Below are 57,671 nucleotides of genomic sequence, written 5' to 3' on the forward strand. Positions count from 1 at the left end.
TGAAATGAAATTTACCTAGCACAAATACAACCAACCACTGGCTACCTGAAAACTACTTGCACAAAAAAATAGCCGGGCAATACCCGGCCATGAATTCTTTCACACTGAAACTATTCAGAACAATCCGCTAATTACCCCATCGTCATCCACATCAATTCGCTCTGCAGCCGGCACTTTTGGCAAACCTGGCATTTTCATCATATTACCGCACAGCACCACAATAAACCCTGCTCCAGCAGACAAAGTCAGCCCGCGCACAATGATGCGGAAACCTTGTGGTGCGCCCAGCAACTTAGCATTATCACTGAATGAATATTGCGTTTTTGCCATACAAACGGGCAACTTGTCCCATCCCAATCTTTCCAAATTAGCGATATCGGTCAGCGCCTCCGCGCTGAAATCCACGTCGTCTGCACCATAAACTCTCTGCGCAACCATGCGGATTTTTTCTGGGATACTTTGCTCTACTTCATAACAGAAGCTAAATTGTGCAGATGTTTGTTCGACAGCAGTAGCTACTTTACGCGCCAAATCCTCACCACCGGCACCACCCTTACTCCACACATCGGTAAATGATATTTCCGCACCACGCTGCCGACAGGCTTCTGCCACCAAATTCAATTCGGCCTGAGTATCAGCACTGAATCGGTTGAGCGCCACCACCACCGGCAAGCCAAACACATTTTTCAGATTATCAATATGGCGCAACAGATTGGGTAAACCTTTTTCCAGTGCAGTCAGATTTTCACCGGACAACTCATCTTTTGATAAGCCTCCGTTATATTTCAATGCCCGCACGGTAGCTACTACCACTGCAACATCCGGCCGCAAACCGGACAATCGGCACTTGATGTCGCAAAATTTCTCTGCACCCAAATCCGCACCAAACCCGGCTTCGGTAACAGCATAATCGGCCAGATAACAAGCCAAACGCGTGGCGACAACTGAATTGCAACCGTGGGCAATATTGGCGAACGGACCGCCATGCACAAAAGCAGGTGTACCTTCAATGGTTTGAACAAGATTAGGTTTAATGGCATCTTTTAATAACGCCGCCATTGCGCCCTGTGCTTTCAAATCGCGTGCATACACCGGGCTACCATCTTTTGTATACGCCACCAACATATTACCCAGCCTCTGCTTGAGGTCGGTAATATCCTTGGCTAAACAGAATACAGCCATCACTTCGGAAGCAACAGTTATATCAAAACCATCATCGCGCATCACACCATCGGCAGTTTTACCTAACCCGCCGATAATATTACGCAAATAACGGTCATTCATATCCACTGCACGCCGCCACAGAATCCGTTTTGGATCGATATTGAGCGCATTACCATGGTGGATATGATTGTCGATAAGGGCAGCCAAAAGATTGTTTGCTGCACCAATAGCATGGAAATCGCCAGTAAAGTGTAGGTTGATGTCTTCCATTGGCAGCACTTGAGCATAGCCGCCACCGGCTGCCCCGCCCTTGATGCCGAACACCGGGCCGAGCGAGGGCTCACGCAAGGCAATAACGGCATTTTTACCGATCCGGTTGAGCGCATCGGCCAAACCAATGGTGACTGTCGTTTTCCCTTCCCCGGCAGGTGTAGGGCTGATAGCGGTTACCAAAATAAGCTTGCCCCGTTTTTCAGGTAGCCTGAATGCATCATCCGGATTGATCTTGGCTTTATATTTGCCGTAATGCTCTAGTTGTTCCGGCTTCAAGCCGAGCTTGGCGGCGATTTCATCGATGTGCCTGATGGAAGCGGCTTGAGCAATTTGTACGTCGGACAATTGAGGCATAACAGTCTCCAAACTTAAAGAGTCAGAAAATGAAGAGTACAGCGCTCGGAATTGTACCCTAAATCAGCTGATAGGAAGCGAACACCCATCATCAGACACCACTTATCGTAATATGGCTAAATTTGCCTTATTGCCATCATCAAGCTTAACTCATCATTTTCAAGGCCGGGAACAAACCACGCAAACCGGCCAAAACGATCTCCACAGCGATAGCAGCCAGCAGCAAGCCGGATACACGGTTGATGATCTTAATACCGGCATTACCAAGCCACTTGCTCAACCGAACAGAACCAAACAACAGCAAATAGCAGGCAACCCCCACCATAAAGCCGGCAATCAACAATTCCAATGCGCCCTGCCAATTTTCCACGCGACTGCTGTAAATAATCACAATGGAAAACCCACCCGGGCCGACGATAATCGGTGTAGCCATCGGCACCACGGCAAAAGTAAACTGTTTTTCCGGCGGCAGGCTAGAATTTTCCTGATTTAATTTTGGCTTTACCGGGTCATCATCACCGCCCATTAGATTCATGGCAATCACAAACACCAAAATACCACCGGCAATTTGGAAGGCCGGAATACCAATGCCCAAAACTTTCAACAACGGGGTGCCAATCACTCCGGCTACCACCATGCAAATAAACGCACTAATCGACACCAGGCGTGCAGTTTTGCGCTGTTCCTTCAGCGTGAAGCCTGCCGTCTTATCCACAAAATAACCAAGCGCAATCAATGGATTATTTAAAACAATCAAACCAGTAAACAAATATAAAATATGAGTAATCATCTTTTCTCTCGTTAAACATCAAATCAGTCAGACAACAGCGCCACAGTTTCATCTACACTCGGCATGGCTGCGAAACGACCGCGCATAATATCGAAATTATGGTGTTCATACAGCTCTTTAGCCGACCAGCGGCCATTATCCAGCGTGCTGTTGGCCCCTTCCGGCAAAATCACTTCAAAGCCCAAATCGCCGGCAGCCCGCACTGTGGTTTCCACGCAGTACTCAGTCATCATGCCAACCACCACTAAGCGCTCCACTCCGTTATCATGCAGATAATCCAGCAAATCCGTATCACGAAAAGCACTGCTATACCATTTATCCACTACTTTCTCACCGACCTGCGGTGCAACGGCGGCAGCAATCTGCCAACCGGGTGAGTTCGGTGCAAAGGGCGAATCCGCCTCATTGTGCCGAACATAGATGACTTCACGCCCGTGTGTGCGAGCTGCAAGCAACATTCGACCAATGGCATCCAACATTTCTGCCCCGCGATAAGCACCCATATCCAGTAATGCCTGCTGGGTATCAATAACCAACAAAACCGTTTTCTTCATTATGCTCTTTCTGTGGCCAAGGCTACCTGAAAACGCTTGCTTCCATGAAGCTGAAATACTTATTTCCAAACAGCCAAAAAGAATAACCCCGGCATCGGCCGGAGAACTGCCGCCATTCTATACGGGTGGCAAAAGCTTTGCCATGGCTAGATGCCGTATCAGGTCAAATATATTGCAAATTCAACACACATATCGCCATCCTTCTCGGCAACCACCCCATCCATAACAAAGGCTACCTGAAATTTCAGGTAGCCTTTTTCAGGTAGCCTCCGCCGCCCTACATCTTACTCTGCTGGTTACTGATGCCCATCAGCATGGCCACAATGATCATGATAGAAAGCGTGGCCGTGCCGCCGTAGCTCACCAGCGGCAACGGCACACCCACTACCGGCAGGATACCGCTCACCATACCCATATTCACAAACACATAGCAAAACAGCGTCATAGTCAGCGCACCAGCCAAGGTTCGGCTGTAGAGCGTGGGGGCTTTGGCGGCAATATAGAGGCCGCGCCCCAGCATGATGGTGTACACCGTCAGCAGCAAGAGATTGCCGATAAGGCCAAACTCCTCGCCATACACAGCAAAGATGAAATCGGTGGTGGATTCCGGGATGTAATCAAGATGCGTTTGCGTGCCGTTGAGCCAGCCCTTGCCCCACACGCCGCCGGAGCCAATGGCAGTCATCGACTGCAAGATATGGTAGCCCGCGCCGAGCGGATCTTTAGTCGGATCGAGCAGGGTCAGCACACGGGTACGCTGGTAGTCGTGCATGCCGTATTGCCACAGCAGCGGCAGTGAAGCAAAAAAACCGACCATGGCCACCGCAATTACCCGCCACGGCAACCCGGCAAAAAATATCACAAACAGACCAGACGCCATAATCAGCACGGCTGTACCCAAATCAGGCTGCTTCAAAATCAGGAAGCCCGGCACAGCTATCAGCACCAATGCAGCCAAGTAATGCTGCCAGCCCAGCTCCGTTTCGTGCTGTTGCAGATACCACGCCACCGTCATCGGCAGCGCAATTTTCATCAATTCAGAGGGTTGCAAGCGAATAATACCCAAATTCAGCCAGCGTTGCGAGCCGTTCACAATCACCCCGAAAAAATGTACCCCCACCAGCATCAGCAGACTCACTCCATACAGCACAATGGCGAAGTTACTCAGCACCTGCGGCCGTGTACGGGCAATACACCATAGCAGCACAAAGCCTACTATCGTGTGCAGAGTTTTATTTTCCAGCTGGCCGATGCTCTGACCATCGGCCGAATACAGCAAAAACAGGCTCATCACATAGATAGCCAGCATGCTGTAGAACAGCCACATATCCATCGGATCCCAGATTTTCCGCCAGTAGCGGCGGATAGCGTGTTCAGACGGGTGTTGCATATTATCGAACCTCGGATGCGGCAGCCGGCTGGCTACCTGAAACCGCCCTATAAGCAGACAGGGTGCGTGCTGCTTGAGCGTGAATCAGCGGATACTCAGCCTGACTCATCGCGCCATCTCCCGGCACAGAGGGCTTGGGCAACGGCAGATTTTTGCCGTTTTCACCCTGCAGCTGCAGCAGGTAGAAGTCGGCCAGCTGGCGGGCAATCGGCGCGGCATTCGCGCCCCAGCCGCCGTTTTCCAACAGCACGGCGATGGCTATTTTCGGATTATCTGCCGGCGCAAAAGCAATAAACCAAGCATGGTCGCGGTGGCGTTCGGCCAGCGCGGCCGCGTTATACGATGCGCCCTGCCGAATCTGCACCACCTGCGCCGTACCTGTTTTGCCGCCCATGCTGTATTTCAGCCCCACACCCACACGCCAGGCCGTGCCGCCCGGGCGCAACACGCGCTCCATACTCTGCTTCACAAAAGCGAAATACTCCGGCTTGAACGGCAGGGTGGCGCTGGGCTGGGTACCCACCAAAATACGGGTTTGCTTTTGATGATCGATAAACTCACGCACTAAGTGCGGTCGGTACATTACACCGTTGTTGGCCAGCGTAGCAGTAGCGTGCGCCATTTGCAGCGGCGTGTAGGCGTTGTAGCCTTGACCGATACTGATGGTCACCATATCGGCAGGCTTCCACTGCCGAGCCGATTCGCTGCGCGAATTGGCAAACCGCCGTGCCTTCCATTCCGGGCTAGGCAGGATGCCTTTATATTCATTAGGCAAATCAATGCCCGTAGGCTGACCGAAGCCGAAATGTGCCAAATAAGGATAAGCTTTTTCTATGCCCATTTCGTAGCCCAGGCGGTAGAAGAAGGTATCGGATGACACTTGGATGGCCTTACCCAAATTGGCCGAGCCGTGCCCGCTGCGTACGGAATCACGGAACTGGTGGCGGCTGCCGGGAATGCTCCACGCCCCGGGCGCAGGCAGCACGGTGTTAGGCGTAATCTGCCCGCTTTGCAGCGCGGCCATGCCCATAAATGGTTTGAAAGTAGAGCCGGGTGGATACAGTCCTTGGGTAACGCGGTTGATGAGCGGTCGTTGCCAATCGTCGTTCAAGCTTTTCCAGGTATCGCTGTCGATGCCGTCGATAAACAGGTTGGCATCGTAAGTCGGCTTCGACACTAATGCCAACACTCCGCCGGTTTGCGGGTCGATGGCTACCACTGCACCGCGCCGGTTGCCCAACAATTCGCTGGCTTTCTGTTGCATGCGGATATCCAGCGACAGGCGCAGGGTCTGTCCGCTCACGGCCGGAGAGGTTTTCAGGGTACGCACAATATTGCCCTGCGCGTCTTTTTCCACCTCCTGGTAGCCGGGCATACCGTGCAGCTGCTGTTCGTAGAAGTTTTCCAGGCCCATTTTGCCGATATGGGTGGTGCCGCGATAAAGCTCGTAGCGGTCTTCGCTTTCCAGCTGGTCGCGGTCTTTGTCGCTGATGCGGCCGATATAGCCGACAATATGGGTGGTGAGCCCGCCGTAGGGGTATTCGCGGAAGGTACGGGCGTTTACTTCCACGCCTTTGAAGCGGAACAATACCGCCGCCAGCCTTGCCGCTTCTTCGGTGCTCAGTTTCAATTTTAACGGAATGCGTTCGTAGGAGCGGGATTCGGCACGGAAGCGCTGGAAGCGCTTCACATCGGCCTCGCTGATTTCCACGTACGGACTCAAGGCCGGTATCAAATCCTCCACTTTCATTTCCAGCTCGTTGGGAATGATTTCCAGCGAATAGGCCGGATAATTGTGCGCCAGCACCACGCCGTTCACATCGGTAATTTCGCCGCGAATCGGCGGAGTGGGAATCAGGGAAACGCGGTTGGCAACAGCCTTATCTACAAATTCTTCGTGCCGGGCTACCTGAAGCCGCACAAACTGCCACACCAACACGCCAAAGAATATCAAAACCATAGCAAACGCCACCACCAAGCGCAGCAGATAATCTTTCCGCTGGCTACGGGGTGGCGCTTTAACGGGCGTGTAATGACGGCTCGACTTCATTTGCGGGAACGGCGGTAGTGGGCGATGGCGAGCATCACATTGTTCAACTGCGGCCACAACAGGCCGGTAACAACTGAAGGCAACCACAGCCGCCACAAGGGAAACGGCTGCTGTTGAAACAGACTGACCAAGAAAACCACCAATTGGCTAACCAACATGGCGCCGGCCACCGCAATAGCCTGCCAGCCAAAAGAATTGAGCACAATCTGCCGCCGGTTACGTTCAATCAAAAACGCAGCCACGCTATAAGCCAAACCATGCTGTCCAAGCAGCGAGTTTGTGCCGATATCCACCAACAGGCCAAGGCAAAATGCCGCACCGATACCGATCAGCTGCGGCCTGTGCAACAGCCAATACGCCAGCATAATCAGCGTGAAATCGGGCAAAGGATATACCCAGGGCGGAGCAACCGGAATGAAATCAACCAGCAGCACCAGCAAAAAGCTGAATGCCACCCAGCGTTTGGGCATCGATTCTTTGAGCGGGTAGATCGGAGACATACTTATTCCTGCGCCCCCTGTTCGATTGGCGGCTCAGAAGCGGTTTCAGGTAGCCTTGCAGGCGCCTGTGGCTTCTGCGGAATCACCAGCACATAACTGCTGCTGCTCAAATTGGCCGCCGGCGTTAGCTCAGTACGGTAATACGGCGTGCCAGAATTGCGGTCGGCATGTGCTACTTTGGCAATCGGAATACCGGCCGGGTAGATACTGTCGATGCCGGAAGTAACCAACAAATCGCCCTCTTTCAGTTCGGCCGACACCGGGAAATAACGCAAATCCAGCGTTTCACCACGCCCATACACCAGCGTGCGCACGCCGCTTTCAGCCACCATCGCCGGAATCACCGACTGACGGTTGTTAATCAGCGTAACTTCTGCCGTGGCTGGCTGTACAGCAGTCACTTGGCCGATTAAGCCTTTTTCATCACTGACTGGATCACCCACCTGGACTCCGCTGCTGCTACCTTTAGTAATCAGCAGGCGGTCGGCACGTGGGATGCGGCCGTTAGACACAATCTCTGCCAATACTGCCTTGGGCGCGAGCAGCGGCTGCAAATGATTCAGTGTTTTCAGCTCACTCAATTCACGTGCCGCAGGCGCTTGCAGCTGCAACTGCATATTCAGGCGGGCGTTTTCTTCTTTCAGACGAGTGTTTTCAGCAAGCATTTGCCGTTTATCGCGCATAAATGCCACGCCTCCACTCACCCATTCTGCCGGCTGGCGTGCCACCCATTGCAGGGGGTAAAGCCCGGTGGCCACATAAGATTTAGCCTGCTGCAATGCCGCATAACGATTATCCAGCACCATCAGCGCCATTGAGGCGATCCCCAGCAGCACTAACTTGCCGGCAGAACTGATAATCGGGCTGGCAAAATTGATTTCTTGCGACATAAGCGGATACAGGCTACCTGAAAACTAAAGACCCCGCGCAGGAAGGTCTGATTAAAATAAACCAATCGGCATCCCGCGCCAGTTTTACAGCGCACGGGATGCCGGAATGAAAATTAAGGATTGGGCACAAACACTGAATTCATCTTACCGATTAAATCCAGCGCCTTACCAGAGCCACGCACCACGCAGGTGAGCGGGTCTTCAGCAATGCTCACTGGCAGGCCGGTTTCCTCAGCTAGCAAACGGTCCAAACCATTGAGCAGCGCGCCGCCGCCTGTGAGCACCAAGCCACGGTCGGCGATATCCGCGCCCAATTCCGGCGGGGTTTGCTCCAAGGCGTTTTTCACGGCCTGCACGATTTGATTCAACGGCTCGGCCAAGGCTTCCAGCACCTCATTAGAACTAATGGTGAAAGCACGCGGAATACCTTCGGCCAGATTGCGACCTTTGGCTTCAATTTCTCGCACCGCATTACCCGGGAAGGCTGTACCGATGGCTTTTTTGATTTCCTCGGCGGTGGCTTCGCCAATCAGCATACCGTAGTTGCGGCGCACATAATTGATGATGGCTTCATCAAACGCATCGCCCGCTACGCGCACGGAGTGGGAATACACCACACCCGACAAAGAAATAATGCCCACTTCAGTGGTACCCCCGCCAATATCCACCACCATAGAGCCAGTCGGCTCTTCAATCGGCAAGCCTGCACCGATGGCTGCAGCCATCGGCTCTTCAATCAAATTCACCGAAGCCGCACCAGCCTGCTGTGCCGAATCGTGAATCGCCTTGCGCTCCACTTGGGTTGAGCCGCAGGGCACACAAATCACAATACGCGGTGCAGAAGCAAAGCGGCTGTTGTTTGCCTTGCGGATGAAGTGTTTGAGCATTTTTTCGGTAACATTAAAGTCGGCAATCACCCCGTCTTTCATCGGGCGTACCGCCTGAATACCACCGGGCGTACGACCCAGCATACGCTTAGCTTCAGCGCCCACCGCCACCGTGGCGTTTTTATTATTGTTTATATCACTGGGCAGTGCCACCACCGAAGGTTCGTCCAAAACGATACCGCGGCCTTTGATGTAAATCAGAGTATTGGCCGTACCCAAATCGATGGCCAAATCATTAGAGAAATATCGGGTGAGAAAGCGGAACATTGCTTTAAATCCTAGTGTTTGAATACTGATGAATACTTTAAAGAAACCAAGCTCATGGAGAGGCCGGCGCTACTTTGTGCAGCCTTATTCTTATGCCGTGCCGAGAGGCAGGCTTTTAGGCTATAATTCGAACTTTGCAAGCCAGCCTCAAAAGAAACGCGTAATCATACCTGAGATTGGGCTGTTTGCTAAACATAATTTAAGGAATTTTTATGTCGCTTACACTTTCCGACGTTGAAAAAATCGCCCGCCTCTCGCGCTTAAGCCTAACTGAAGCCGAGAAAGCCGCCACTCTCGACAAGCTCAACGGCATTTTCGCCATGGTAGAGCAAATGCAGAGCGTGAGCACCGACGGTGTCGAACCAATTACCCACCCGCACGAACTCGCGCTGCGCCTGCGTACCGACCAAGTAACGGAAACCGACCACGCCGCCGAATACCAAGCCGTTGCCCCCGAAGTGCACAACCGCCTGTATATCGTGCCGCAAGTGATTGAGGAATAATTTTCAGGTAGCCTGAAAAAGGCTACCTGAAAGCATAAACTTCAACGAAGTTAAAACGAGCAACGCAAATTACTGTGAAGCCAAAACGCACACCAAGCCCGGAGCAAACATCATGAGAAAACTCTTCCTTACCGCCCTATTGTGTATTCTCACCGCCACCGCCCACGCCGCAGTCAGTCCGGCCGAACGCCAAGCCAACCCCAAAGCTGCCGCCATGGCGCAAACCAAGCTTGGCGAAGGCGTGCGCCTCTACAACTACCAAAGCGATGGCGACGGCACCTACACCGCCTATCTTTATCCCAACACCATCCACGCCCTCGGCGGCGGCTGGTATTCCGTTATATCCCGCCACCGCTCCCAACGCACCAGCCCAGAGCCCTATATGCTGGTATCCGACTGGGTATTCTGCGGCAGAGGTAAACACCAATCCGTGATGAGCGCACTGGCCTTGTTCAATTCAGATGGCAGTCTAAACGGTTTAAAAGACACCCGCCCCCACACCAAGCCTGCCGAACTGAGTGAAGCAACCATCAACGGACTCAACGCTGTAGGTGGCGAAGAGCAGCACACCGCCAAAATGGTACAAGCCGTGTGCGGCCACGTTAGCGCAGCCAAATAAACCTGCCCGCAAAATTTTCAGGTAGCCTCAAAGCAGGAAAGGCTACCTGAAAACCCAAAGGAACCCCATGCCACCCAAAACACAAAACCTGCACGATACCGCCGTCGAGCACATCTGCCAATGTTTCAGCCTCATCAAGCAGCAGGTCGAACAGGCAGGCAAAGAAATTGCCGCATATTATTTCTATCTGGTGGACGACTTTTTTGCCGTAGGCAACGCCGCAATTACCCATCAGGATTTAGCAGCCTTTGCTGCCAAGTACAAGAAAGAATACAAAAATTGCACCATCCTGCAGGCGATTTGGGATGGCAGATGCACACTTTATGAAGGCAAAACCGAAATCCAGAATGCTTCAGATAACTGGCTGAAAAACCAAAGCGAGCTCTACCAAGCTGGATACCGCAGCATAGAAAATCTAGATGATGACGACATCTATCAGCAAAAACGCACCGAACACGAAACAGCCCTGATAGCCGCACTACAACAATGCGACCAAGAAGGCCTGTTCGGCAATCGCGCTGAAAACGGTATATTGCTGTTTGCGTTTTATATTGATGATTATGATGAAAATGACGAACAATCGCTGCTGTACCGTTCTGCCACGCAGCTCAACCAACCGGATACTTACCAAAAATTGATAGGCTGATATTTTCAGACGGCCCAAAAAAGCAGCCTGCACCATTAACCCTTTAAAATTCCACTTATTTTCAACCGAAAGACCCTCATGACCCAATACACCCTCAAACAAGCCAGCCAACTGCTGCAATCCAAACAAATCTCCGCCGTCGAACTGGCCACCGAATATCTTGCCGCCATTACTGCGCAGAATCCGGCAATCAACGGCTACATCACACTGGACCAAGACAAAACCCTCGCCGAAGCCCGTGCCGCCGACGCACGTATCGCAGAAGGCAACGCCACCGCACTTACCGGCGTACCCATCGCCTACAAAGACATTTTCTGCCAAACAGGCTGGCGCAGCGCGTGCAGCTCCAAAATGTTGGATAACTTTGTCTCTCCCTACACTGCCACCGTCGTCCAAAACCTGCTCGACGAAGGCATGATAACGCTCGGCCGTACCAATATGGACGAGTTTGCCATGGGGTCGACCAATGAAACCTCATTCTACGGCGCGACTAAAAATCCGTGGAATCTTGAGCATGTACCGGGCGGTTCGTCCGGCGGTTCCGCAGCGGTCGTTGCCGCACGCCTTGCTCCTGTCGCACTCGGTTCTGATACCGGCGGCTCCATCCGCCAGCCTGCCTCACACTGCGGCATCACCGGCATCAAACCTACCTACGGCACGGTTTCCCGCTTCGGCATGGTTGCCTACGCATCCAGTTTCGACCAAGCAGGCCCAATGGCGCAAACCGCCGAAGACTGCGCGATTTTGCTCAATGCGATGGCGAGCTTCGACGAGCGCGATTCCACCAGCTTGGAACGCAGCAAAGAAGACTACACCCGCGATTTGGAAAAACCGCTCAAAGGCATGAAAATCGGTCTGCCTAAAGAATATTTCGGTGAAGGCGCGGATGCCGATGTGCAGGCTGCTTTGCAAAACGTTATTAACCTTTTAAAAGCACAAGGCGCGGAAACCATTGAAGTTTCCCTGCCGCAAACCGCCCTGTCCATCCCCGCTTATTACGTCCTTGCCTCCGCCGAAGCCAGCACCAATCTCTCCCGCTACGACGGCGTACGCTACGGTCACCGCGCCTCCCAATTCGGCGACCTTGAAGAAATGTACAGCAACACCCGCGCCGAAGGTTTCGGCAGCGAAGTCAAACGCCGCATCATGATCGGTACTTATGTGTTGTCGCACGGCTACTACGATGCCTATTACCTGAAAGCCCAAAAACTGCGCCGCCTCGTTGCCAACGATTTTCAGACGGCCTTCGCACAATGCGACTTCATCCTCGCCCCGACTGCGCCCACCGCCGCCCCCAAACTCGGCAGCGACATCCACGACCCCGTGCAGATGTACCTTTCCGACATCTACACCATCGCAGTGAATCTGGCCGGTTTGCCCGCCCTGACCCTGCCCGCAGGTTTCAGCGGCAGCGGACTGCCCATCGGCGTGCAATTTATCGGCAACCACTTCTCCGAAGCCAAAATTCTTGGCGCAGCGCATCAAGTACAGCTGGCGAGCGATTGGCATACGAAAGCACCGGCGTGAAAGTTTTCAGGTAGCCTTTAAGGCCGTCTGAAAAAGGCTACCTGAAATTTGTGAAGTCCATAGTACTTTTTGTTTTGAATCATCTTTTTCAGGTAGCCTGAAGTAATGTTCCAACCCAAAACCCTAGAAAGCTACGCTGAATTACTCAAAAAGTATGAAGGCTTGGGTGACAAATTTAAAACTAGGAATAGCTTATAAATTAGGTATTTGTAACCCATACCGCTTCCCTACTCATGAGGCTGCCTGAAAATTTAAAACGGAAAACAAAGATTAAAGAGGAAAACATTTATGCCACAGTTTATCCCTGAACTGAGCGACCATATCCGCAAAGCCATGACCGCAGGCGAGCGTAAAACCGCCGATTTCCTGCGCGAATATTTGGCCGAAGACTGTATCGTTTGGTACAACGTGCCGATGGGTAAGAAACGGCTGTATGCCGATTTCCTCGTACTGTTTCCAAACAGGGGGCTGCTGTGCTTGGAAGTAAAGGATTGGGCGGGCAACAGCTTTAGGCGCATGACCCAGACCGAGTGCGAAATGGTGTTCGAGCACACCGCGAAAACAGTCAAACACCCGTTGGAGCAGGCGCGCGGCTATATGTTCCAAATCATCGACTTGTTATCAAAAGAAACCCGCTTGCAGCACACCGAGGGCGAATACAAAGGCAGGCTGCGCATCCCCTACGCGCACGGCGTAGTTTTTACCCGTTTCAACCGCAGCGACATCGCCAAAATTACCGACATCGCCAAATTCGACCATCTGATGCCGCACACGCAAACGCTGTATAAAGACGATTTGAAAAGTGGGCAGGGCAACGCGAACATCGCCGACAAGCTGGCCGCCATGTTCCCCTACCGTATCGAATGCAGCCTGAGCCGCAGCGAAACCGACCTCATCCGTTGGCATTTGTTTCCGGAAGTCCGCATCAACCCGCCCGAGCAGCAGGAACTTTTCTCTGCCGACCAGGCCGACGGCAAAACGGAAAAGCAGCCTGAGCATTCAGCTGCCGATACCCTGCCGCAGCCCATCGCCGCACCTGACATCATCAAAATCATGGATATTCAGCAGGAACAGCTTGCCCGCAGCATCGGCGGCGGCCACCGCGTCATCCACGGCGTAGCAGGCAGCGGCAAAACCCTGATTTTGCTGATGCGCTGCCAATACCTGGCCGAACAGTCCGACAAACCCGTTTTAGTGCTGTGCTACAACCGCGTATTGGCCGATAAATTACGTACCGCCGTGGCCGACAAAGGCTTGGAGGAAAAAGTGGAAGTGTGCAGTTTCCACCAATGGTGCGGCAAACTGCAAAAGGCATATGGGCTGGAAACGCCCGAGCGCTACCGCCACCTGCCCGGTTACGAACACGCCCCGCTGACCGTGCTGCAAGCCATGCACGACGGCACACTTCCCGGCGGCCGCTACGGCGCGGTGCTGATTGACGAAGGCCACGATTTCGAAGCCGACTGGCTGCGCCTGAGCGTGCATATGCTCGACGCCGACAACGGCCATTTGCTGCTGCTCTACGACGATGCCCAGGCCATCTACAAAAAAAGCGGCGCAGGCTTGGGCTTCACCCTATCCAGCGTCGGCATCAAAGCCCAAGGCCGCACTACCATCCTGCGCCTGAACTACCGCAATACCAAAGAAATTATCGGATTCGCCTACCTGTTTGCTCAAAACAAAATGCAACCGCACGAAAGCGGCGAAGACGGCGTACCGCTGGTCGAGCCCGAAGCCGCAGGCGTAAACGGCATTTCGCCCTACATCAAAGAATGCCCCGACTGGCAGGGCGAGCTCGACTACCTTGCCCGCTGCCTTGACAAATGGCTCAAAGACCGCATTCCGCCGCAAGACATCGCCGTCATCTGCTACAACAAAGAACAATGCAACGACGTTGCCAAACTGTTGAAACAAAAAGGCATCCGCCACTCCCTGCATTACGGCGGCAGCAAAAAGGCTTACAATCCGCATGATAACGCCGTTGCCGTCTTTACTATGCACAGCAGCAAAGGCCTCGAATTCCAGCGCGTGATGTTGATGGGTATCTGCACCTTGAAGCATAAAGACGCAAACCAGGAAGCCGACAACACCCGCCTGCTCTACGTTGCCATGACCCGCGCCCAAAACTACCTGATGATTACCCTTTCCGGCAGCGGCCTCTACCAAAGCCGCCTGCTCGACAGTTATCGGCAGTTCAAGCAATTAAACGGTAACAATGCAGATAAGGCTACCTGAAAGCAATTTAAGATTACTAACCAGCATGAATGCCCAACCCATGAAACTTTTCAGGTAGCCTCTAAGGCCGTCTGAAAACCTATTTAACCACCTAACACTGCCTGCAAGGCTACCTGAAACCATGACCACCACCGACTTCATCCAAATCATCGGCACCGCCGCCTTCGCCGTGTCCGGCTACCTCGTCGGCTACAGCAAGCGGCTCGACGTGCTCGGCGTGGTTATCACCGCCTTGCTCACCGCCGTGGGCGGCGGCATGATGCGCGATGCGCTGGTGGGGCATGTGCCGCAGGTGTTCCGGCACACCGATGCACTCATCGTGGTATTCGCCACCCTCGCTATCGCCTGGCTGCTGCGCGTACAACGCTACCGCCGCACCCACCTTGCCGCGGCTTTCCTGATTGCCGATGCTATCGGCCTGGCCGCCTTCAGCATCACCGGTGCACAAATCGGCATCGGCCTGCAATTAAACCTGTTCGGCGTGATCGTACTCGCCTTCGTCACCGCTGTAGGTGGCGGCATCGCCCGCGATATTTTGGTAAACGACGTGCCCATCGTATTGCGTGCCGACCTCTACGGCAGCGTTGCCATCTTCATCGGCGGGCTAATGTATTTCCTCGCGCGGCTCGGCTGGATAAACGCCTTTACCCTGCATCTGCTGTTTGCCGCCGGCCTGTTTCTGCGGCTGGCTGCCTACCGCTTCCACTGGCAGCTTCCCGGCTTCCAGCCGCGCAGAAAATAGCGGTAAAAGGCCGTCCGAAAGATAGAATCTAGGTTTTCAGGTAGCCTCTGCCCACCCGGAAACCCTTATAGTGGATTAACAAAAATCAGGACAAGGCGGCGGGCCGCAGACAGTACACACGTTACGGCAAGGCGAGCCAACGCTGTACTGGTTTTTGTTAATTCACTATACAAACCGATTAACCCTTCTTCAATAGAAAGACCCCTTATGACCTGGGAAACCGTAATCGGACTGGAAATCCACGTCCAACTCAACACAAAATCCAAAATCTTCAGTGGCGCATCGACCGCATTCGGTGCGGAACCCAACGCGCACGCCAGCGTGGTGGAATGCGCACTGCCGGGCGTGCTGCCGGTAATGAACCGCGAAGTCGTTGAAAAAGCCATCAAATTAGGCTTGGCTTTGGATGCGAAAATCAATCAGAAAAACGTGTTCGACCGCAAAAACTACTTCTATCCAGACTTACCAAAAGGCTATCAAATCAGTCAGTTGGATTTACCGATTGTCGAACACGGCAAGCTGGAAATCGTGGTCGGCGACGATGTAAAAACCATCAATGTAACCCGCGCGCACATGGAAGAAGACGCAGGCAAATCCGTGCATGAAGGCTTGAACGGCGCAACCGGTATCGACTTGAACCGTGCCGGCACGCCGCTGTTGGAAGTGGTCTCCGAACCCGAAATGCGCTCCGCCGCCGAAGCCGTTGCCTACGCCAAAGCTTTACACAGCTTGGTAACCTGGCTGAACATCTGCGACGGCAATATGGCGGAAGGCTCGTTCCGCGTCGATGCCAACGTATCCGTGCGTCCGAAAGGCCAAGCGGAATTCGGCACGCGCCGCGAGATTAAAAACCTCAATTCCTTCCGCTTCTTGGAGCAGGCGATTAATTACGAAGTGGAAGCGCAAATCGAGATTTTGGAAGACGGCGGCAAAGTACAGCAGGCAACCATGTTGTTTGACCCGGAAAAAGGAGAAACCCGCGTGATGCGTTTGAAAGAAGATGCACACGACTACCGTTACTTCCCCGACCCTGATTTGCTGCCCGTCATTATTTCAGACGGCCAGTTGCAAAAAGCCAAAGAAGAAATGCCCGAACTGCCGAAAGAAATGGCGGTACGTTTCGTGGCGGATTACGGCGTATCCGACTACGACGCGCGCCTGCTCACCGCCAGCCGCGTGCAGGCTGCCTATTTTGAAGAAGCCGCCAAAGCCAGCGGACAAGGCAAGCTGACTGCCAACTGGATGAACGGCGAACTCGCCGCCACGCTGAACAAAGAAGGCATGGAACTTGCCGACAGCCCGATTACCGCCCCGCGCCTCGCCGCGTTGGTGGGCAAAATCGCCGACGGCACTCTAAGCAGCAAATTGGCGAAAAAAGCCTTTGAAGCCATGTGGGCGGAACCCGAAGCCACCATCGCCGAAATCATCGAAAAACACGGTTTGCAACAAATGACCGATACCGGCGCGATTGAAGCCATGGTGGACGAAGTGCTGGCCAACAACGCCAAAGCCGTGGAACAATTTAAATCCGGCAACGAAAAAGCCCTGAATGCGATTGTGGGACAAGTGATGAAAGCCAGCAAAGGCAAAGCGAATCCCGCGCAGGTGCAGGAGTTGATTAAAGCGAAGTTGGGGTAAATAAAGTGCAGGCTGCCTGAAAACAGATTTTCGGATTTCAGGCAGCCTGTCGATTAAAAAAAGGCTGCCCTAGATAGCTAAGAAAAGTGTAAACAACGTAACGATTTCCTACAGGAAACCGCGCGGGTAAATATTTGCTCTACAGCCAGTCAAATCCTTGTTCGGAAAGCCTCCTTTTCGATAGCAATATTGCTCCGCTATATTAAAGGCCGTACAATAAAAATTTTTGAGAAAGGATACTTATCTATGATAAGCAAGAAAAAATTCAATGCTTTTATCGGAAGCATAGGCGCGGCAATCGGGATTTTTGTATTCATCGCCTATATCCCCCAAATTATCGCTAATTTGGAAGGGGAAAAGGCGCAACCGTGGCAACCTCTGTTTGCGGCAGTATCCTGTTTGATTTGGGTTTTATATGGTTGGAGTAAAGAACCCAAAAAAGACTGGATTTTGATTGTGCCCAATGCGGTTGGCGTGATATTGGGTTCTTTGACTTTTCTGACCGCACTTTAAAAACAACCGACGCGGTAGCGTAATCGTCATCATAAAGGCTACCTGAAAACGATAAAAGGTGTTTCAGGTAGCCTGAAACCATTTTAAAAACCGAAAAAGGAAAATGCTATGAAAACCGTCGCCGTTATTCTCTTGGAGCAGTTTGCCGACAGGGAATCCACTTTGCTGACTCCGGTTTTACAACAATTTACCGGCGAAACGGTATTGCAGCCGCGCAAGATATTTAATGAAGACGGGGAATAGGCAGACACCCCCGACCGAACGCCGGGCGGTTTTTTAGGCCGTCTGAAAGCCCCCCGATTTGTCCTTTTGCCCGAAAGAAAGCCCGAACCATGCTGATTAAAGAGGAGGCCTTTATTCTTCCCGATGAAATCGAAAATCCGAATATGCGCCTGTATTGGTGGGTTGCTTGGCAAAATGGGCGAACCTATGCGTTGGGCTTAAACCGCCTGCGCTGATGCGGGCGCAAATAAAGTTTGCCGCCCAAATATTCAGGCCCAACAGCATGAATGCCGGGCAAAACGGATTGGCACTGCCGATTCTGCGCAAACTTTGCAGATGCAGCCTTAAACTATCCTGAAAGGCTACCTGAAAATGCCTAACCGTTTTCAGGTAGCCTCCTCTTCTGGAAACAAGATGATCAACCTATCAACAGATGAGGCATTGGGCACCGCTGCCATAGCCGCGCACCAATTTTCATTCAAGAATAAAGCGTATCTACTACTACCCCAGCGTTGCGGCTGCTTCTCCTGCCTCGCTATCTTCCGCTCCACCGAGCTGAGAGAAAGCGACTTTGTCCGGAAGACGACGGGCAATACACGGCATGCTGCCCTTATTGCGGCATCGACAGCGTTATCGGCGAAAATTGCGGATACGCAATCACCCTGGAATTATTGGCAGCCATGAAGGACTATTGGTTTTAAAGGCTGAGTATGCTGCAGAATTTTCAGGTAGCCTGTTTAGCTCTTAGTGTAAGGCGGCGACAGCCTGGTGTATCTCATTTGCCTGAGCATGCTGCTGATTCCCAAATTCGAACGGCGCCCCCTGCAAGACCGGTTTATGGGTTCGGTGGTGGTATCGCTATAACAAAGGCTACCTGAAAGCCTATGCTGCCACTTTTCAGGTAGCCTCCCCCATCCACAATCCGCTAGAATACGCCCCTAGCCGCCGTCTCTTGCGGCGCAAGCCAAGGAAACACCATGAAAAAATATCTGATGCTGCCCCTTTTGCTGTTGTTGGCCGCCTGCGGCTTCCGCCTGGCCGGCAGCGACCCCGCGCTCAACCCGCCCCTGCCCTATCAAACCTGGGCCGTGCAAGGGCGCGAACTGCAGCAAAACATCGAAACCGAACTGCTGCGTCGCCACGCCAAGCTCGACAGCGCCTTTGCCGATGCCATCGTCAAAGTAACCTCTATCCAAACCAATAAAAACATCCAAACCCTCAACCTCTCCGGTACCGTAACCGAATACCAGCTGGAGCTCAAAGTGTCCGCCCAAGCCTGGCGCGGCGAAAAAGCCCTGGGCGAGCCGATGATGATTACCGTATACCGCACGCTGGACTACAGCGACAGCGAAATCCTCGGTAAACAAGAAGAAGAAGCCCAACTCTGGGCCGATATGCGCGTGGATGCCGCCCGCCAGCTCGTGCGCCGCCTAGGCTATCTGAAAGCCGAATAATGGCCGCCATCAGCACCGAACGCCTGCTGCCGCAGCTCAAACAGCCCCTGCAAGCGCTGTATGTGCTGCATGGCGAAGAAACCCTGCTGCGGATAGAAGCCTTAGACGCCATCCGCGCCGCCGCCAAAGAGCAAGGCTACCTGAACCGCGAAACCCACACCCCCGACACCGCTGCCGACTGGCAAGACCTTCTCGCCTCCGCCAACAGCATCGGCCTGTTTGCCGAACTCAAACTGCTCGAAATCCACCTGCCCGGCGGCAAGCCCGGCAAAACCGGCGGCGAAGCCCTCGAACAACTGGCCGCCAACCTCCCGCCCGACACCGTAACCGTCATCCTCCTGCCCAAACTCGAGCGCGCCCAAACCCAGGCCAAATGGTTTGCCGCCCTCAGCCGCAGCGGCACCGTGGTCGAAGCCAAAGCCGTTGATGCCCAAGCCCTGCCCGGCTGGATACGCGGCCGCCTCGCGCAGCATCATTTATCCATCGGCAACGAAGCACTGGCCCTGTTTGCCGAGCGCGTGGAAGGCAACCTATTGGCCGCCAAGCAGGAAATCGACAAACTCGCCCTGCTCCATCCCGCCGGTCACGAATTGGGCATTGCCGAAACCGAAGCCGCCGTGGCCGACGTAGCCCGCTTCGATGTATTCCAGCTCGCTGCCGCCTGGATGAGCGGCGAGCCCGCCCGCGTGGTGCGCCTGCTCGAAGGCCTAGAAGCCGACGGCGAAGAGCCCGTGATGCTGCTGTGGATGCTGGCCGACGATATCCGCACCCTCATCCACCTCACCGCCGCGCTCAAACAAGGGCAAACCGTCGCCCAAGTGCGCAACAGCCTGCGCCTGTGGGGCAGCAAACAACAGCTCGCCCCCCTGGCCGTGCGCCGCATCGCTACACCGCGCCTCATCGCTGCCCTGCAAGAATGCGCCCGCATCGACCGTATCATCAAAGGCGCAGAAACCGGCGAAGCCTGGCCCGCCATCCGGCAGCTGCTGGTGAGTTTGGCCGGCTAATTTAGTCTCGATGCCACACAGGCATGCTGGCAGCTCGCCTGCCCAATATAGCGATCGAGCGTGCCTATCCTCATCAATATTTATTACCGTCTAAATCACTACAGGCTACCTGAAAACCCCTCCTGCTCTGTTGCAGAAAGCTTTCAGGTAGCCTGCTGTCTTCAGCATACCGGGCATCCATGCCTGATCTATTGCTATTGGCACTGACAAAATGACTTTCAGGTAGCCTTGAGTAGGCTACCTGAAAGTTTTCCAAACCATCGTGGATTATTTGCCAATCACAGCTGCGTGTTGGGCTCCGCCTGCGGCCACACCACCCTACCAAACCGATACATTTTCAGGTAGCCCCAAAGGCTACCTGAAATCTCTCCGGCCGTCCTTTTCAGGTAGCCGCTACCAATTCACTCCCACCTGCCGCTCGCCCAAGAGCGACACCAGTTCTTCCAAGAGCTCGGTGCTGAGGCAGGGCTGCCAGCGGCTGTCGGGGATCAGCTCGCCGCTGGCTTTATCGTTGACGTAGTGCAGGCGCAGGGGGACACGTTTGCCTTCGCCGCTTCGCTGCAACAGTTCGGCCAGGCGGGGAATGTTGTGGTGGGGGGCGAGGTGCAGGGTGAGGGCGCGGGCGTAGTGGCTGCGGGCTTCCTGCAGGGTGTAAACGCGGTTGGCGATGATGCGCAGGCCGTCTTCGCCGCCATAGTCGTCGCGGCTGATGCGGCATTCGGCAATTAGCACTTGGTCGGCGCGCAGGGTGTCGCGGCCGAGCTGTTCGAGCGTTTCGCCGCTAACCATCACTTCGGCTTTGCCGCCGGTGTCTTCCAGCGTGATGAAGGCGATTTTGCCGCGCTTGCCCACCATGCTGCGGATGGCGGTGGCAAAGCCGGCCACGCGCACGTTGTCGTTGGGCTTGAGCTGGGAGAGGCGGGTGGGGGCAAATTGGCGCACTTCTTTTTCGGCCGGGCCGAATGGGTGGCCGGAGAAATAAAAGCCGATGGCCTGTTTTTCTTCGGCCAGAAGCTCGGCTTCGCCCCAAGCGGGCACGTCGATCATCTCCAAGGGGGCAATCGCGTCTTCCACCATATCGAACAGGCCGCCTTGGTTGGCATTTTCTTCCTGCTGCTCGGCATTGCTCATGGCCAGGTCGATATTGGCAAGCAGGCGGGCACGGTTGGGTTCGATGCTGTCGAATGCACCGCCGCGCACCATGGCTTCGATGGTGCGGCGGTTGATGTGCTGGCGGCTCACGCGCTCGCAGAAGTCGAACAGGCTCTTAAACGCGCCGCCTTCTTCGCGCGTGGCCACAATGGCTTCCACCGCGGCTTCGCCGGTGCCCTTAATCGCGCCCAGGGCGTAGCGGATGCGGTGTTGGGCATCGGGCTGGAAGTGGTAGCCGGAATGGTTGACATCGGGCGGCAGGAAGCGGATGCCGTTATCGCGGGCATCGTCGTAGAACAGCTTGAGCTGGTCGGTATTGTCCAACTCGCTCGACATGGTGGCGGCCATGAATTCGGCCGGATAGTGGGCTTTGAGCCAGGCGGTTTGGTAGGCCACCAAGGCGTAGGCGGCGGCATGGGATTTATTGAAGCCGTAGCCGGCGAATTTTTCCATGTAGTCGAAGATTTCATCGGCTTTTTCGCGGGCAATGCCCTGCTTGGCCGCGCCTTCGGCAAAGATTTCGCGGTGTTTCGCCATTTCTTCGGGCTTTTTCTTGCCCATGGCGCGGCGCAATAAGTCTGCCCCGCCGAGCGAATAGCCGCCGATTACCTGCGCGGCCTGCATCACCTGCTCCTGATACACCATGATGCCGTAGGTGGGTTGCAACACGGACTCGAGCAGCGGGTGCATATATTCAAAACGCGCGCCTTTCATGCGGGCGATGAAATCCGGAATCAGATCCATCGGGCCGGGGCGGTAGAGCGATACAAAGGCGATGATTTCTTCCAGCTTGGTGGTGTTGGCCTGCGCCAGCATCTTTTTCATGCCGGTGGATTCAAACTGGAACACCGCCGTGGTGTTGGCCTTGCGGAACACTTCGTAGGCTTGCTGGTCGGTGAGGTCGATGTGGTTCACATCGATGCGCTCGCCGGTGGTTTGCGCAATGAATTCCTGCGCCATTTCGATGATGGTGAGGTTGCGCAGGCCGAGGAAGTCGAACTTCACCAGCCCGATGTCTTCCACGTCGCCTTTGTCATACATGGAAACGGGCGAGGCGGATTCGTCGGCCTGATACACCGGGCAGAAATCGGAAATCTTGCCCGGCGCAATCAACACGCCGCCGGCGTGCATGCCGAGGCCGCGCGTGAGGTCTTCCAGCTTTTTGGCCAGCTCCATCAGCTCTTCGGCCTCTTCCTCTTCCAATACCTTGGCGATTTCCGGCTCGGCCTCCATCGCCTTTTCCAGGCTCAGCGGTTTGTTGGCCTCCAGCGGAATCAGCTTGGAGAGCCGGTCGCACACGCCAAACGGCAGCTCCAGCACGCGCCCCACGTCGCGGATCACGGCTTTAGACGACAAGGTGCCGAAGGTAACAATCTGGCTCACCGCCTCGAAGCCGTATTTTCGGCGCACATATTCAATCACGCGGCCGCGGTTGTTTTGGCAGAAGTCGATATCGAAGTCGGGCATCGACACGCGCTCGGGATTGAGGAAACGCTCAAACAGCAGCGCATAGCGCAGAGGGTCTAAATCGGTAATTTTTAAAGAATAAGCCACCAGCGAGCCCGCACCCGAGCCGCGCCCCGGCCCCACCGGGCAGCCGTTGTTTTTCGCCCAGTTGATGAAGTCGGCCACAATCAGGAAGTAACCCGGGAAGCCCATCTGCACGATGGTGCCCAGCTCGAAATCCAGCCGCGCCTGGTATTCCGGCAGCTTTTGTTCGCGCTCCGCCTCATCCGGATAGAGCGCGGCCAGCCGTTCGCGCAGGCCTTGGTTGGACAGGTGGGCGAGGTAGTCGTCCAAGCTCATGCCGTCGGGCGTGGGAAACTGCGGCAGGAAGTTTTTGCCCAGCGTAAGCGTGAGGTTGCAGCGTTTGGCGATTTCCACCGTGTTTTGCAGCGCCTCCGGCAAATCGGCAAAACGGGCGGCCACCTCTTCCGGCGAAGCAAAATACTGGCCGGCCACAAACTCGCGCGGGCGGCGTTTGTCCGCCAGCACCCAGCCGCCGGCAATACACACCCGCGCATCATGCGCCTTGAAATCGTTGGGGTTTAAAAACTGTGCCGGATGGGTGGCCACCACGGGCAAGCCCAGCTCTGCCGCCAATTTGAGGCTACCTGAAACCGAAGTTTCCCATTCCGGTTTTTCAGGTAGCCTTTGCAGTTCCAAATAAAAAGCATCGGGAAACCATTGCGCGTATTTCTGCGCGGCGGCGCGGGCGGCACTGTCATGGCCGTTCATCAGCTGGCGGCCTACTTCGCCCAAATGCGCGCCGGAAAGGCAAATCAGCCCTTCGTTGCCGCCTTCGGCCAGCCATTGCGGCTCCAGCTCGGCATGAGCAACGTTGCGATCCGTGCCCACATAAGCGCGGGTAAGCAGCTCGCACAGGCGGCGGTAGCCCGCTTCGTTGCGCACCAAGAGCATGGCGCGGAAGGGCTGCTCCGGATTGTCCGGATTCGCCACCCACACATCCGCCCCCACCACCGGCTTGATGCCCGCGCCACGGCAGGCTTTGTAGAATTTCACCAGGCCGAACGTATTCATCAAATCGCTGATGCCCAGCGCGGGCAGGCCGAAAGCAGCAGCTTTCTTCACCAGCTCTTTGATGCGCAAAGTGCCGTCGGTGATGGAAAATTCGGTGTGTTGGCGCAGGGGGATGTAAACAGGGGCGATCATATTTCGGGCTTGCGGAGAAGTGGGGCTACGCGCTTTCAGGTAGCCTGATTGGAAATAGGAAGGGCGCACATTGTACCGCAAACGGCTGCTGAACGCGGGTGAGTGATGAAGTAGCGGCAAGATTTTCAGGTAGCCTCCGGATTCACAAACAGGCTACCTGAAACCTTCATTCCTCAAACGGCTTGCGCTGCCAAAACCTTCTGCCCAAGCGCTGCGGCCGCATTGCCCCGCCCTGCCCCAGCAAGAAATCCAGCTGCCCGCTGCGGGCGGTGGTGTAGAGCCGGATGCGGTGGGCGGAGAGGCGGTGGCGCACGATGGCGGCGGGGTGGCCGTAGGGGTTGGCGAAGCCGTTGGCCGCCACCGCCGCTTCGGGCGCCACGGCGTTCAGATAAGCCGAATCGGATGAGGAGCGGCTGCCGTGATGCCCCAGCACCAATAATTGGCTGTGCAGCGAATCACCGTATGTGCCCACCAGCCAGCGCTCGCCCGCGATACCCAAATCGCCGCCCGCCAGCACCGCCTGGCCGCCCGCCAACACGCGCAGCACGCAGCTTTGTTCGTTGTCGTCGGCTTCGGGGTTTCGCGGCGGGGTGAGGAATTCAAAATGCACGCCGTCCCACTCCCACGCGGTGCCGCCGGCACACCATTCGGCTGCGCCGGCATAGGCTTCCGGCTGGCCGGCATACAGTTTGCGCGGCGCAAAGACTGCCTGAACGGCGGGGAAGCCGCCATCGTGGTCGGCATCGTGGTGCGAGAGCACCAGCACATCGGGCGGCGGCAGCCCCTGCGCCAGCAGATTGGGTACCAGTTGCGTCTGCGCCGCCCCCGCCGTGCCGGTGTCGAACAGCAGCCAATGATTTTGCGTGCGCACCTGCAAGGCAAACCCCTGCCCCACGTCGATAATCCGCACCGCCGCTGTGCCGTGCTCCGGTGCGGGCGTGCGATACAGGCAGGATGCCGCCAGCACCAGCGCCGCCCAAGGCCGCAAGCCCAGGCCGCGCGGCAACAGCCACACCGCCAGCGCAGCCAACACGGCCAGCCAAAATAGTGGCGGCAAATGCGCCAGCGCGCCGGTGGGCACCCAACTGCCCGCCCACACCACCGCGCCCATGGTGTGCTCGCCAATAGCGGCCGCCATGTTCAGGTAGCCTTCAAACGGCAGCAGCACCGCCAGCAAAGCCAGCGGCACCAACACCCAGGAAAACCACGGAATCAGCAGCGCATTGGCCAAAGGCGCGGCCAGCGGCACGGTGCCGAACACCTGCCCGGCCTGCCAAAACCCCAACAGCGTGGCCGCATATTGGGCGCGCAGCGCAGTGCGCCATTGGCCGGAATGTTTGGCCGCGTTCAGCCAGCCGCCTTCCGGCGCATCATCCTCCGGCACAGCCTCCAGCCGCCCTTGCGCCACCCAAATCAGCGCCGCCACCGCGCCGAAGGAAAACCAAAAGCCTACGCCCAAAGCCGAGAGCGGGTCGAACAGCAGCACTGCCGCCAACGCCTGCCACCAAGCCCGCCACGGCGCAGGGCTGCCGCGCCGATACCATTGCCAGGCAAACACCGCCAGCATCAGCAAACTGCGCTGAATCGGCACGCCGAAGCCGGCCAAGGCCGAATAAAACAAAGTCGCGGCCAAGCCCGCCGCCAAATACCAGCGGCGCGGCTCGGCCAACGGCAGGCGCAGCAGCAAAAGCCGCGCCAAATATGCCGCCGCCAGCGCCACCATACCGATGTGCAGCCCCGACACGCTGATCAGATGATTGATGCCCAACACACGAAACGCCTGCCAATGCTCATCCGCCAGCCCGCCGTATCCGCCGCCGCCCAAAGCCCGCATCAGCACCGCCCCGTTCGGGTAGGTTTCCGCCGCCTGTTGCCAAGCCTGCTGCCGCTCGTATCGCCAGTTTTGCCAACGCGATGGCCAGCCCGTGTCCGGCGGCAGTTCCAACCGTTCGCGAACCGCCGAAGCCATGCCGTCGATATGCCGGCTCAAGGCCCAAGCCTCGCGGTCAAAGCCGTTTTCATTGCGCTCGCCCACCGTAGGCCGCACCCGCACCGTCATCCGCCAGCGGCTGCCCGGCCGCCATTCGCGCAAATACCGGTCTGACACCAGCAGCCGAAACCGCTCCCCCGCTTCCGTTTGCGCCCAAGCCTCAAACTGCACCGCCTGAGCCGATGCCTCCGCCACCGAGGCTACCTGAAAATCCAGCCGCACCCGTTGAAACTCCGGCTCCGCCGGCCACTGCTGCGATAGCGCCAGCTGCACCCGCCACACGCCGTAAAGCAGCCCGCACAGCAGCCACCACGCCCCACGGGCGCGCCGGAAGCAGCCAAGCAAAGCGAGCAGCAGCGCCAAGGCAGAGGCAACGGCAACAAAATGTGCTGCCGGCAACAAAAAAGCCAGCAGCACACCCGCCACCCAACAGCACAACCCGCCCAAGCGCATAACTACCTCATTGTTTATTCGTTTTAATTTTAGCTGATTAAAATAAGAATGCGACAAGGCAGCAAGCCGCAGACAGTATGAGTAATACGGCAAGGCAAGCCAACGCCGTAGCATTCTTATTTTAATCAACTATAGATTGCCTTATAGCAAACCGCTGGAGAATTGGCAAAGAAGGATAAAGGCTACCTGAAAACAGCTTTCAGGTAGCCCCTAGCGCAAATACACCCCGCTCTGCGCATCTACAATCCGGCTCGGCCGCTTCGACCCGCCGCAGCGGCCGTTGACCACATACACATCCCGCCCGAAGCAGCGCCGCACCTCGCGCTGATGCCGCAAAGCCCGCCGCCCGCTGCGGTTGCACGAAGTGGACACCAGCGGCGTGCCCAGCAGCGCGCACAAGCGCCGTGCCCCAGCATGCGCCGGCACGCGCACTGCCAACTTCTCCCGCCCGCGCCCGCGCAACAGCGTCGGCACGCTATCGGCTGCCGCAAACAAAAACGTAACCGCCGCTGGCCAAGTGCTTTGCGCCAGCCGGCGTTGGTTTTCAGGTAGCCTTTGCAGCAACGGTTCAAGCTGCTTCAAATCATTACCGATAACAATCAATCCTTTATGCTGCGGCCGTTTTTTCAGCTGCATCAGCCAGCGCAAGGCACGGCGGTGCGTGGGCAGACAGCCCAAGCCGTAGCTGGATTCCGTGGGATAGGCCACCAAGCTGCCGCGGCGCAGGTGTGCGCGCAGCCCTCGGGCAGCAGCGGCGGAAAGGATGCGTGGGAACATGATTCTTGCGGGATGTTTATGCGGGATGAAAAGCGGTATTGTAATCTGAAACCGTCGGGCTGTTTACCGTGTTGTCATCCTGTTTGGATTTTGCAGCAGTTCGTTTTCCTGCGAAGACCTCGTTTTAGCTCCGCAGAAACGCACCCTCCCCCGGAAATCTCGTTTTCACTGCATCGACTTTCAGGTAGCCTGCACTCTTCCGCACCCGCTTGCCCCTACCCAATTTACTTTACTTGCCCGCCGATAGTTCTTTCAGCATAAGCCGAAAGAACTATTGCCCGCTAAGAAGCCGTTGCTAAAATTCCGCGCGCTTCAGGTAGCCCTATTGCTTGGGCTGCTATTTACACCGCCTAAAGGAGAAAACAAATGCGCCGTTTCAGCCAAACCGCCCTTATGCTCGCCCTGGCTTGTGCCGCCCTGTCGGCCTCAGCCAAAGAAATTACCGTTTCCGCCGCCGCCAGCCTGAAAGAAGCATTTCAGGAAATCAACACTGCCTATGGCCGTGCCCATCCCGACACGCAGATCCATTTGAACACCGCCGCTTCCGGCGTTCTGCTGCAACAGCTGGTGCAAGGTGCGCCGGTGGATGTGTTGGCCACTGCCGACCAGGAAACCATGGATAAGGCTGCCGAAGCCAAGGTTATCGCTCCCGCCAGCCGCCGCACTTTCGCCACGAATGATTTGGTGCTGATTCAGCCGCAAAACGCCGCCGTACGCGTGAACACTCTGCAAGATTTGAGCAAACCGCAGGTGCAGCGTGTGGCCGTTGGCAACCCCGCCAGCGTGCCGGCCGGCCGCTACACCAAGGCCGCGCTGGAAAAAGCCGGCCTGTGGCAGACGGTGGAAGGCAAAATGATTTCCACCCAAAACGTGCGCCAGGCGCTGGATTATGTATCGCGCGGCGAAGTGGATGCGGGCTTTGTGTACCGTACCGATGCCATGCTGGTGCGCGACCGCGTGCGCATCGTGCGCGCCGTGCCGCTGGAAAAACCGGTGTCCTACGCCATTGCCGTAACCGCTTCCAGCAAAGATGCCTCCGAAGCCGCCCGCTACTTAGACTTCATCCGCTCGCGCGAAGGCAGCCGCATTTTGCAGAAATACGGCTTCAATCCGGCCAGACGCTAAGCTTGAACGGTAGGAGAAGAGGCTACCTGAAAAGTACAATAGTGCTTTCAGGTAGCCTTTGGCATGGCAGCGGGCGGGTATAAAATCTGCGTCTACCAAGTTTCAGGTAGCCTCTGATGGCTGCAAAAATTGCGCTGTCAGTTGGAATCAGCCTGCTGCCCAAACCCGATTTGCGGCGGTGCGCAAACCGTATTGCACGGATTCAAGCCGCCGCTCCCTTCTCCGCTACTTATTACGCTATTTCAAAGGAATCCGTGTGTTTCAAGACGTATTGCCCGCGCTGCTGCTCTCGCTGAAAGTCTCCTTTTGGGCGAGCGGGCTCAATCTCGTGCTGGGCGTGGCCGTGGGCTGGCTGCTGGCACGCTGCCGCTTTCCCGGGCGCAACCTGCTAGACGTGGTGCTCACGCTGCCGATGGTGATGCCGCCCACCGTGATGGGCTACTACCTGTTGGTGCTATTCGGGCGCAACGGCGTGCTCGGGCAGCTGTTGCAGGAGTATTTCGGCATCAGTCTGATTTTCACTTGGCAGGGTGCGGTGCTGGCGGCAACGGCGGTTACCTTCCCACTGGTGTGCAAGCCGGCGCGGGCGGCGTTTGAAGAAGTCAACCCGCAGCTGGAGCAGGCGGCACGGGTGCTCGGTTTGGGTGAATGGGCGGTGTTTTTGCGGGTTACGCTGCCTTTGGCCTGGCGCGGCATTTTGGCCGGCCTGCTTCTGGCCTTTGCCCGCGCACTGGGCGAATTCGGCGCCACGCTGATGATTGCCGGCAGCATCCCCAACCAAACGCAAACCCTCTCCATCGCCGTATATGAAGCCGTGCAGGCCGGCGACGACGCGCTGGCCACCAAGCTGGTGATCCTGATTTCGGCGGTGTGTGTGGCTGTGTTGTGGAGCGTGAACCATCTGGCCAAAGCAAAGGATAAAGCATGAGCGGCACACCGGTTTTCGATTTTGCCTTTCACACGCGGCTTACCGGCGGCGGGCAGACTTTTGAGCTGGATTGCCGCTGCCAAAGCCAAGCCAAACGGCTGGCCATCGTGGGCGAATCCGGCTCGGGCAAAAGCCTCACTTTGCAGCTGCTGGCCGGGCTATTGCGCCCGCAGGCCGGGCATGTGCGCATTGGCGGCACATGCTACGGCGACACCGAAAAGCGGCTGTGGCTGCCGCCGCAACAGCGGCAGGCCGGGCTGCTGTTTCAGGATTACGCTCTGTTCCCGCACCTTACGGTGGCGCAAAACATCGCCTTCGGCCTGCGTCACGGCTGGCGCACTCCGCCGCAAAAACAGGCTGTACAGCTGGCCGGATTTTGGCTGGAAAAAATGCAGCTCGCTTCCCTGGCCGCACACTATCCGCACCAAATCTCCGGCGGCCAACGCCAGCGCACCGCCCTCGCCCGCGCCTGCATCGCCAGCCCGCGCTGGCTGCTCCTGGACGAACCCTTCTCCGCCCTCGACATCGGCCTGCGCCACCGCATGCGGCAATGGCTGCTGGATTTGCAGCAAGAGTTAGATATTCCCATGCTGCTCATCACCCACGATCCGGAAGACAGCGAAATCCTCGCGCAGGAAGTGGCGCATATGTCGGCCGGCCGGCTGGCACACGGCGTGCCCGGCTAAACGCTGTGGCAATGGTTATAAAAAGGCTACCTGAAAACCGGAAAATGGTTTCAAGTAGCCTTTAAAATTTCAGGTAGCCCTCGCTATGTGTCAAAGGCTACCTGAAACAGAAGGAAGCGATTAAGCCCGATTCGCCGCTTTCATATTGTCAATAAATTTGTCAAACAGATAGCCGACATCTTGCGGGCCGGGGCTGGCTTCGGGGTGGCCTTGGAAGCAGAACACGGGTTGGTCGGTCAGTTCGATACCTTGTAATGTGTTGTCGAACAGGGACTTGTGGGTAATTCTTGCGTTCGCGGGTAGGGTGTCGGCATCGACGGCGAAACCGTGGTTTTGGCTGGTGATGACGACTTTGCCGCTGTCCAAGTCTTGTACGGGGTGGTTCGCGCCGTGGTGGCTGAAGTGCATTTTCAGGGTTTTTGCGCCGATGGCGAGGCTGATGAGCTGGTGTCCCAAGCAGATGCCGAAGATGGGTTTGCCGCTTGCTATCAGTTTTTGCACGGCTTCGATGGCATAGGTGCAAGGCTCGGGGTCGCCAGGACCGTTGGAAAGGAACACGCCGTCGGGGTTGAGTGCCAACACGTCTTCCGCACTGGTTTGGGCGGGAACGACGGTCAGGCGGCAGCCGCGTGCGGCAAGCATACGCAAGATATTGGTTTTTACGCCGAAATCGTAGGCGACGACGTGGAACGGCTGTTCGGCAGGGGTAACGAAACCTTTGCCCAGCGCCCATTCACCTTCGGTCCATTCGTAGGCTGCTTGGCAGGAAACTTCTTTCGCCAAATCTTTGCCGACCATGCTGCCGAACGCGGCGATGAGTTCTTGCGCTTTTTCAACCGTGGCGTCCGCGCCGGTCAGAATTGCGCCTCCTTGTGCGCCTTTTTCGCGCAACATGGTGGTCAGGCGGCGGGTGTCGATGTCGGCGATGGCGACGGTTTTGTTGCGCACCAGATAGTCGTGCAGGCTTTCGGAGGCGCGGAAGTTGCTGTGCAGCAGCGGCAGGTCGCGGATAATCAAGCCTGCGGCATAAACGCTGCGGCTTTCTTCGTCTTCGGCATTGGTGCCGGTGTTACCGATGTGGGGGTAGGTGAGGGTAACGATTTGTTTGCAGTAGGACGGGTCGGTCAGGATTTCCTGATAGCCGGTCATGGAAGTGTTGAACACGACTTCGCCGGAAGTCGAACCTTCGTAACCGATTGATGTGCCGTGAAATACGCTGCCGTCAGCGAGAACGAGAAGGGCGGGAGTGGTCATGATTGGTGTCCGGATGCGGGGGATAAAAAAACACGTTTCGCGGCTTTTAAAGCGATGCAAAACGTGCTTCGGCGCGGGCAGTGCTGCCTGCCGGAAGCACGTTATTTTAATGGACAACAGGAGGGCGGGGCAAGTTTGAACCGGGCGGTTTCAGGTAGCCTGAACGTTAGCGCAGGCGGCTTATATCCAGCCGCTACCCTACCGAAGGCTACCTGAAAACATATAGTGAATTAACAAAAACCAGTACAGCGTTGGCTCGCCTTGCCGTAACGTGTGTACTGTCTGCGGCTCGCCGCCTTGTCCTGATTTTTGTTAATCCACTATAACCTAAACGAAATTCAAACGATACCTTTGCCGGAAAACTGGTTGCTGCAGAACCCAAACAAGGCCGCCGTATTTTTCAGGTAGCCTTTGAGTATTATCGCAAAGGCTACCTGAAACCCTGCGATTATTCCGGCAGGCGGCTGATGCGGATTTGTTCGATGCGTTGTCCAGCTTTGGCGGCCACGGTAAAACGCCAGCCGTGGTAGTCGAGGGTGTCGCCCACTTCAGGCAGGGTTTTCAGCTCTTCCATCATCAGGCCGGCCACCGTGTGGTAGTCGGCATCTTCTTCGGGCGGGGGCAGGCCAAGCTGCGGGGCGAGCTCGGCGTATTCGTGACTGCCGTCCACCAGCAGGCTGTCGCTGCTGTCAGTGTTGTTTTCGCCGGATTGGGTATTTTGCTCTTTACGCTCGTAGGCTTCGGGAAATTCGCCGGCAATGGCGGAGAGCAAGTCTTTGGTGGTAACCATGCCCTGCACGGCGCCGAATTCATCCACCACGAGGGCGTAGTCGGCACCGCTGTGGCGGAATTGTTCGATGGCGGAAAGGGTGTTGGTGCTGTCGGGCAGGATGAGCGGCTGGCACAGGGCGGCCTGGATATCAGGCTCTTCACCGCTGAGCAGCTGGTTGAGCAGGTCTTTTTTGTTGATGTAGCCCAAAGGCTCGTCGGCACCGGCTTTGCCCACCACCAGGAGGCGGGAATACGGGGAGTTTTGCAGCTGGGCATATTGCTGCTCGCGGCTTTGGGAAATATCGAGGCGTTCGATGTCGCGGCGGGGCACCATGATGCCGGGCAGGGGGCGCTCGGCTAGGGTGAGCACGCTGCGGATCATGGATTTTTCGTTTTCTTCAAAGTGGCCGGCATCGTGGTTTTCTTCGCCGGCTTTAGCCAGCATGGTTTCGCGGATGCCCATCATGCCGAGCACGTTTTCGGCGGTACGGCGGCGCCAAGAGCGGCTGCCGTAGGCGTTTTTGTCGGTGTTGCGCTGGGAGATTTGGTTGAACACTTCAATCAGCACGGAGAAGCCGATGGCGGCATACAGGTAGCCTTTGGGGATGACTACGTGGAAGGCTTCGGCAATCAGGCTGAAGCCGATCATCAAGAGGAAGCCGAGGCACAGCATCACCACGGTGGGGTGGCGGTTGACAAATTCGGTGAGCGGCTTGCTCGCCCAAATCATCATGGCCATCGCCACAATCACGGCGGCCATGGCGATTTGGATATGCTGCACCACGGCCACGGCGGTCACCACAGCATCGATAGAAAACACGGCATCGAGCACGAGAATCTGCAACACCACGCCCCAAAACGGTGCATGCTGTTTGCGGTGGTCGGTGTCGGAAACGGCGTAGTGATTGGCACCCTCCAGACGCTCGTGCAGCTCGGTGGTGGCCTTATACAGCAGGAATAAGCCGCCCACAAACATGATGATGTCTTTGCCGGCCACGTCCAGCCGCCCCAATGCAAACAGCGGAGTGGTGAGCTGCATGATACGGCCCATAAAGGCGAGCATGAGCAGCCGGATGAGCACGGCCAAAGTCAGGCCGGTGATGCGGGCACGGTCGCGCTGGGCGGGGCGCACTTTGCCGGCCAAAATGGCCACGAACACCAGGTTGTCGATGCCGAGTACGACTTCGAGAATAATCAGCGTAGCGAAGCCCAGCCAGGTTACCGGGTCGGCCAGCCAAGAGAAATCCATGAATGTGAATCCTTGATTACAAATAATAACAACAAACAAAGGCTACCTGAAAACGCTATGAGCAGCTTTCAGGTAGCCTTTAAATACATGCCGTGCACACACTTATCCGCCGAGGCAGGCTCGGGCTCTGGAGATGAGGGGGAATCAGTGTGCATATTGGCGTGGAAAGAATGATGAGGCGGTAAGTTTAGCAGATTGCGGCGGCTTGCTGAAGAATTATGGCTTCGGCTATAGTCGAAGTGTATTTTTAATAAGGCTTTTGGCGAGACTTAGGCCACATAACATTCGGAAAGGTTGGGGTTCAGGCGGCTTGCCAAATTTCAGGTAGCCTTCCTCACACCTGCCCTGCTCCCCATTGCGCCTTATACCGGCGCGGGGCACTTCCTTTCTTTGCGTCGCCAAAGAAAGGAAGCAAAGAAAGGCGACTGCGGGCGCGGGTTTGCTGCGCAAACTTCCCTCACTCCACGCAATTTTTCGGGCGGGCTCGCAACTTGCGGCTGCGCCGCTTCGAACATGCAAGCCCTTATTTCCCGAAAAACCGCGCTCCGTTCGGCTGCGTCAGCAGAGGGGCAGCAAGATGGTGAGTTTGTGGTGAAGATGCTGTTGTGAAGGCTGCTAGAAGAGTAGTCGCTACACCACCGGCCGCTGTCGATAAAACAGCAGCCCCGGCAGCGCCAACCCGAAGGCCAGTGCGCCGATAACGAAGCCGGATTTCACAAAATAATCCACCGCCTGCCCCAAAAGCTGCTCGGAGAAGCCCTTGTGGTTTATCTGCACCAGCGCAATCATCGCCTTATACACATACACCCCCGGAATCATCGGAATGATGGCAGCCACGGTAAACACTTTCGGATGCGCCCGGTAGCGTTGCGACAAATACACGCCGATAAAGCCCACCAGCGAAGCCGCACACAGCGTGGCCAAGCCCTGCGACAAGCCAAACTGCATCATGAGCGTGCGCGACCCGTGCCCCAGCGCGCCCAAATAAGCGCAGTATTTCAACGCATTGCGCGGCACATTAAACAAAATCGCAAAGCCCACGGCGGGGATGGCGGCGAAAAACATATCGTCTAGCAAATTCAGCAGCATGGCTTAATCCCAAGCGGAAACATTCAACAGGCTCAAGGCCAACACAATGCCCAAACAGGTGCTGAAGGTGAGCAGCGTGGCCATTGCCCAGCGGCTCATGCCCATATTCACATGGCCTTTGAGCATATCGGCCAGCGAATTAATCAGCGGTACCCCCGGCACCAGCAGCAACACGCTGGCCGCCGTAGCGATTTCCGGGTGTGCGCCCCAGCCGAATTTCAGCGCCATGCCCGACACCATCGAAGCCACAAAAGCGGTTACCGCAAACACCACCGCCGGATTGTAATGCCGTGCCGACAGCGACTGCCGCACCCACATACCGCAGGCCGAAGCAATAAACGTGATGAAGCAAATCAGCTGGTCGCCGCCCGAAAGGTGGGCAAAGCTCGCACAAGAGAGCCCCACCATAAACACCACAAAATAGCGGTTGTATTTTTCCGGCTTCACCGCATCCATCCGCTCGCGCACTTCCTGCACGCTATACAGCCCGTCTTCAGCATCTAGCACGATATGCTGCACCGCCGTGATCACCGACATATTGATGCCTTTGTCGAAATTCTTGCGCGTGGTGGTGGTGCACTGGTTGCCGCGGCGCGTGGTGATCACAATCGCATTCGGCGTGAGCGCGCACTCCACGCTGTCCATGCCCAGCGCACGGCCCAGCCGCACGGCGATTTGGTCGATCAGCGTGCTTTCCGCGCCGTATTGCAGCAGCAACAGCGCGGCATGGATGCACAGGCGCGTGATTTCCTGCTGCTGTGCGTAATCATCGGAAACGGAGGGCGGGGAGATGGGTGCGGGAGTCGTCATCTGAATAAACCGGTTGGCAAAAACGGAAGGAGACGGCTTGCGGAAAACGGCTGGAAATGCTGCGGGCAGCAAGCCATTTGCTTGGATGGATAAGGAAGCAAATTATACCGCAAGCCACATCTAGCAGCCACTTATCGCCGAAGGCCGCATTTCCTGCCACGGTGGCTCATTTGGCTAAAAACCAATTTGATTCAACCGGCGATATAGCCAGCAAAAAGGCTACCTGAAATCCTTCACTTCACAGAAATTCTGCTGTGCCGTATTTTCAGGTAGCCTTTCATCGTGTCAGATTCAGCCTACTTGCTATCTACTGCCGCCACGTGATCTCCATAGCTGCAGGATAGCCTGCTTCTGCTCGGGCGGGATGGCCGTATCCTGCACCAACACCGTCTCCTTGCCCTGCAAATCGCGGATGGTGATGCGGTATTGTTGGTGCGTGGTGCCTGCTTGATAAAGCCACGGCACCTGTTGCGGTGTCAGTTTGCGGGCGGCGGTTTGGCCGATCCAATCGAACGTGCCGTCGCCGTTATTGTAGAGGTAGGAGCGTGTGCCGTCGGCATGCCGCTGCCAGGCTTTGGTGGCAGTAGTAGGGTGGCGGCTATCGTCAAACACCACACCCAACTCGCCGCCGCGGGTACGCTCGATTTTCACCGAAGCCACGCGAGGCGCATTCTTCAGGCGGATGCCGAAACCATAGCGGTAGCTTGAATTGGCGGCGCTCCTGCCAACTTCGGCCTGTACCCCGCCCGCCGCTTCTATTTTGTAATCTGCCGTCTGCTGCCCACGCGGCATACCGCCCACAGTCGAACACGCGCCCAGCAAAGCTGCGGCGGCAAAAGGCAATAAATATTTGGCTGCTTTCATTTAAACCTCCTCCTGGCGATAAGTACGGTCATTCTATCAGCAAGCACCAATTTCCACGATATAATCCCCTCCCCGACCACCCTGCCCCCACACCGCCATGAACGACCACCAACTGCTGCGCTACAGCCGCCACATCCTGCTCGACGAAATCGGCACCGAAGGCCAGCAAAAACTGCTGGATGCCTGCGTGTTGGTGCTCGGCTGCGGCGGGCTGGGCAGTGCCGCCCTGCCCTATCTGGCCGCTGCCGGCGTGGGACGGCTGATTATTGCCGACCACGACTGCGTTGACGAAACCAACCTCCAGCGCCAAACCGCCTACCGCGAAGCCGACATCGGCCGCCTCAAAACCGAAGCCATGGCAGGCTACCTGAAACAGCTCAACCCCGCCTGCCAAATCGAAACCCACGGCAAACTGGATGAAGCCGCCCTGCTGCGCCTGCTGCCCCAATGCCAGGCCGCGCTCGATTGCAGCGACAACTTCTCCGCCCGCCAAGCCCTCAACGCCGCCGCCTGCGCCACCCGCACCCCGCTGGTTTCCGGTGCCGCCACCCGCTTCGACGGCCAAATCGCCACCTACCGCCCCGACCTGCCCGGCCAGCCCTGCTATGCCTGCCTGTTCGACCGCGAGCAAGACAACGACGGCGCCTGCGCCCTGTTCGGCGTATTCGCCCCGCTGGTGGGCATCATCGGCACTACCCAAGCCGCCGAAGCGCTGAAAATCCTGCTCGGCCTGCCTGCCGAAAACGGCGTTTTGCGCTGCTACAACGCGCTCAGCGGCCAATGGCAGCACTTCGCCATCCCAAAAAATCCTGCCTGCAAAGTGTGCGGCGAGCATGAAAGAGGCTGAAGGGGCTACCTGAAAACACCCGTAGCGGGTTAGCCGCAGGCATCAGCCCCATACCAGCACAACTGTAAACGTTGCATTGCAGCTTGCAGCCCAACGACAAAAAGGCTACCTGAAACATTTTTCAGGTAGCCTTTTCCAATGACAGACCACTGATCACTCACTGTAGGCTGAATGCCGGAATCCCACACCAGCCAGCCATTGGCAACAGCAATCGCCGCCAGCCTTCCGTCTTGCAGTTTTCAGGTAGCCTCATCCAAAGGCTAGCTGAAACCGCCAACCGCATCACTCCTCTTCCTTATCCAAGCCCAGTTCGCGGGCATACACGGCGGCACGCACGCGGTTGTCGATGTTGAGTTTGCGGAAGATATTCTGCATATGCGCCTTCACTGTGTTTTCAGATAAAAACATCCGCCGGGCAATCATTTTGTTGCTGATGCCGCCGGCCACGTAGCGCAACACATCGCGCTCGCGCTGGGTGAGGGAATTGAGAATGGCAGAGTGTTCGGGCGGAATGCTCTGGCCGGCGTTGTTCATTTCGGGCGACACGGTTTGCTGCCCGGCCACGGCTTGGCGGATGGCGCCCACCAGGAAATCGGTGTCGGCGTTTTTCAAAATATAGCCGCGTGCGCCCAGCTCGAGGCACTTTTTCAGGTTGTCGGCATCTTCGGAAATGGTGAGCATCAACACCGGCAGCCCGGGCTGGAAATCGAGCATTTGAGCCAGGGCTTCGGGGCCGTTCATCACGGGCATTTCCACGTCGAGCAGCACCAAATCCGGGCGGTGGAAGCGGGCAAGCTTCACGCCTTCGAGGCCGTCGGTGGCTTCGGCAACAATTTCAAAACCGTATTCCTGAGCCAGCAGAAAACTGAGCCCGCGCCTGAACAGGGGGTGGTCGTCTACCAAGAGGATGCGGATGCCGGGGTCAGTCATGGGCTACCTGAAAATGGTGGGTATAGTGGATGGTTAGCTGAAATCGCCGGGAATATGCAGGCGCACTTCGGTGCCGCTGCCGGGCTGGGAGCGGATGCTGATTTCCGCGCCGATTTTTTCCGCGCGCTCGTGCATCACGCTCAGGCCGATATGCTGGCCGGGCTCGGCTTCGGCGTGGTTTTCCGGGTCGAAGCCCTGCCCGTCGTCGCGCACAGTCATGGTGAAGCCCTCGCCGTTTTCCAGCAGCACTTCAGCCTGCTGCGCGGCGGCGTGTTTGCGGATGTTGGACAGGGCTTCCTGCAAAATAAACAGCGCCTGTGTTTGCTGCTCGCTGTTGAGCGGGCAGTCGCCGCCGCTAATATGCAGCACCACGGGGATGCCGGCTTGCTTGCGGCTGCGCTCGATTACGCTGCGCACGGTTTCGGCGAAGTTGCCATATTGCGGTTTGGCGCGGAAATGGTCGAGCAGTTCGCGCACGTCTTCGTAGCAATATTGGATGCCGTCGCGAATCATCTCGATATTGTCGCGCACAGATTTGTCATCCGGCAGCAGTTTGTTTTTGCTGAGCATCTGAAAGCGCATATTGATGAACGACAGCGACTGCGCCAGGCTGTCGTGCAGGCTGCGGGCAATGCGGCTGCGCTCTTCCAGCACGGCGTTTTGCTGTTTGAGCAGGGTCATGGCGGCGTTTTCGCGGGCAATACCCAGCTGGGTGCACAATAAGCGCATCAGGCCGGTGTTTTGCGCGGAAAGCAGCGGCACGGTTGGCTTAGACAGAGCCAGCCAGCCTTGGAAACCGCCCAGGGCATAAATGGGCACCAGCGCCACCAAAGCGCCCTCTTCGCCCTGCATCCACACCATATTGCCGGCTTCTCCTTCCTGCTCGGCAGTGTGGGTGTGCGGCAGGCGTTCGGCCAAATCCTCCGGCAGGCCGAGGGCGCAGGCGGCGGCAAAGCCTTTTTCCGCCTGCCAGAAAATGCCGCCGCCCCCGCTGTGGGAAAGGCGCAGCATCCGCTCCAGAAAGGCTTGCTCCACTTCGCTGCTGAAGCTTTGCTTGTGCAGGTAGGAAGTAACGTAATACAGCATTTCCCACTCGCTTTTCTGGCGCGAGAGGGCAGCGGTTTTCTCGGCTACTTTGTCTTCCAGGTGGGCATACATTTCTTGCAGGTTGTCGGCCATGCGGTTGAAACCGTCGGCCACGGCTTCGAATTCGTCGCCGGAATTCGGGCCGGCGATTCGCGTGCCCAAGCGGCCGTGGGTGATTTGGTTCATGGCTTGATACAGCGTGCCGAGCGGGCGCAACACCACTTGCCGCAACAGGCGGAAGCTGACGGCGGCGGAAAGCAGAATCAGCAGCATCAGCCCGATGCGCCCGCCGCGCAGCCAGCCGATGCTGCGGGTGTTTTGCTCTTCCAGCAGCCGGGCATAAGTGTCGATGCCGGTGTGCAGGCGTTCGGCCTGTTCCAACAGCGCGGCGGTGTCCGGTTTCGCAGCGGTTTGCAGCATGGCTTCGGTGTCGCGGCGCACCTGTTCGAGCTGGAGTGAGGCCGGCTCATCCCACCAGCTGCAGCACACGGCATGCTGGCGGCTGGCTAGCCCCTTGAGCGTATCTTCCACCTGCCGTGTGGTCAACCGCACGCCGGGATGCTGAACAGCAGCTAGGGTGAGGTGGTGGAGTTGGTCGTTCAGCCGTCCGGCCTGGCGGATGGCGCCCGCCCGTTCTTCCAGCCGCCAAGTGGCCACCACCGTCATCGACACAAACAGCAGCAAGCCGACCGCCCACAGCAAAATCGCCGTGAGCAGCCGCGCCGACAGGCTGCGCCGCAATGCATTCTGCGGCGGCAGGCTACCTGAAAACAGCGGCGTTTCGCTGGAAACGATGTGTTTGGGCATGGCGGGCAATCGGATGAATCAATATCAAACGGGTATTATAGTCGCTTTCCGAAAGAGACTACCTGAAAACAGCGCGCCAAAACCGTTTCGCTATATTTCGCTATATAATGCCGCTTTCCTTTCTCCGCACAGCCATGAACTACGCCGCCCAGCTGGCCGCCCTCGCGGCCGCCCAAACCGAAACCATTGCCCGCCACCGTTTAGACAACGGCGAAACCGTATGGTTGCGTAAAGCCGCCCCGCGCCAAGCCGCCTGGCGTTACAGCCTGCTCAACGGCCTGGCCAAAGTGTGCCGCTTGGGCGTGCTCACCCCGGTGCCCAACCCCGGTGGCGAAGCCGGCATCGCCATTGAGGCCGGCCGCCTGCGCGAGCTGGCCGAAGCCGGTATTACCGCGCCCAAACTATTGGCCGTGCAGGACAATGCCCTATTGATGAGCCATGTGGGCGAGCAAACCCTGCTCATCGCCATCGAAAAGCAAACCGAAGCCGGCAGCCTTGAAGGCTGGCTGCAAGGCCTGCATGCCATCGAAGCCGTACACCGGCAAAACCAATTCCTCAGCCAAGCCTTCGCCCGCAATATGGTGCTGACCGAAACCGGCGGCATCGGCTTTATCGACTTCGAAGACAACCCCGCCACCGTGCTCAGCCTGCAGCAGTGCCAAGGCCGCGACTGGCTGTGCTACCTGCAATCCACCGCCGACATCCTCCTGCGCGGCGGGCTGCTCGACCAGGCAGCCGAACATTGCGAAGCCTGCCTGCAAAGGCAAAATCCCGCTATAATCCGCACCTTGCTCCGCAGCGTGCGCCCCATTTTGTGGATGCGCCGCATCCAATCCGAACGCTGGGGCTGTGACACCCTGCGCCTGGCCGCCCTGGCCGATTTGTTTTATCGCATGGGCGAAATCTGACGCAGGTTTTCAGGTAGCCTTTAATCGGCAACAAGAAGGCTACCTGAAAGCCGCGCTATTTTTCAGGTAGCCTTAAAGCTTACGTTTCCCACCCCGACCATCATGCAAATATCCCGCCTCCCCCTCATCGCCGCCGCCCTGTTGGTTTCCGCCCACAGCGCCGCCCAAACCCAAGCCCCCGCCGGCGCCCTGGCCTGCACCCAAATCAGCGACCCCGCCGCCCGCCTCGCCTGCTACGACCGCAGCATGGGTGCACAGCTGCCGCCCACCCAACCGCTGCCCGAGCCCGACGAAACCAAGGCCACCATCGATATCCAACAAAGCATCGAGCAAAGCCGGGCCGAGAGCACGCCCAAAGTGGTACTCACCGAAGCCCCTGCCGCCCCCACCCAGCCGCAAGCCTTCAGCCCGCTCAGCCTCGCCTACGATTTAGACGTCAACCACGAATCCGGCATCCTCAGCGTGCGTGCCCACCGCCCGATCTACCTCCTGCCCGGCTGGTACAACAGCTCACCCAACCGCACCCCCTCCTCCCCCGAGCACACTTCCGCCATCCCCGAGCAGCAACGTCAAAACCATGTAGAAACCAAAATGCAGGTTTCCTTCAAAACCAAGCTGCTACAAGACCTGTTCGGCACCAATGCCGACCTCTGGTTCGGCTACACCCAAGTTTCCCACTGGCAGGTATATAAAGGCTCCATGTCTTCCCCCTTCCGCAACACCGACTACGAGCCCGAAATCTTCCTCACCCAGCCGGTGAAAGCCGACCTGCCCGGCGGCGGCAGCCTGCGGATGCTCGGCATCGGCGCCACACACCAATCCAACGGCCAAAGCGACCCACTCTCCCGCTCCTGGAACCGCATCTATGCCATGGCCGGCATGGAATGGGGCAAACTCACCGTGGTGCCGCGCCTGTGGTGGCGCATCCCCGAAAAAAGCAGCGACGACGACAACTCCGACATCAACCGCTACATGGGCTACGGCGATTTGCAAATGTATTACCGCTTCAACGACCGCCAAAGCCTCGGCGCCCTTGCCCGCTACAATCCCGCCAGCGGCAAAGTCGGGCTGCAGCTAAACTACACCTTCCCCATCGCCGGCCGGCTCAAAGGCTATGTACAGACCTTCCACGGCTACGGCGAAAGCCTGCTCGACTACAACCACAAACACAACAGCATCGGCCTGGGCGTGCTGCTAAACGATTGGGATGGTTTCTAAACCGCACGCTGGTTTTCAGGTAGCCTTTTTATCCAAACAGGCTACCTGAAAATTTAATGAATGATTTAGCGCATAAACCACCATAAAATACCGACACTCCCTTTCAAATCCGTACCTAGTCTGAATCCTGAGTAAATCAGTATATTTAATTTTCGTTTTAGTTTCATGCCGCTAGCATTTTACATTCACACTTGCTTACAATCAGGAAAAAGCAGGTTAAATCATAGTATTAGCCTTGCCTTCCCTACTAAGGCGGCCCTATAATTTGTTCTGTTGAGTGGTCAGGGATGACTGCTTAACAAGTTTCTCCTCTATTTCTCCTTTGTAGATTTGGCGCATATTCAATATGCGCCGCTTTTTTTGCCTGCGTTTACCGCATAAATCTTCCCGATACCTGGCACATTCAAATCTGAATTAGCCAAACAAATCATTATTTCAAATAAACACTAGCCGACCACATATTCCATATCTGCCAACTGGCACCATAGCCCTGCGCCAGAAATCGCACTATACTGCCGCCCGTTTTCCACTCGGAGCAGCCCATGTCCGCCACCGTGTTTTACCTCTTTCTCGGTTTCACCGCCTTTTCCACCCTGCTGCAACTGCTGCTCTCTTTGCGCCAGAGCCGCGCCGTGCTGCTACACCGAGGCCGCGTGCCGCGCGATTTTAAAGACGTGGTTTCGCTGGAAGAACACCAAAAAGCCGCCGACTACGCGCTGGCTAAACAGCGGTTTTCGCGTTGGCATATTCTGTATGAAACCTTGCTGCTGCTTATGTTTACCCTTGGCGGCGGGCTGAACCTGCTGGCAGAGACAGCCAACTGCCTTGCCGACTCGCCGTTAAACCAAGGCGTGCTGTTGGTGGTGCTTTTTTCATTGGCCAGCAGCCTGTTCTCCCTGCCCTTTGCGCTCTACCGAAGCTTCCGGCTGGAAGCGGCATTCGGCTTCAACAACATGACTTTAGGTACTTTCTTTGCCGACCAAATCAAAGGCCTGCTGCTGGGCGCGGCCATCGGCATTCCGCTGCTGTATGCGGTGATTTATCTGATGGGCGCAGCCGGAAATGCGTGGTGGCTGTGGGTGTGGCTGTTGTGGCTCGGTTTCTCGCTGCTGATGCTGTGGGCGTTTCCCAAATGGATTGCCCCGCTGTTCAACCGCTTCGAACCGCTGGCCGATGAAGACTTGCAACAGCGCATCACCAATCTGCTCACGCGCACCGGCTTTGCCAGCAACGGCATTTTCGTGATGGACGGCAGCAAGCGGAGCGGCCACGCCAATGCCTATTTCACCGGCCTCGGCCAAAACAAACGCATCGTGTTTTTCGATACCCTGCTCAAAGATATGCAGCCGCAGGAGGTGGAAGCTGTATTGGCACACGAACTGGGCCATTTCAAACACCGCCATATCGTGAAGCAAATCGCCGTGCGCTTCCTGCTCGCACTCTTGGTGCTGTTTGCGCTCGGGCAAATTATCCACTTTGCCGCCGTGTATCACGGCTTGGGCGTGGCCTACCCCAGCCATGCTATGGCGCTGCTGTTAATGATGCTGGTGCTGCCCGTGCTCTCCTTCCCCTTTGCCCCGTTGGGCAGCTTTTCCTCACGCCGCAACGAATTCGAAGCCGACCGCTTCGCCGCCACACACACCCACGCCGAAGACCTGATTTCCGCGCTGCTCAAGCTCTACCGCAGCAATGCCGCCAGCCTGGTGAACGATCGCTGGTATGCCCGCTGGTACGACAGCCACCCCAACGCCCGCGAACGCATCGCTGCCCTGCGGCAGGGCGGGCAGGCTAGCTGAACGCCTAGGCTGCCATAGCAAAATAAAGGCTACCTGAAAATGCTGGCTTCACTCAGCGAAAGTTTCAGGTAGCCTGACCGCATCGGCCTATCCACTCAAATTAATGGGCTGCCTATGCAAACACCCAATCTATTTTTAATAACGCAGCATCATCTCCACACCATTCAAACCGGATTACTACAAACAAAGGCTACCTGATAATCAGCTAGCCTTTGTCATTCCCATCTCACAAGCGTACAATTCACATATTTTTACAGAAGCACGCGGAATCAAACATGATTGCTTGGATAGAAGCCCGCCGCGCCGGTTTGCTTGGCCGTGCCCATTGGGCGAATAATATTGTGGCCGGCATTATCGTGGGTGTGGTGGCGCTGCCGCTTTCCATGGCCTTTGCCATCGCCACCGGCGTGAAACCTGAACAGGGGATTTATACCGCCATCGTGGCCAGCGTGATTGTGGCCGTGGCCGGCGGCTCGCGCGTGCAGATTGCCGGCCCCACCGGCGCATTTATCGCCATTCTCTCCGGCATCACCGCCAAATTCGGCTTCGACGGCCTGCAAATTGCCACCGTCCTCGCCGGCATCATGCTGTTGCTTATGGGCTTATTCCGCTTCGGCGGCATGATCCGCTTCATTTCCATGCCAGTGATTATGGGCTTTACTGCCGGCATCGGCGTGGTGATTTTTGTGGGGCAATGGGCAGCATTTTTCGGCCTGCCCAAAGCAGGCGGCGAACATTTCCACCAGCAATTATGGTCGCTACTGCAAAGCCTGCCTCATCTTCACCCAGCCACCACCGCGCTGGGGCTGTTTTCACTTGCGTTGTTGCTGTTGATCCCCAAAGTGCCGCTGCTGCGCCGACTACCTTCGCCGATGTGGGTGCTGCTGTGTGCCACCATGCTGCAAAGCCTGTTCCATTTTGAAGGCGTGGCCACCGTCGGTTCGGCTTACGGCGCTATTCCGCGCGCCCTGCCACATTTTTCCCTGCCCAATTTTGCAACAGCCGAAACTGCCAAACTAATTCTGCCTGCCTTCACTATCGCCATGCTCGGCGCAATTGAATCGCTGCTCTCCGCCGTGGTGGCCGACGGCATGGCCGGCACGCACCACAGCGCCAATCAGGAGCTAGTTGGCCAAGGACTGGCCAATATCATCACACCGTTTTTCGGCGGGTTCGCCGCCACCGGTGCCATCGCCCGCACTGCCACCAACATCCGCCAGGGCGGCAACAGCCCGCTGGCCGGTATCGTTCACGCCCTCACACTGGCGCTAATCCTGCTCGTGGCCGCGCCGCTGGCTGCCGATATTCCTTTGGCCGCACTGGCTGCCATCCTGTTTCAGGTAGCCTGGAACATGAGCGAGCCCAAACGCTGCCTGCACATCCTGCGTCGTGCTCCGCGCGCTGCCTATATTTTGTTTCTCATCACCTTTTTCCTCACCATTTTGGTGGATTTGGTGGTGGCGGTGAACATCGGCGTGATTTTGTCCACCCTGCACTTTATCGGCCAAATGGCCAAAGCGGTGGAAGTGCGCAAGGAAGAACACAGCCGCGATGCCGCCGCCTTGCCGGATAACGTGCTGATGTTTATCGTGAACGGCCCCTTCTTCTTCGGCGCAATGGAAAAATTCGAAACCACGCTGGCCGATATCAACACCCAGCCGCGCGCCGTGGTGCTGCGGATGCGCTGGGTGCCCTATATCGACATCACCGGCATCCTCACCCTAGAACGCGTTATCAGTGGCCTGCAAAAACGCAGTATCCGCGTTATCGTTACCGGCGCCAATGAGCAAGTACGCGCCAGCCTGGAGCGCAGCGGCATCGTTACCCTGCTCGGCAAAGGCAACTTCATCCGCGAATTCGACGACGCTGCCGCCATGCTGCGCGCGGAAAGCAAGGAAAGTTCGGCAAGTTGATGGAATACCAAACAGGCTGGCTGAAAAGCAAAAATTGCTGCTTAACTTTCAGGTAGCCTGCCACGCCCCCTGTGAGGCTGCCTGAAAACAAAGCAACTCCTTCATGTTAGCGGCAAAGCCTCAAACCAAACTGGCTCAAACAAAGGCTACCTAAAACTCAAACCCAGTTTTCAGGTAGCCTATCCTTTAGCATCCTCCCATTTTCCACCAGCCTCACACCCGTGCTAAAAAGGCTACCTGAAACCCGTTTCCCCACATAAATTCCTCAGCCAAATACTGCCTGCGCCATCAAGTTATGATACACTTGCGCCTTTCGTTTACGGCCGGTGCGGAAAAACATGCCGGCCAAGTGCAAACTTTTCCGAGCAGGCATCCGCCTATCGGCTTGATTAACACCAAAACAAGGTCTTACGAATGAGCGTAACTATTGAAAAACTGGAAGGTCTCGAACGCAGCCTGCAACTGGAACTGCCTTGGGCAGACATCGAAGCAGCCGTACAAAAACGCCTGCAAGCCACTCAAAAACGTGCCCGTGTGGACGGCTTCCGCCCCGGCAAAGCCCCGCTGCGCATGATTGAATCCATGTATGGCGCGAGCATCCGCGATGAAGTTTTAAACGACAGCCTACGTCACAAATTCGGCGAAATCGTGGATTCCGAAGACATCCGCCTCGCCGGCCTGCTCGCTTTCGATGCCGTTGAAGCGCAAGACGACGAAAAAGTATTCAAAGTAAACGCCCGTTTCGAAGTATTCCCCGAAATCACCGTGGGCAGCCTGGCCGACCAGGAAATCGAAAAAGTGGTGTGCGAAGTGGGCGAAGCGGAAGTGGAAAAAACCATCGACATCCTGCGCCGCCAGCGTACCCGCTTCAACCGCGTGGAGCGCGAAGCCAAAGACGGCGACCGCGTAATCATCGATTTTGCCGGCACCATCGACGGCATCCCCTTCGAAGGCGGCTCCGCACAAAACTACCCCTTCATTCTCGGCCAAGGCCAGATGCTGCCCGAATTTGAAGCCGGCATCCAAGGCATGAAAGAAGGCGAAACCAAAGACGTGAGCGTAAGCTTCCCTGCCGACTACCACGGCAAAGAAGTGGCCGGCAAAACCGCCGTATTCGCCATCACCCTGCGCAACGTGGCCGAAGCCGTGCTGCCGGAAGTGGACGAACAATTCGCCAAAGCCTTGGGCATTCAAGACGGCGACGTAGCCAAAATGCGCGAAGAAGTGAAGAAAAACATCGAACGCGAAGTAACCCGCCGCGTGGAAGCACAAACTAAAGACAACGTGATGAAAGCCCTGCTGGACGTTACCCCCATCGAGCTGCCGAAAACCCTGGTGCGCGAAGAAACTGCCCGTATGGTTGCAAACGCCCGCCAAAACCTGGTGAACCAAGGCATGAAGCCGGAAGATGTAGATTTGTCCGACAGCCTGTTTACTGAACAAGCCGAACGCCGCGTGGCACTGGGCCTGATTTTGGCAGACATGGTAGGCAAGCACAATCTGCAGCCGACCGACGACCAAGTTAAAGCCGTGGTACAAACCTTCTCCGAAAGCTACGAAGATCCGCAAGAAGTGATGGATTGGTACTTCGCCGACCGCAGCCGCCTGGAAGGCCCGATTTCTATGGCCGTAGAAGCCAATGTGGTGGATTACGTGCTGGGTCAGGCCAAGGTAAACGAGAAAAAACTGAGCTTCGACGAAGTGATGGGCCAGCAATAATTCAGGCTACCTGAAACTCGTTGCAAACAAAGCACCAAGGCCGTATCCGCCGAGGTGCTTTTTGCCCAATGATCCCTTATAAACGCGAGGAAACCCATGAATCCCACAATCGAAAACAACTATCTGGTGCCCACCGTTATCGAGCAAAGCGGCCGCGGCGAGCGCGCCTTCGATATTTACTCCCGCCTGCTCAAAGAGCGGATTATCTTCCTTGTTGGTCCGGTAAACGACCAAACTGCCAACCTGGTGGTGGCACAGCTGCTGTTTTTGGAAAGCGAAAATCCCGATAAAGATATTTTCCTCTACATCAACAGCCCTGGCGGCTCGGTTTCTGCCGGCATGTCGATCTACGACACCATGAACTTCATCAAGCCCGATGTGTCCACCCTGTGCCTCGGCCAAGCCGCCAGCATGGGCGCGTTCCTGCTGTCTGCCGGTGCCAAAGGCAAACGTTTCGCCCTGCCCAACAGCCGTGTGATGATTCACCAGCCCCTAATTAGCGGCGGCTTGGGCGGCCAGGCTTCCGACATCGAAATCCATGCCAAAGAGCTGCTCAAACTGAAAGCCAAACTCAACCAGCTCTTGGCCGAACATTGCGGCCGCACGCTGGACGAACTCGAACGCGACACCGACCGCGACAACTTCATGTCGGCCGAAGAAGCCCAAGCCTACGGCCTCATCGACCAAGTATTGTCCAGCCGCAGCGATATCAAATAACCATCGGCTTAATCTATAGCAAGCCAAATTGACTTTTCGATACAAGGTGGTGAGCCGCAGACAGTACAGAAGTACGGCAAGGCGAACCAACGCTGTAGCGAAAATTAAGTTGGCTTGCCATAAAAAGGCTACCTGAAAGCAAACCAAGTAAACTTTCAGGTAGCCTTTTTGCCGCCCGCATACAGCGCATTCATTGCGGCAATATAGTGAATTAACAAAAATCAGGACAAGGCGGCGAGCCGCAGACAGTACACACGTTACGGCAAGGCGAGGCAACGCCGTATTGGTTTTTGTTAATTCACTATACAAACTCATGCCATAGCAGTTTGCCGGTAATTTCACTATAATCAGTAAGCACCCACAACGTGCCGGTATCACTCCCACCCCTCGCGGGAAACCCATCTCAACAGGAGTTCTGCCATGATTTCCATCCGCCAGCAAAACTACGGCCTCAACGTTGCCCTCTACAACGAATTCACCCTTGAAGACTTCAAAACCCTCGAAGCCGCCATCCTCGAGTGCCTCCAACGCGTGCACCGCCCCGACATCCTCCTCGACCTATCCCTGTTGCGTGACTACACCATCGACATGGCCGCCGAACAACTGCGTTTCCTGAACAACCACGACAACGACTTCGGCCGCATCGCCATCGTCACCAACGACCTCTGGATACGCCTCTCCGCCCACATTTCCAGCCTGCTCACCCGCCAGCATCCCAAACACTTCAACGATGCAGCCGAAGCCCAGCAATGGCTGCTTGCCGACGGCAGCCGCTAACACCATGAGCCAGCCACAAACCCCGCTGCGCGCCCTCCTGCTGCACGGCATCCATATGTATGCCTGGGTGATGCTCCCGCTTGCCTGGCAACTGCGCCGCCATAATATCCACAGCCGCTGCTTCGGCTACTACAGCATCGCCCAAACCCTGCCCCAACACAGCCGCCGCCTCGCAGAAGCCGTCCGCCGCCACTACCAACAGCACCAAGAACCGCTGCACTTCATCTGCCACAGCCTCGGCGGCCTCGTGTTGCGCCGTTTCGCCGACGACTACCCCGAACTGGTGCGCGGCCGCAGCGTTACCCTCGCCACCCCGCATCTCGGCAGCGAAACCGCCAACCGGCTGCACCGCTACGCCCCCGCACTTATCGGCGGCGCCTACCAAAACGGCCTAGACGGCAATCTCCCGCCCTGGCCGCCCCAGCTCGAACTCGGCTGCATCGCCGGCAACCATCAGTTAGGTGTCGGCCAAATCGTCGGCTTGCAAGGCGAAGGCGACGGTACTGTCCTCCTCTCCGAAACCCGCCCCGCCAACTGCCGCGACTACCTCGTCCTACCCGTCAACCACTCCGCCATGCTCACCGACCCCACCGTCGCCCGGCAAACCGCTCACTTCCTGCGCCACGGCCGGTTTGAGCACAAAGTGGAAGAACACAACAAACCTTAAGCCGACACCGGCCGGACTCTAGCCCCAATCAGGCTACCTGAAAAGTAGAAACCCGCTGTTCTCTTATCCAGAACAACGGGTTTCTACTTTTCAGGTAGCCTTTTTAGCTAACCGCTAGCACAAGGTTATTGTGCTTTCCAACGAGCTTGTGATTCGCGGATAACGGCTTTGGCTTCTTCAATGTCGCCCCAGTGGCCAACTTTGGTGCTGCCGGGTTTTTTCAGGTCTTTATAGTGATTGAAGTGGAATTCGATTTGCTTGATCAGCTGAGGCGGCAAATCGGCCAACGTCTTGATGGCATTGCCGTTGTGGCGGTCGTCGGCAGGCACCACCACTACTTTGTCGTCCACTTCGCCGTCGTCTACAAATTTCATCACACCAATCACTCTAGCTTCCATGTAGATGCCGGTTGGCAGCGGTAGATCGGTAATAATCAGGGCGTCGAGTTCGTCGCCGTCTTCATCGAGGGTTTGCGGGATGAAGCCGTAGTTGGTCGGTTTGGCGAAAATCTGCGGCTCGATGCGGTCGAGTTTCATCGCGCCGATTTTGCGGTCCCATTCGATTTTCTGGTTGGAGCCTTGCGGAATTTCCACTACCACGTTGATGATGCCGCCGTCTACATCGCCGGCGTCGAGAATTTTATTGAAGTCTGCCATGGTTTTTCCTTCTGTGCTTGAACGGTTTGAAAGGTCTGATTATAGCGGCCATCGCTGGCATAATCTATATATAGCCGTTCTAAACGGGCAATAATCCCACCTTAGCCTGCTTCGCTGTAACACATGCACCATTCAGGCAAAGGCTACCTGAAAGCAAAACTTCAACTAATCAAAATGTAGTGCGAGTTTCTGCACCGCTCTAATTTTTCAGGTAGCCTTTGGGCTGGGTATAACCTTCATTGCCGAATGCTTTGCCGCCTACTGATTGCCACCACTCAAATGCCTTTTCCGCTGTAGGTTTGCCCGATTTAACCGCCGCAATGCTGGCATAAGAAGGAGTGCTGCTTTACAATTCGCTCATTAGGCCTGCAAGCGGCTACTACAAAGGATTTCACGATGGCAAAAAAATATTTCGGCACCGATGGCGTGCGCGGCGAAGTGGGCAAATTTCCGATTACGCCCGATTTCGTATTGAAGCTGGCCTATGCCGCCGGCCAAGTGCTGACCAAGCACGACGACGAAATCAAGCCCACCGTGCTCATCGGCAAAGATACCCGCATCTCCGGCTATATGCTGGAAACCGCGCTAGTGGCCGGTTTCACCGCTGCCGGCGTGAATGTTATCCAAACCGGCCCGCTGCCCACCCCGGGCGTGGCCTATCTTACCCGCGCGCTGCGCCTCTCTGCCGGCGTGATGATTTCCGCCTCCCACAACCACTATGCCGACAACGGCATTAAATTCTTCACCGAAGACGGCATGAAGCTTTCCGATGAAATCGAGCAGGAAATCGAACAACAGCTGGAGCAGGAAATGCACACCGTTTCCTCCGACCACCTCGGCCGTGCCAAACGCGTGAGCGGCGCAGACGACCGCTACATCGAATTTTGCAAATCCACCTTCCCCGCCAATATGGACTTACGCGGGCTGAAGCTGGTGGTGGACACTGCCAACGGCGCCGGTTATCACGTGGCGCCCAAAGTGTTCCACGAGCTGGGCGCAGACGTGATCGAAATCGGCAACCAGCCCAACGGTTTCAATATCAACCACAAATGCGGCGCCACCTACACCAAAACCCTGCAAGCCGCCGTGCTGCAAAACGAGGCCGACTACGGCATTGCGCTCGATGGCGACGGCGACCGCCTGATGATGGTGGACAAACAAGGCAAAGTGTACGACGGCGATTCGCTGATTTACGTGATTGCCCGCGCCCGCCATAAAGCCGGTTCGCTGGTTGGCGGCGTAGTCGGCACGGTGATGACTAACATGGCGATGGAGCTGGCCTTGGCGCAGCTCAAAATCGAATTCTGCCGCGCCAAAGTGGGCGACCGCTATGTGTTGGAACAGCTGCACCAACACGACTGGCAGCTGGGCGGCGAAGCCAGCGGCCATATCCTCTGCCTCGACAAACACAACACCGGCGACGGCACCATTGCCGCCCTGCAAGTGCTGGCTGCGCTGCAAACGCTGGATCAGGATTTGGCCGCCGCCGTAGATTGGCTGCCCTTCCCGCAAACCATGATTAACGTGCGCATCAGCAAAGGGCAGGATTGGCAAACTGCCTCCGCTGCCGAGCTGCAGGCCGTGGAAGCCGAATTGGCCGGACACGGCCGCGTGGTATTGCGCGCCTCCGGCACCGAGCCCGTGGTGCGTGTGATGGTGGAAGCACGCGACACCAAACTTGCGCAACGCTGCGCCGAACGCATTGCCGACAGCATCCGTCAAAAATAACAGCAACTCACAGGAACACCCACAACCATGCTGGACATTCTAGAAGCCCTGTTCACCCAATACGGCTATGCCGCCGTATTCGTGGTGCTGGTTGCCTGCGGTTTCGGCATTCCCATTCCAGAAGACATCACCCTGATTGCCGGCGGCGTGATTTCCGGCCTCGGCCACAGCAATGAACACATCATGGTGGTGGTGGGCATGATCGGCGTGCTCACCGGCGACGGCATGATGTTCCTGCTCGGCCACTTCTACGGCGACCGCATCCTCAAAGCCCGCTTCGTCAAACGCCTGATGCCGCCGCAACGCTACCTGCAAGTGCAGGAAAAGTTCGACAAACACGGCAGCTGGGTATTATTCGTGGCCCGTTTCCTGCCCGGCCTGCGCACCCCCATCTTCATCACCGCCGGCATGAGCGGCCGAATCTCATTTTGGCGCTGGCTGATTATGGACGGCCTCGCCTCCCTGATTTCCGTGCCCGCCTGGGTATATCTCGGCCACTACGGCGCCGCGAACAAAGACTGGCTGCTCATGAAAGCCCACCAGTTCCAGCACATCCTTTATGTGATCATCGGCATCGGCGCACTGGTGCTGTTCTACTTCTGGCAGCGCAAACGCCGCCGCAGCCAATTTTTCCATGCCAAACTGCAGGAGATGCGCCAAAAACGGCAGGCCGAACGCAGCAAACAGCAAAATCGGCCTACCGAATAAAGCCGCACCACATCTTGTTTTCAGGTAGCCTTTTATTCATAGAGGCTACCTGAAAACATATAAACCATTAGACTTCTGCCCGCCACCGGCCTACCCCTCAAGGCTACCTGAAACATGAAACTCACCCGCCGCCAACTGCTCGGCAGCGCCGCCGCCCTCACCGCCGCAGCCGCAGCCTCCCGCCTAGGGCATCAATACCTCCACCGCCTGCCTCCCGTGCGCATCCACCGCATCGGCCTGCCCTTCGGCCACGAGCTGCGCAACGGCCAAGTTTCCCTTGCCCCCCAATCCGAACACCGCTGCCACACCCTCATCCTCGGCAGTGGCGCCGCCGCCCTCTCCGCCGCCTGGCACCTGGCCAAACACGGCCAACGCAACTTCCTTCTCGCCGAAGGCATCGAGCGCAATGGCAACAATGCCGCCTATGTTTCAGGTGGCCTCTCCGCCCCCTCTGGCGCACACTATTTAGCCCTGCCCTCACAGGAAAGCGTGTATGTGCGCCAACTCTTATCCGACCTCAGCATCCTGCTCGACGGCATCGATCAGCCCGAGCCCCTGTATCGCGAAATCGATTTGGTTTACGCCCCCGCCGAGCGCCTGTATTACCAAAACCGCTGGCAAGATTCCCTGCTGCCACAAGAAGATGCCGACAGCCGCCGCTTCCACGCCCTCATCGAAACCCTGCGCCGCGCACACGGCCGCGACGGGCGCAAAATCTTCGCCATCCCCATCGCCCATTCCTCCACCGACGAAGAATGGCGCCGCCTCGACCAAACCACCTTCGCCGTCTGGCTCGAAAAAGAAAACTACCGCTCCCCCAGCCTGCTCTGGTATCTCGACTACTGCTGCCGCGACGACTACGGCCAAGGCATCGCCCAAGTATCCGCCTTCGCCGGCCTGCACTACTTTGCCGCCCGCGGCCACACCAACGAAGCCGTGCTCACCTGGCCCGAAGGCCTCGCCCACCTCTCCGAAGCCATCCGCCGCCACATCCGCCTGCAAAACCTCGACAGGCTACCTGAAACCGCCGAACTCACCTTTGCCCAGCCCACCGCCATCAACGCCTCCGCCCTGCAAATCAGCGAAACCGATGAAGACGTAGCCGTTATCCTGCGCCACAACCAAAGCGGCCACACCGCCCTCATCCGCGCCCAAAACGTTATCTGCGCCATGCCCCTGATGATTGCCGCCCGTATCATCGCCCAGCCCCAGCGCTACGGCTTCTCGCTCAATCTGCCCGCCTACGCCCCCTGGCTGGTGAGCAATTTCGTGCTCAACGGCTTCCCCCGCGAAGCGCAACGCAGCGAATTGGCGTGGGACAACGTAGTGCACGGCACTCAAGGCCTCGGCTACGTTGTGTCCACCAACCAGCTCATCCGCACCGCCAAACCCGAACACACCATCTTCACCGCCTACGCCGCCCTCAACCACGACAGCCCGCAAAGCATCCGCAGCTGGCTGCTCAACGCCGGTGAAGCCGAGCTGCTCGAACACGCCGCCCAAGACCTCCTCCAAGCCTACGGCCCAAGCTTCTGGCCACACGTCGCCTCCGTAGACATCAGCATCCGCGGCCACGGCATGAGTGTGCCCACCCCCGGCTACCTCACCCAACCCACCCTGCTCCAACTGCGCCAGCACCACTCCCGCCTCACCTTCGCCCACAGCGACCTGAGCAGCTACTCCGTGATGGAAGAAGCCGTTTACTGGGGCGTGGAAGCCGCCGAGAAAATCCTGCACCTCTCTGCCCGAGCATAGGAAAAGGCTAGCTGGAACTCGTTTGTTGGGTTCAGCTAGCCTTTCAATATGCTCACAAACGGATATAACAACTGCCCCTACAATATTTCAGGTAGCCTGCCACGCGGGGGGCTACCTGAAACATAAGATGGGAAACCAACCGGCAATATTGCCATATCAGCATTTCAATTGAATACCAGCAGCAGACTTACATAGAAAAGGCTACCTGAAATTTCAGGTAGCCTTTGGTTCTATTACGGCAGGTTTATTTCAAATTGATATATGGGTGAATATCCACCGCAGTCATGACCTCTTTAAACTCAGAAATCGGAGGGCTGTTGTCCACAAACTCAAAACGATATTTGCCATAGGGCAAGTCGAAGCAGTCCACCCCGTCCTGATAGGCAAGGTTTCTGGGGTTATCCGTGTTATCACCGTGGGAATAAAAAACTTTTTCCATTCTGCTGAGATTGGTATAGTTTTTACGGAAAAAGACCTTTTCACCAAACCAACCTTGGCGGTAGGCGGTAACTTGGAAAGTGTAATATTGGCGGTAGAAGGTTTCGGGAGCCAACCCGCCTATAGCACTGCTTTCTAAGCTATAACCGCGGAAAACCTCTTGCTTGGCGAATTCTCGCTGGTCTCTATCGCTTAACCCCCTTTCCAGATTAGGGCCGTACAATTTGGTTTGGCCATCAATAAACTCCGTTCGCATGCCGATGCAATACTTATGTTTAATATAGCTGCGCACTTCCAAATTCAGCCGTTTACCCTGCCCCAGAGGGAAATCGGTATAATTAGGCGAAGAGTCTGTGGCATATTTTATTCCAGCCATAATCAATAGCCGTGGTACTTCACAACTAACCAAACCATAAGCCACCAGCACAAACAAAACCACCCAGCGCAAACCGCGCCGGTGGCGTTTCAGGTAGCCTTTCAGCTTGCCGACAAAAGTTTGGGGCTTGGCAAGCTGCTGCTCGGGAAACAGGGGGGTTTTATGCACGCGGTTACTCCTGTGGAGTTCTGAAATATGTTTTATGCATCATCATAATCCTGCCAAAGACAGGATGCAAATCAGCCCACCTAAGGTTGTCTGCAAAGAAAAGGCTACCTGAAAACAAAACTGGAGTTTTCAGGTAGCCTTCCCTTTCCCGGCCAATCTACCCACGCGCCTTCTGGATAAAATCTGCCATCAAATCACGGCTCTTAATGCCGGGCGCCTGCTCCACCCCGCTGGACACATCCAGCCAAGCCGCGCCGGTTTGCCGCACGGCGGCGGACACATTGTCCTGGTTCAGCCCGCCCGACAAAATCCACGGCAGCGGCATGGTGTCGGGCAGCAAGCGCCAATCGAACACCTGCCCCGTGCCACCATATTGCCCTTCAATATGCGCATCCAGCAGCAAGGCGGCGGCATCGGCATAGTGTTCGGCCGCCTCAGCAATATCCTGCGCCGATTGCACCCGCACGGCTTTCCAATAGGGCTTGCCGAACTGGCGGCAAAATTCGGGCGCCTCGTCGCCGTGGAACTGCACAATATCAATCGGCACTGTACCCAGAATCCGGTGGATCTGCTCGGCCGATTCGTTCACAAACAGCGCCACTTTAACCACCTGCGGCGGCAGCGCGGCAACAATTTCGGCAGCCTGCGCCGCATCCACACAGCGTTTGCTTTTGGCATAAAACACCAAGCCGACCGCATCGGCGCCCAATTCGGCAGCGGCCTGCGCGTCTTGCGGCCGGGTGAAACCGCAGATTTTGATTTTAGGCATCGGGTTTTCCTTTCAGGTAGCCTTTGCGTTTTGCAGCACTGCCAGCAATTTGGTTTCATCCAAATGCCAATGGCAGATTTCTTCGCCCCCATGCAGCAGCACCGGCACGAGCTCGTTATACCGTGCTTCCAGTTCCGGATCTTCATCCACATCAAACACCTGCAACTCAAAACCATACGCTGCCTGATACGGCTGCAGGGCAGCGCGCATCTGGTGGCACAGGCTGCAATATTCGCGAAACATTAAAGTTAAAACCATCTGATTTTCCTTACCAATCGGGCAACAGCCAGGCGGGCGGCGGCGGTGTGGCCACACCGAACTGCGGCGGGTAGTCGATGCCGGTGAGATACAGCCCGTCGGGCATAAACGTGGGCGGTGCGAGCTTGCGGCTGCGGGCGGCCAGCAGCCCGGCAAAACCATCCACACTCAACTTACCGCAGCCCACATACACCAGCGCGCCCATCAGGTTGCGCACCATGTGGTGCAAAAACGCGTTGCCGTGGAAATCTACCGCCATCAATTCCGGTGTGCCGCACACAGCCACACGATATAAGGTTTTCATCGGCGATTTAGCCTGGCATTCGGCAGCGCGGAAGCTGGAAAAATCGTGCTCGCCCACCAACAGCGCGGCAGCTTGGCGCATGGCGGCCATATCCAAGGCATAATGTGTCCACCCGGCACGCCCCACCAACAACGGCGAGCGCACCGGCGCCGACTGCAACAGATAACGATACCGCCGCCCGCAGGCATCGAAACGGGCATGAAACTCCGGCGCCACATCCTGCACCCGCCACACGGCCACGCCCTCGGGCAACAATGCGTTCACTCCGCGCACCCAGGCCTGATCAGGCCGCTGCGCGGCAGAATCGAAATGCACCACCTGCGCGGTGGCATGCACGCCGGTATCGGTGCGCCCGGCCGTTACCACGCTGATGCGTTCCTGCGCCAATTCGCTCAAAGCAGCTTCCAAGGCGCTTTGCACGGTGGCAATGCCGTCTGCCTGCTTCTGCCAGCCGAAAAAACGGCTGCCATCGTAGCTAACAAACAAGGCACGGCGTTTGATGGGAGATGGATTCATGTTTTTTCAAATTAATTGGTTTTTTAGTGGTTTAAAACCTAAGAATGGGACAAGACGGTGAGCCGCAGATCGTAACGATAGTGCGGCAAAGCAAGCCAACGCAGCAGCATTCTTAATTGTAATTCACTATAGCTCCGTTGCAGCCATGTTTTCAGGTAGCCTGCATATTGGGAAAGGCTACCTGAAAATCAGATAACGGTATAACTGGGCTAGTCAGCATGCTTACGCCAGCGGAATGCTGTGTACAGCAGTTTTACGCCTGCCTTCTGACTGCTCGCTATGAGCCAAAGCCAGCCTACTCCTTTCAGGTAGCCACGATATTGCCTTGAGAAGGCTACCTGAAAACGGAAACAACGCCGGCAAAAGCTGCCCCGTATAGAAAAACCCGGGCGGAACTGCCCGGGTTGCTGTGGCTAGTTGGATTACTGGCCGATGTCATTCAACAATTGCTGTGCCTCAGCCTGAATGCTGCTGCCTTCTGATTCGTTAATCAGTTCCATCAGGGTCTGACGGGCAGTGTTAGCATCGTCGATTTCCAGATACATTTTAGCCAGTTCCAATTTG

51 protein-coding genes (1 of these 51 running past the window's edge) are annotated in these 57,671 nt (G+C 56.6%); 27 read left to right on the plus strand and 24 right to left on the minus strand.

Going from position 1 to position 57,671, the window contains the following annotated elements:
• Positions 1 to 114 precede the first annotated feature (114 nt).
• The 8 genes from ACO6EE_RS06680 to ACO6EE_RS06715 all read right to left on the minus strand — a co-directional run bounded on the left by ACO6EE_RS06680 (position 115) and on the right by ACO6EE_RS06715 (position 9,119).
• Positions 115 to 1,791: a formate--tetrahydrofolate ligase gene (locus ACO6EE_RS06680; RefSeq protein WP_485960125.1), complete on the minus strand. Its 1,677-nt coding sequence runs from the start codon at positions 1,789 to 1,791 to the stop codon at positions 115 to 117.
• Between the two features lie 145 nt (positions 1,792 to 1,936).
• Complete coding sequence (locus ACO6EE_RS06685; RefSeq protein ID WP_485960126.1) at positions 1,937 to 2,581, minus strand: MarC family protein; 645 nt, start codon at positions 2,579 to 2,581, stop codon at positions 1,937 to 1,939.
• A 23-nt stretch (positions 2,582 to 2,604) separates the two neighbouring features.
• Positions 2,605 to 3,135: a cysteine hydrolase family protein gene (locus tag ACO6EE_RS06690; RefSeq protein WP_485960127.1), complete on the minus strand. Its 531-nt coding sequence runs from the start codon at positions 3,133 to 3,135 to the stop codon at positions 2,605 to 2,607.
• Positions 3,136 to 3,412: 277 nt separating this feature from the next.
• Positions 3,413 to 4,525 carry a rod shape-determining protein RodA gene (gene rodA / locus ACO6EE_RS06695; protein ID WP_485960129.1) on the minus strand — a complete coding sequence of 371 codons (1,113 nt, stop codon included), beginning with the start codon at positions 4,523 to 4,525 and terminating at the stop codon, positions 3,413 to 3,415.
• Between the two features lies 1 nt (position 4,526).
• Complete coding sequence (mrdA, locus tag ACO6EE_RS06700; protein ID WP_485960131.1) at positions 4,527 to 6,575, minus strand: penicillin-binding protein 2; 2,049 nt, start codon at positions 6,573 to 6,575, stop codon at positions 4,527 to 4,529.
• Positions 6,572 to 7,075: a rod shape-determining protein MreD gene (gene mreD, locus ACO6EE_RS06705; protein WP_485960133.1), complete on the minus strand. Its 504-nt coding sequence runs from the start codon at positions 7,073 to 7,075 to the stop codon at positions 6,572 to 6,574. Before mreD ends, mrdA begins: the two co-directional genes overlap by 4 nt.
• 2 nt (positions 7,076 to 7,077) lie before the next feature.
• Entirely contained in the window at positions 7,078 to 7,965 is an 888-nt protein-coding gene (gene mreC / locus ACO6EE_RS06710) for a rod shape-determining protein MreC (protein WP_485960134.1), read from the minus strand.
• Positions 7,966 to 8,078: 113 nt separating this feature from the next.
• The gene (locus ACO6EE_RS06715) at positions 8,079 to 9,119 is read right to left on the minus strand and encodes a rod shape-determining protein (protein WP_023887097.1); all 1,041 of its coding nucleotides are present in this window, start codon (positions 9,117 to 9,119) and stop codon (positions 8,079 to 8,081) included.
• A gap of 212 nt (positions 9,120 to 9,331) precedes the next feature.
• Here ACO6EE_RS06715 and gatC point away from each other — a divergent pair, with 212 nt between their 5' ends.
• From gatC to holA, 12 genes are all read left to right on the plus strand, one after another.
• A complete protein-coding gene (gene gatC / locus ACO6EE_RS06720) occupies positions 9,332 to 9,622 on the plus strand; it encodes an Asp-tRNA(Asn)/Glu-tRNA(Gln) amidotransferase subunit GatC (protein WP_485960136.1) in 291 nt (96 codons plus the stop codon).
• 112 nt (positions 9,623 to 9,734) lie between these two features.
• The gene (locus ACO6EE_RS06725) at positions 9,735 to 10,241 is read left to right on the plus strand and encodes a hypothetical protein (protein ID WP_485960138.1); all 507 of its coding nucleotides are present in this window, start codon (positions 9,735 to 9,737) and stop codon (positions 10,239 to 10,241) included.
• Between the two features lie 67 nt (positions 10,242 to 10,308).
• Positions 10,309 to 10,887, plus strand: a complete 579-nt coding sequence (locus ACO6EE_RS06730; RefSeq protein ID WP_485960140.1) for a DUF4303 domain-containing protein — start codon at positions 10,309 to 10,311, stop codon at positions 10,885 to 10,887.
• Between the two features lie 78 nt (positions 10,888 to 10,965).
• Positions 10,966 to 12,414: an Asp-tRNA(Asn)/Glu-tRNA(Gln) amidotransferase subunit GatA gene (gene gatA, locus ACO6EE_RS06735; protein WP_485960141.1), complete on the plus strand. Its 1,449-nt coding sequence runs from the start codon at positions 10,966 to 10,968 to the stop codon at positions 12,412 to 12,414.
• Positions 12,415 to 12,702: 288 nt separating this feature from the next.
• The gene (locus ACO6EE_RS06740; protein WP_485960143.1) at positions 12,703 to 14,649 is read left to right on the plus strand and encodes a 3'-5' exonuclease; all 1,947 of its coding nucleotides are present in this window, start codon (positions 12,703 to 12,705) and stop codon (positions 14,647 to 14,649) included.
• Between the two features lie 121 nt (positions 14,650 to 14,770).
• A complete protein-coding gene (locus tag ACO6EE_RS06745; RefSeq protein ID WP_070630996.1) occupies positions 14,771 to 15,391 on the plus strand; it encodes a trimeric intracellular cation channel family protein in 621 nt (206 codons plus the stop codon).
• A gap of 192 nt (positions 15,392 to 15,583) precedes the next feature.
• The gene (gene gatB, locus ACO6EE_RS06750; protein WP_485960199.1) at positions 15,584 to 17,029 is read left to right on the plus strand and encodes an Asp-tRNA(Asn)/Glu-tRNA(Gln) amidotransferase subunit GatB; all 1,446 of its coding nucleotides are present in this window, start codon (positions 15,584 to 15,586) and stop codon (positions 17,027 to 17,029) included.
• A 246-nt stretch (positions 17,030 to 17,275) separates the two neighbouring features.
• Entirely contained in the window at positions 17,276 to 17,542 is a 267-nt protein-coding gene (locus ACO6EE_RS06755) for a SemiSWEET family transporter (RefSeq protein WP_003714312.1), read from the plus strand.
• Between the two features lie 108 nt (positions 17,543 to 17,650).
• Positions 17,651 to 17,785: a hypothetical protein gene (locus ACO6EE_RS06760; protein WP_275042790.1), complete on the plus strand. Its 135-nt coding sequence runs from the start codon at positions 17,651 to 17,653 to the stop codon at positions 17,783 to 17,785.
• A gap of 89 nt (positions 17,786 to 17,874) precedes the next feature.
• The gene (locus tag ACO6EE_RS06765) at positions 17,875 to 18,000 is read left to right on the plus strand and encodes a hypothetical protein (protein WP_275689221.1); all 126 of its coding nucleotides are present in this window, start codon (positions 17,875 to 17,877) and stop codon (positions 17,998 to 18,000) included.
• A gap of 741 nt (positions 18,001 to 18,741) precedes the next feature.
• Positions 18,742 to 19,218: an LPS-assembly lipoprotein LptE gene (locus ACO6EE_RS06770; RefSeq protein ID WP_485960144.1), complete on the plus strand. Its 477-nt coding sequence runs from the start codon at positions 18,742 to 18,744 to the stop codon at positions 19,216 to 19,218.
• The gene (gene holA / locus ACO6EE_RS06775) at positions 19,218 to 20,225 is read left to right on the plus strand and encodes a DNA polymerase III subunit delta (protein WP_485960145.1); all 1,008 of its coding nucleotides are present in this window, start codon (positions 19,218 to 19,220) and stop codon (positions 20,223 to 20,225) included. The genes ACO6EE_RS06770 and holA overlap by 1 nt, the downstream gene beginning before the upstream one ends.
• A 393-nt stretch (positions 20,226 to 20,618) precedes the next feature.
• Here holA and dnaE read toward each other — a convergent pair whose 3' ends face one another.
• The 3 genes from dnaE to ACO6EE_RS06790 form a co-directional block, all read right to left on the minus strand.
• The gene (dnaE, locus tag ACO6EE_RS06780) at positions 20,619 to 24,050 is read right to left on the minus strand and encodes a DNA polymerase III subunit alpha (RefSeq protein ID WP_485960147.1); all 3,432 of its coding nucleotides are present in this window, start codon (positions 24,048 to 24,050) and stop codon (positions 20,619 to 20,621) included.
• Positions 24,051 to 24,216: 166 nt separating this feature from the next.
• A complete protein-coding gene (locus tag ACO6EE_RS06785) occupies positions 24,217 to 26,493 on the minus strand; it encodes a DNA internalization-related competence protein ComEC/Rec2 (RefSeq protein ID WP_485960148.1) in 2,277 nt (758 codons plus the stop codon).
• 210 nt (positions 26,494 to 26,703) lie between these two features.
• Entirely contained in the window at positions 26,704 to 27,273 is a 570-nt protein-coding gene (locus ACO6EE_RS06790; RefSeq protein ID WP_485960200.1) for an L-threonylcarbamoyladenylate synthase, read from the minus strand.
• Between the two features lie 363 nt (positions 27,274 to 27,636).
• Here ACO6EE_RS06790 and modA point away from each other — a divergent pair, with 363 nt between their 5' ends.
• The 3 genes from modA to ACO6EE_RS06805 all read left to right on the plus strand — a co-directional run bounded on the left by modA (position 27,637) and on the right by ACO6EE_RS06805 (position 30,009).
• The gene (gene modA, locus ACO6EE_RS06795; protein ID WP_485960150.1) at positions 27,637 to 28,395 is read left to right on the plus strand and encodes a molybdate ABC transporter substrate-binding protein; all 759 of its coding nucleotides are present in this window, start codon (positions 27,637 to 27,639) and stop codon (positions 28,393 to 28,395) included.
• A 256-nt stretch (positions 28,396 to 28,651) separates the two neighbouring features.
• Positions 28,652 to 29,323, plus strand: a complete 672-nt coding sequence (gene modB, locus ACO6EE_RS06800) for a molybdate ABC transporter permease subunit (protein WP_003824355.1) — start codon at positions 28,652 to 28,654, stop codon at positions 29,321 to 29,323.
• Positions 29,320 to 30,009 (plus strand): ATP-binding cassette domain-containing protein, encoded by a 690-nt coding sequence (locus tag ACO6EE_RS06805; RefSeq protein WP_485960152.1) that lies wholly within the window; start codon positions 29,320 to 29,322, stop codon positions 30,007 to 30,009. The genes modB and ACO6EE_RS06805 overlap by 4 nt, the downstream gene beginning before the upstream one ends.
• 120 nt (positions 30,010 to 30,129) lie before the next feature.
• Here ACO6EE_RS06805 and carA read toward each other — a convergent pair whose 3' ends face one another.
• The 5 genes from carA to ACO6EE_RS06830 all read right to left on the minus strand — a co-directional run bounded on the left by carA (position 30,130) and on the right by ACO6EE_RS06830 (position 36,046).
• Complete coding sequence (gene carA / locus ACO6EE_RS06810) at positions 30,130 to 31,263, minus strand: glutamine-hydrolyzing carbamoyl-phosphate synthase small subunit (protein WP_485960154.1); 1,134 nt, start codon at positions 31,261 to 31,263, stop codon at positions 30,130 to 30,132.
• A 448-nt stretch (positions 31,264 to 31,711) separates the two neighbouring features.
• On the minus strand, positions 31,712 to 33,283 hold the full coding sequence (locus ACO6EE_RS06815) for a TerC family protein (protein WP_485960156.1): 1,572 nt from the start codon (positions 33,281 to 33,283) through the stop codon (positions 31,712 to 31,714).
• 630 nt (positions 33,284 to 33,913) lie between these two features.
• Entirely contained in the window at positions 33,914 to 34,372 is a 459-nt protein-coding gene (locus ACO6EE_RS06820; RefSeq protein WP_023887120.1) for a threonine/serine exporter family protein, read from the minus strand.
• Between the two features lie 3 nt (positions 34,373 to 34,375).
• Positions 34,376 to 35,182: a threonine/serine exporter family protein gene (locus tag ACO6EE_RS06825; RefSeq protein ID WP_485960159.1), complete on the minus strand. Its 807-nt coding sequence runs from the start codon at positions 35,180 to 35,182 to the stop codon at positions 34,376 to 34,378.
• 303 nt (positions 35,183 to 35,485) lie between these two features.
• Positions 35,486 to 36,046 carry a hypothetical protein gene (locus ACO6EE_RS06830; RefSeq protein ID WP_485960161.1) on the minus strand — a complete coding sequence of 187 codons (561 nt, stop codon included), beginning with the start codon at positions 36,044 to 36,046 and terminating at the stop codon, positions 35,486 to 35,488.
• A 97-nt stretch (positions 36,047 to 36,143) separates the two neighbouring features.
• Here ACO6EE_RS06830 and ACO6EE_RS06835 point away from each other — a divergent pair, with 97 nt between their 5' ends.
• Positions 36,144 to 36,893, plus strand: a complete 750-nt coding sequence (locus ACO6EE_RS06835; RefSeq protein ID WP_485960162.1) for a HesA/MoeB/ThiF family protein — start codon at positions 36,144 to 36,146, stop codon at positions 36,891 to 36,893.
• 282 nt (positions 36,894 to 37,175) lie between these two features.
• On the opposite strand, the gene ACO6EE_RS06840 is transcribed toward ACO6EE_RS06835, so the two are convergent.
• Together ACO6EE_RS06840 and ACO6EE_RS06845 are read right to left on the minus strand one after the other, a co-directional pair.
• Positions 37,176 to 37,823, minus strand: a complete 648-nt coding sequence (locus tag ACO6EE_RS06840; protein WP_485960163.1) for a response regulator — start codon at positions 37,821 to 37,823, stop codon at positions 37,176 to 37,178.
• Between the two features lie 33 nt (positions 37,824 to 37,856).
• Positions 37,857 to 39,716, minus strand: a complete 1,860-nt coding sequence (locus tag ACO6EE_RS06845) for an ATP-binding protein (protein WP_485960165.1) — start codon at positions 39,714 to 39,716, stop codon at positions 37,857 to 37,859.
• A 134-nt stretch (positions 39,717 to 39,850) separates the two neighbouring features.
• On the opposite strand from ACO6EE_RS06845, the gene ACO6EE_RS06850 reads away from it, so the two are divergent.
• The 8 genes from ACO6EE_RS06850 to ACO6EE_RS06885 all read left to right on the plus strand — a co-directional run bounded on the left by ACO6EE_RS06850 (position 39,851) and on the right by ACO6EE_RS06885 (position 49,431).
• A complete protein-coding gene (locus tag ACO6EE_RS06850) occupies positions 39,851 to 40,624 on the plus strand; it encodes a BUD32 family EKC/KEOPS complex subunit (RefSeq protein ID WP_485960166.1) in 774 nt (257 codons plus the stop codon).
• Positions 40,625 to 40,726: 102 nt separating this feature from the next.
• Positions 40,727 to 41,842 carry a phospholipase A gene (locus ACO6EE_RS06855; protein ID WP_485960167.1) on the plus strand — a complete coding sequence of 372 codons (1,116 nt, stop codon included), beginning with the start codon at positions 40,727 to 40,729 and terminating at the stop codon, positions 41,840 to 41,842.
• A 542-nt stretch (positions 41,843 to 42,384) separates the two neighbouring features.
• The gene (locus ACO6EE_RS06860; protein ID WP_485960168.1) at positions 42,385 to 43,638 is read left to right on the plus strand and encodes a M48 family metallopeptidase; all 1,254 of its coding nucleotides are present in this window, start codon (positions 42,385 to 42,387) and stop codon (positions 43,636 to 43,638) included.
• 275 nt (positions 43,639 to 43,913) lie between these two features.
• A complete protein-coding gene (locus ACO6EE_RS06865; protein WP_485960169.1) occupies positions 43,914 to 45,551 on the plus strand; it encodes a SulP family inorganic anion transporter in 1,638 nt (545 codons plus the stop codon).
• Positions 45,552 to 45,965: 414 nt separating this feature from the next.
• Entirely contained in the window at positions 45,966 to 47,270 is a 1,305-nt protein-coding gene (gene tig, locus ACO6EE_RS06870) for a trigger factor (protein WP_485960171.1), read from the plus strand.
• A 96-nt stretch (positions 47,271 to 47,366) separates the two neighbouring features.
• Complete coding sequence (gene clpP / locus ACO6EE_RS06875; protein WP_064084091.1) at positions 47,367 to 47,987, plus strand: ATP-dependent Clp endopeptidase proteolytic subunit ClpP; 621 nt, start codon at positions 47,367 to 47,369, stop codon at positions 47,985 to 47,987.
• A 420-nt stretch (positions 47,988 to 48,407) separates the two neighbouring features.
• Positions 48,408 to 48,764: a SpoIIAA family protein gene (locus tag ACO6EE_RS06880; protein ID WP_485960173.1), complete on the plus strand. Its 357-nt coding sequence runs from the start codon at positions 48,408 to 48,410 to the stop codon at positions 48,762 to 48,764.
• A gap of 4 nt (positions 48,765 to 48,768) precedes the next feature.
• Complete coding sequence (locus tag ACO6EE_RS06885; RefSeq protein WP_485960175.1) at positions 48,769 to 49,431, plus strand: esterase/lipase family protein; 663 nt, start codon at positions 48,769 to 48,771, stop codon at positions 49,429 to 49,431.
• A gap of 125 nt (positions 49,432 to 49,556) precedes the next feature.
• Here the strand turns inward: ACO6EE_RS06885 and ACO6EE_RS06890 are convergent, their stop codons facing one another.
• The gene (locus ACO6EE_RS06890) at positions 49,557 to 50,087 is read right to left on the minus strand and encodes an inorganic diphosphatase (protein WP_003824323.1); all 531 of its coding nucleotides are present in this window, start codon (positions 50,085 to 50,087) and stop codon (positions 49,557 to 49,559) included.
• A 396-nt stretch (positions 50,088 to 50,483) separates the two neighbouring features.
• Between ACO6EE_RS06890 and glmM the strand changes: the two genes are divergently transcribed.
• The 3 genes from glmM (at position 50,484) to ACO6EE_RS06905 (ending at position 54,278) form a co-directional block, all read left to right on the plus strand.
• Positions 50,484 to 51,815, plus strand: a complete 1,332-nt coding sequence (gene glmM, locus ACO6EE_RS06895; protein WP_485960176.1) for a phosphoglucosamine mutase — start codon at positions 50,484 to 50,486, stop codon at positions 51,813 to 51,815.
• 27 nt (positions 51,816 to 51,842) lie between these two features.
• Complete coding sequence (locus ACO6EE_RS06900; protein WP_067441394.1) at positions 51,843 to 52,523, plus strand: DedA family protein; 681 nt, start codon at positions 51,843 to 51,845, stop codon at positions 52,521 to 52,523.
• A 114-nt stretch (positions 52,524 to 52,637) separates the two neighbouring features.
• Positions 52,638 to 54,278 carry an FAD-dependent oxidoreductase gene (locus ACO6EE_RS06905; protein WP_485960177.1) on the plus strand — a complete coding sequence of 547 codons (1,641 nt, stop codon included), beginning with the start codon at positions 52,638 to 52,640 and terminating at the stop codon, positions 54,276 to 54,278.
• A gap of 244 nt (positions 54,279 to 54,522) precedes the next feature.
• Here ACO6EE_RS06905 and ACO6EE_RS06910 read toward each other — a convergent pair whose 3' ends face one another.
• The 5 genes from ACO6EE_RS06910 to ACO6EE_RS06930 all read right to left on the minus strand — a co-directional run.
• A complete protein-coding gene (locus ACO6EE_RS06910; protein ID WP_485960178.1) occupies positions 54,523 to 55,260 on the minus strand; it encodes a hypothetical protein in 738 nt (245 codons plus the stop codon).
• Positions 55,261 to 55,417: 157 nt separating this feature from the next.
• On the minus strand, positions 55,418 to 56,029 hold the full coding sequence (locus tag ACO6EE_RS06915) for a phosphoribosylanthranilate isomerase (RefSeq protein ID WP_485960179.1): 612 nt from the start codon (positions 56,027 to 56,029) through the stop codon (positions 55,418 to 55,420).
• Between the two features lie 12 nt (positions 56,030 to 56,041).
• Positions 56,042 to 56,287 carry a glutaredoxin family protein gene (locus tag ACO6EE_RS06920; protein WP_485960180.1) on the minus strand — a complete coding sequence of 82 codons (246 nt, stop codon included), beginning with the start codon at positions 56,285 to 56,287 and terminating at the stop codon, positions 56,042 to 56,044.
• A gap of 10 nt (positions 56,288 to 56,297) precedes the next feature.
• Complete coding sequence (truA, locus tag ACO6EE_RS06925; RefSeq protein ID WP_485960182.1) at positions 56,298 to 57,107, minus strand: tRNA pseudouridine(38-40) synthase TruA; 810 nt, start codon at positions 57,105 to 57,107, stop codon at positions 56,298 to 56,300.
• A gap of 422 nt (positions 57,108 to 57,529) precedes the next feature.
• A protein-coding gene (locus ACO6EE_RS06930; RefSeq protein WP_485960183.1) for a FimV/HubP family polar landmark protein crosses the window boundary here: on the minus strand, positions 57,530 to 57,671 show its end. Its footprint extends 1,940 nt past the window's final position; only the last 142 of its 2,082 coding nucleotides appear in the window; the start codon falls outside the window, past its right edge; the stop codon is at positions 57,530 to 57,532.

The sequence above is a fragment of the Eikenella sp. genome (assembly GCF_057315495.1).

Excerpts from the sequence above, each read along its gene's own strand:
- ACO6EE_RS06865 (WP_485960169.1), top strand. The coding sequence starts at position 43,914 with ATGATTGCTTGGATAGAAGCCCGCCGCGCCGGTTTGCTTGGCCGTGCC.
- ACO6EE_RS06835 (WP_485960162.1), top strand. The coding sequence starts at position 36,144 with ATGAACGACCACCAACTGCTGCGCTACAGCCGCCACATCCTGCTCGAC.
- ACO6EE_RS06830 (WP_485960161.1), bottom strand. The coding sequence starts at position 36,046 with ATGAAAGCAGCCAAATATTTATTGCCTTTTGCCGCCGCAGCTTTGCTG.
- ACO6EE_RS06770 (WP_485960144.1), top strand. The coding sequence starts at position 18,742 with ATGAAAAAATATCTGATGCTGCCCCTTTTGCTGTTGTTGGCCGCCTGC.
- ACO6EE_RS06715 (WP_023887097.1), bottom strand. The coding sequence starts at position 9,119 with ATGTTCCGCTTTCTCACCCGATATTTCTCTAATGATTTGGCCATCGAT.
- dnaE (WP_485960147.1), bottom strand. The coding sequence starts at position 24,050 with ATGATCGCCCCTGTTTACATCCCCCTGCGCCAACACACCGAATTTTCC.
- truA (WP_485960182.1), bottom strand. The coding sequence starts at position 57,107 with ATGAATCCATCTCCCATCAAACGCCGTGCCTTGTTTGTTAGCTACGAT.
- mrdA (WP_485960131.1), bottom strand. The coding sequence starts at position 6,575 with ATGAAGTCGAGCCGTCATTACACGCCCGTTAAAGCGCCACCCCGTAGC.
- ACO6EE_RS06820 (WP_023887120.1), bottom strand. The coding sequence starts at position 34,372 with ATGCTGCTGAATTTGCTAGACGATATGTTTTTCGCCGCCATCCCCGCC.
- ACO6EE_RS06685 (WP_485960126.1), bottom strand. The coding sequence starts at position 2,581 with ATGATTACTCATATTTTATATTTGTTTACTGGTTTGATTGTTTTAAAT.
- ACO6EE_RS06900 (WP_067441394.1), top strand. The coding sequence starts at position 51,843 with ATGCTGGACATTCTAGAAGCCCTGTTCACCCAATACGGCTATGCCGCC.
- mreC (WP_485960134.1), bottom strand. The coding sequence starts at position 7,965 with ATGTCGCAAGAAATCAATTTTGCCAGCCCGATTATCAGTTCTGCCGGC.
- ACO6EE_RS06690 (WP_485960127.1), bottom strand. The coding sequence starts at position 3,135 with ATGAAGAAAACGGTTTTGTTGGTTATTGATACCCAGCAGGCATTACTG.
- clpP (WP_064084091.1), top strand. The coding sequence starts at position 47,367 with ATGAATCCCACAATCGAAAACAACTATCTGGTGCCCACCGTTATCGAG.
- ACO6EE_RS06890 (WP_003824323.1), bottom strand. The coding sequence starts at position 50,087 with ATGGCAGACTTCAATAAAATTCTCGACGCCGGCGATGTAGACGGCGGC.
- ACO6EE_RS06885 (WP_485960175.1), top strand. The coding sequence starts at position 48,769 with ATGAGCCAGCCACAAACCCCGCTGCGCGCCCTCCTGCTGCACGGCATC.
- ACO6EE_RS06680 (WP_485960125.1), bottom strand. The coding sequence starts at position 1,791 with ATGCCTCAATTGTCCGACGTACAAATTGCTCAAGCCGCTTCCATCAGG.
- carA (WP_485960154.1), bottom strand. The coding sequence starts at position 31,263 with ATGACCACTCCCGCCCTTCTCGTTCTCGCTGACGGCAGCGTATTTCAC.
- ACO6EE_RS06815 (WP_485960156.1), bottom strand. The coding sequence starts at position 33,283 with ATGGATTTCTCTTGGCTGGCCGACCCGGTAACCTGGCTGGGCTTCGCT.
- ACO6EE_RS06730 (WP_485960140.1), top strand. The coding sequence starts at position 10,309 with ATGCCACCCAAAACACAAAACCTGCACGATACCGCCGTCGAGCACATC.
- ACO6EE_RS06880 (WP_485960173.1), top strand. The coding sequence starts at position 48,408 with ATGATTTCCATCCGCCAGCAAAACTACGGCCTCAACGTTGCCCTCTAC.
- ACO6EE_RS06805 (WP_485960152.1), top strand. The coding sequence starts at position 29,320 with ATGAGCGGCACACCGGTTTTCGATTTTGCCTTTCACACGCGGCTTACC.
- ACO6EE_RS06745 (WP_070630996.1), top strand. The coding sequence starts at position 14,771 with ATGACCACCACCGACTTCATCCAAATCATCGGCACCGCCGCCTTCGCC.
- ACO6EE_RS06850 (WP_485960166.1), top strand. The coding sequence starts at position 39,851 with ATGAACTACGCCGCCCAGCTGGCCGCCCTCGCGGCCGCCCAAACCGAA.
- rodA (WP_485960129.1), bottom strand. The coding sequence starts at position 4,525 with ATGCAACACCCGTCTGAACACGCTATCCGCCGCTACTGGCGGAAAATC.
- ACO6EE_RS06825 (WP_485960159.1), bottom strand. The coding sequence starts at position 35,182 with ATGACGACTCCCGCACCCATCTCCCCGCCCTCCGTTTCCGATGATTAC.
- ACO6EE_RS06855 (WP_485960167.1), top strand. The coding sequence starts at position 40,727 with ATGCAAATATCCCGCCTCCCCCTCATCGCCGCCGCCCTGTTGGTTTCC.
- ACO6EE_RS06785 (WP_485960148.1), bottom strand. The coding sequence starts at position 26,493 with ATGCGCTTGGGCGGGTTGTGCTGTTGGGTGGCGGGTGTGCTGCTGGCT.
- tig (WP_485960171.1), top strand. The coding sequence starts at position 45,966 with ATGAGCGTAACTATTGAAAAACTGGAAGGTCTCGAACGCAGCCTGCAA.
- ACO6EE_RS06725 (WP_485960138.1), top strand. The coding sequence starts at position 9,735 with ATGAGAAAACTCTTCCTTACCGCCCTATTGTGTATTCTCACCGCCACC.
- ACO6EE_RS06860 (WP_485960168.1), top strand. The coding sequence starts at position 42,385 with ATGTCCGCCACCGTGTTTTACCTCTTTCTCGGTTTCACCGCCTTTTCC.
- glmM (WP_485960176.1), top strand. The coding sequence starts at position 50,484 with ATGGCAAAAAAATATTTCGGCACCGATGGCGTGCGCGGCGAAGTGGGC.
- gatA (WP_485960141.1), top strand. The coding sequence starts at position 10,966 with ATGACCCAATACACCCTCAAACAAGCCAGCCAACTGCTGCAATCCAAA.
- modA (WP_485960150.1), top strand. The coding sequence starts at position 27,637 with ATGCGCCGTTTCAGCCAAACCGCCCTTATGCTCGCCCTGGCTTGTGCC.
- ACO6EE_RS06760 (WP_275042790.1), top strand. The coding sequence starts at position 17,651 with ATGAAAACCGTCGCCGTTATTCTCTTGGAGCAGTTTGCCGACAGGGAA.
- mreD (WP_485960133.1), bottom strand. The coding sequence starts at position 7,075 with ATGTCTCCGATCTACCCGCTCAAAGAATCGATGCCCAAACGCTGGGTG.
- ACO6EE_RS06840 (WP_485960163.1), bottom strand. The coding sequence starts at position 37,823 with ATGACTGACCCCGGCATCCGCATCCTCTTGGTAGACGACCACCCCCTG.
- ACO6EE_RS06740 (WP_485960143.1), top strand. The coding sequence starts at position 12,703 with ATGCCACAGTTTATCCCTGAACTGAGCGACCATATCCGCAAAGCCATG.
- ACO6EE_RS06765 (WP_275689221.1), top strand. The coding sequence starts at position 17,875 with ATGCTGATTAAAGAGGAGGCCTTTATTCTTCCCGATGAAATCGAAAAT.
- ACO6EE_RS06915 (WP_485960179.1), bottom strand. The coding sequence starts at position 56,029 with ATGCCTAAAATCAAAATCTGCGGTTTCACCCGGCCGCAAGACGCGCAG.
- ACO6EE_RS06845 (WP_485960165.1), bottom strand. The coding sequence starts at position 39,716 with ATGCCCAAACACATCGTTTCCAGCGAAACGCCGCTGTTTTCAGGTAGC.
- gatC (WP_485960136.1), top strand. The coding sequence starts at position 9,332 with ATGTCGCTTACACTTTCCGACGTTGAAAAAATCGCCCGCCTCTCGCGC.
- ACO6EE_RS06905 (WP_485960177.1), top strand. The coding sequence starts at position 52,638 with ATGAAACTCACCCGCCGCCAACTGCTCGGCAGCGCCGCCGCCCTCACC.
- ACO6EE_RS06920 (WP_485960180.1), bottom strand. The coding sequence starts at position 56,287 with ATGGTTTTAACTTTAATGTTTCGCGAATATTGCAGCCTGTGCCACCAG.
- holA (WP_485960145.1), top strand. The coding sequence starts at position 19,218 with ATGGCCGCCATCAGCACCGAACGCCTGCTGCCGCAGCTCAAACAGCCC.
- ACO6EE_RS06755 (WP_003714312.1), top strand. The coding sequence starts at position 17,276 with ATGATAAGCAAGAAAAAATTCAATGCTTTTATCGGAAGCATAGGCGCG.